The sequence below is a fragment of the Allobosea sp. P2_A10 genome, assembly GCF_056405115.1.
Window position 1 is genome coordinate 1 of the sequence record NZ_JBFUCS010000011.1, and the last position, 56408, is coordinate 56408.

Below are 56408 nucleotides of genomic sequence, written 5' to 3' on the forward strand. Positions count from 1 at the left end.
CCGCCGGAGCGCCGGCCGCGACAGCCGGCTGGGCCGCCTCGCCCTCGCGCCGACGCTCGTCGGGACGCCCGCCACGGTTGGGCCTGCCGCCACGGCGGCTGCCGGGCTCGCGTTCGCCGGGAGCGCCTTCGCGCGGGCCGCGTCCGGCCGGTTCGGGCCTGCGTCCGCCCTGATGGCGATGCGGGCGCCAGACCTCGATCAGCTCCGGCTCGGCCGGTGCGGCGACGCTGGTGGCAGCTTCGGTCTCGGCAGCGAAAGCCTCCGGCGAGGCGGTGTCTTCCGCGACGGCCGCGGGCAGCGCCGACATCAGATCGGCCGGAACCGGCTCGGGCGTCAAAGCGGGCTCGGCTTCCGCCTGGACGGGAAGGTCCGGTGCCTCGGGTGCGGCGATATCGTCAACCGTGGCCAGAACGGTGGCCTCGCCTGGAGCGTCAGGCGCGGCCGCCTCGTCGCTAACGGCCTCGGCCGCAGCTATGCCGGACGCTGCAGCTTCGTCCGGCAAAGCCGCGGATGCGTCGGCCCCGCCTTCCGGCGCAACCTCGGGCTCGACCTTCGGCGAGGGCGGGAGCGCCAGCGGCACGGTGATCGCCGGTCCCGGACGCTTGGCCGAGACATAGCCGAGCGAGCGCAGGATCGAAGCGAAATCCTCGCCGGCGCAGCCGACGAGCGAGGTCATCGCGCCGGTGGCGACGAAGCCGTCCTGATCGGCCGCTCCGGTCGGCGGCGGACCCTGCGTCAGGCCGGGGCGATAGGCGATCGCCGGGCGGATCAGATCGGCCAAGCGCTCGAGAATGTCGACGCGCACGGCCCGCTCGCCGCAGACGCGGTAGCCGGCGGCGCGATAGAGCCCCTTGGGGATCGCCTTGTCGACCGGGAAGGAGGTCCGGCCCGACGCCGCGAGATGGGCGATGTCGTCGAGGCCCGAGAGCTCGGGCCCGCCATGTTTCAGCGCCCAGAGTTGGGCCGCGAGAGCGCGCGGAGCGGGCTTCAGCAGCGCCGGCACGTAAAGGTGGAACGCGCCGAAGCGGATGCCGAGCTGGCGCAGGGCCGAGCGGCCCTCCTGATCGAGCGCCTTCATCTCCTCGCCGACCTTGGCGCGTTCGAGCACGCCAAGCGATTCCGCCGCCTGATAGGCGATGCCGCGCGCGATGCCGGTCAGCGTCGTCGCGTCTTCCAGCAGTTGCAGCGCCCCGAGCAGTCGGGTGACGTGGTTCTTCAGCCAGAGCGTCAGGCGGCCCTCGACCTGCTCGCGCGCCGGCCCGGTGAGGTGCTCTTCGACAAGAAGCCGCAGGCGCGGCGCGATCGCCTTCTCGCCGGCGGTCAGCCGCGCCACCGGCTCGCCGACCCAGCGCAGCAGGCCGTCATGGGAGAGCACGAAGGCGTCGTCGCCGGCGAGTACGACGCGCGCGGCGCGCGCCTCGATCTCGCTGCCGAGCGCCTTCATCGCCGCCATGTTCAGGGCTTTCGCCTCCGGGCCGCCGGCTTTCGGATCCGCGGTGAAGCGGAATCCCTGCAGCATTCCGACGTGCTGGCCCTCGACGAGCACGTCGCCCGCCGTGGTGACCTCAGCCTCCAACATGGTATTCTCCCGCAAACGACGCATCAGCACACTCGTGCGCCGATCCACGAAACGGCTGGCGAGCCTCTCGTGCAAAGCGTCCGACAGCTTGTCCTCTACAAGACGCGCCACCCCCTGCCAATGCTCGGGATCAGGCAACCAGTCAGGACGGTTGGCCACGAAGGTCCAGGTCCTGACCTGCGCGATCCGGGCGGAGAGCGTGTCGATCTCGCCGTCGGTGCGGTCGAGCGCCGAAAGCTGGGCGCGATACCAGTCGATGTCGAGCCGGCCATGCCGCATCAGCCGCAGGTAAAGCGTCGTCGCAAGGTCGGCATGCTGCATCGGCGCGATCTTGCGATAGTCGGGCAGGCCGCAGACCTCCCACAACCGCTCGACCGCCGGCCGCCCTTGCGCCAGCGCCCTGATTTCGGGGTCCTTCGCCAGGATTTCGAGCGTGGTCATGTCCTCGGCAATCAGCGCGCGCGTCAGGCCCTGCTCGGTCGGCTGGACGTTCAGGCTGTCGAGCAGCCCCTCCAGCGAGCGCTGGTCGAGATCGGTGTTGCGCCATTGCAGCTGGCGCATCGGCTCGAAGCGATGGTTCTCGATCGCCTCGACCAGATCGGCCTCGAAGGGCGGACAGCGCCCCGAGGTGCCGAAGGTGCCGTCGCGCAGATGCCGCCCGGCCCGCCCGGCGATCTGTCCGAACTCCGCCGGGTTGAGTTTGCGGAAATGGTGGCCGTCGAACTTCTTGTCGGCGGCGAAGGCGATATGGTCGACATCGAGATTGAGCCCCATGCCGATCGCGTCGGTGGCGACGAGATAATCGACATCGCCGGACTGGTAGATTTCGACCTGGGCGTTTCGCGTGCGCGGGCTGAGCGCTCCGAGCACCACGGCCGCACCGCCCTTCTGCCGCCGGATCAGCTCGGCGATGGCGTAGACCTCCTCGACCGAGAAGGCGACGATCGCCGAGCGCGGCGGCAGGCGGGTGATCTTGCGATCGCCGGCGAAGGTGAGCTGCGACAGGCGCGGGCGCGTCACGACATGGACGCCGGGCATCAACTGCTCGATCAGCGGCTTCATCGTGCCGGCGCCGATCAGCATGGTCTCGGCCCGGCCGCGCCGGTTGAGCAGCCGGTCGGTGAAGACATGGCCGCGATCGAGATCGGCGGCGAGCTGGATCTCGTCGATTGCGACGAAATCGACCTGGAGATCGCGCGGCATCGCCTCGACCGTGCAGACCCAGAAGCGCGGACGCTCTGGCTTGATCTTCTCCTCGCCAGTGACGAGAGCGACCTTGTCGGCGCCGACCTTCTCGACCACGCGCTGGTACACCTCCCGCGCCAGCAGACGCAGCGGCAGACCGATCATGCCGGTCGGGTGGGCGACCATCCGCTCGATGGCGAGATGGGTCTTGCCGGTGTTGGTGGGGCCGAGCACCGCAGTGACGCCGTTGGCGCGGACGGAGCGAGGCAAGGCGCGGGGAGAAATCAAGGACGCGACCGATCATGACGCTCCACCCCGCTAGGCGCGGGACGAAGCCCTGGCGTTATCTGGCGGAACGGGACCCGAACGAAGCAGGCCCGAATCGCTGACTCCGGCAGAATCGGGTTTCGTTCACGGCTGGATGTCGCGGCTCGCGGCGCGCGACGCGCCATATCTGGAATCGGCCCATGGGTATCGTCCATTCCTTTCGCGGTCGCCCTGGGGCGGCACGCGGCGAAAGCATCCGCCCGCCTTATCTAGACCGTTTCGGCGCGGAAACGAGGGGCCATGCGGGAATCGGGCCGCTCTTGTGTGCGCAGATCAGCCGAAGACGTCCCTGAAGACCTCGGCTGCGTCGTCGGGCGCCTCGACATGGACGAAATGGCCGGCGGTCTCGCAGAAGGTGATTTCGGCGGCGTCGAAATGTTCGGGCACGAAGCGCGCCCATTCCGATTTCAGGATCGGGTCGTGCCGGCCCCAATGCACCCGCGCCGGGTGATGGATTTTCACCGAGGGCGTGGGATGGCCGTCGATGGCGGCGATGCGGGCGGCATTCTGGCTGCGATACCAGTCGAAGCCGCCGCGCAGATTGCCGGGCTTCATGAAATTTTCGACCCAGGCCTCGAAGGCCGGCTGGAACGCCTCCTTGCGATGGCACCAGTGGTTCAGGAAATACCCGAGATAATGCGCGCAGGCCTCGCGGCTCGACCCGACCAGAACCTCGGCCAGAGGAAGCTGCTGGAAGGACTGGTACCAGATCTCGTTGACATGCCCTTCATGGACCCAGCGGCCCGCGACCGACGCCGTCGGGCAGTTGAAGAAGAGCAACCGCTCGACCAGTCTCGGATGGCGCCGCGCCAGCGCCTGCGCGACATAGGCGCCGACATCGTGGCCGACGACACCGACGGCATCGAGGCCGAGCGTCGTCAGCAGCGCCGCCATGTCGTCGGCATGGACATTGGCGCCGACATCGGCGCGCGGGCCGCGCGACTTCTCGCTCTCGCCGAAGCCGCGCAGATCGGGCGCGATCAGGCGGAAATCCTCATGCAGCCGGTTGATCATCGGCAGCCAGGTCATCCAGAACTCGGGCCAGCCATGCAGCAGCAGGACCGGCGGGCCATCGCCGATCTCGGCGACGTGCAGCGTCGTGTCGCGCACCTGGATCTGGCGATGGCGCAGGCCAGCGGGCAGGGCAAAATCGCTCGACATGACGGCTCCCCGACGCAGGCAAGGCAGACAAGCTAGCGCTGTGCGCGCCAAGGTCGCAATCGGCAAGCTCGCATGGCCCCGATGCACCCACGTTTTCAAAGAGATGTGGTGGTCCCATCCCCGTCATCAGGACGCCTATGTCGAGGTTATCGAGGACATGATCCTGCCGCTGCTGCATTCCATCGATACGGCCGAGCGGATGCTGGCGTTGAAGCACCCGAGGTCCGTGCTGTGGGATCGCGGTCTACAGGAGGAGATGAACCGCTACTGCATCAACGCCGCGCTAGGGCGTTTCGATCTGGTCGATCAGGCCGCGCGCGAACTCAAGGCGCTGGGTTATCGCGAGACCTATTTCTGGAGCGAAAAGACCTATCGCGAGGCGATGGAAGAACTCTGGCCGTTGACCCGAGCCGAGGACAAGGCCGGCGTCGCCGCGCTGCTGCATGATTGGGAGCTTCAGTTCGTCGAGTTGCACGGCCTGCAGGACATCTACGAGAAGAAGCCGTTCCCGTTCCAGCTCACCTCACCCTGACCCGGCCCTCAGTTCCGCTTCGCCGTGCTCGCGGTCACGCCGGGATCGACCTTGAAGCTGGAAGCTTCGATCACGGCGGTGCCGATCATCGTCTTCACGGAGATGCGCACCGGCACCATCAGGCTGGTGCTGGCGACCGGCGCGAGCCAGACGCTGATCTCCTTGTTCTCGGCCATGAACTTGGTGCTCGGCCGCAGCGCCCGGTGCCCGGCGATCGGGACGTAGCGGGCCTGGCAGATCGAGACCGGGCCGCTATAGCCCTCCAGCGTGACCTCGCGCGTGCCGGCATAGCTCAGCTTGATGTCGTAGCGCGCTGCGCCGTCGAAGATCGGCAGCGTCCGGTTGCAGGCGCTGGCGGCCCCGCCCTTGGCGTCGGCCCACATCAGGAAGGCGCTGAGCGGATCCAGCACATTGCGCTTATGGCTTTCCGTCAGCGGCACGCGATCAGGCTTGGAATCGATCGGCGGGGCGATGTCGATCGCTTGGACGCTGCCGCCGTCGAGCGCCATGCGGACGGTGCGGCTTTCGCTGGAATTGGCCGACGAGATGGCGAAGGTCGCGGGGCTCGGCTTGCCGCCGTTGATGTTGCCGGTCGCGACGCCCGAGCCGCGCCCGCCGGTGAAGCCGCCGATCAGGCCGGTGAGTTTCGCGACGACGTCGAGCTTGTAGGCGCTGGCGTCGATGCCGCCGCTGAGGCTGGCGGTGCCGAGCGTCAGCCCGAGCAGGGAGACGTCGTATTTCGCGTCGAGCGAGGCGGCCTGCGCCGGCAGGCCGGGCGACGACAGCGCGGCGGCGAGGATCAACCCGGCCAGGGACGGCGCGATGGCGGGTTTCATCCGTTTCCTCCGGGTTATCAGCCGAGACCGGGCATGCACTGCGAATCGGTCCGAATCGTGACTGGATTCATCGCATCTGGCGAGTAACGCTTTATGAACGGACAGAAGCGCCCCGAGCGTCGGGTTGTCCTTGACGCCGCGCCGCGCCTTGGCTATGGAACCGCGACTTGAATTTGACCTCCGGTGCTCTGATGTCCGGCACGTCTCGTGTCGGCATTTTTGTTTGAGCGGCCCGGATGCATGAAGGAATGAGAATATGGCCCGCCGTTGCGAACTGACCGGGAAAGGCACCCTGACCGGGCACCTCGTCAGCCATTCGAACCGCAAGACCAAGACGGTTTTCCGCCCCAACCTGGTGCAGGTCACGCTGCAGTCGGACGCGCTCGGCCGCTCGGTGCGCCTGCGCGTCTCGGCCAATGCGCTGCGCACGGTCGACCATCGCGGCGGTCTCGACGCCTTCCTGGTCAAGGCCCCGGCCGCCGACCTGTCGAGCGGCGCGCTTGTCCTGAAGCGCGATATCGAGAAGAAGCTCGCCGCCGTCTGAGCGGATCGTCCTTCCCAGACTGAATGAAGCGGCCGCGAGGCCGCTTTTTTCGTTTGGGGCCGCGCCTCACGCCATTTCGAATTCGAGCAGCAGCGTGCGCTGGATGATCGAGAAATTGTCGTCGGAGATCAGGGTCAGGATGGTCTTGCCGCCGTCCCGATGGACGCTGAGGCCTTCCATGTTGTCGATCTCCTGGCCGAGATCGGCCTCGACCAGATAGGGCCCGTCGAGCAACGCGCCGGCCTTGATACTCGCGCCCGCGATCTTGCGGATGCGCATGCCGACGCCGCGCAGAGGGCGATACCAGCGCTCCAGCACCAGCATGTCGCCGCCCGGCAGGAAGGCGAGATCGGTGATGTCGAAGCCGTCATGGCGGACGAGCTGGAACAGGCCGGGCTGGCGGCCGCCGATGATCACGCCCAGCGTCGGCGCGTCCTCGCCGCCCGAGCGCTCGGCGATGGCGACGATCGCGCCGGCCAGCGGATGCCCGGCCGGCACGACGCCGATCGCCTCCAGCCCCTTGTTGCTCGGCAGCGCCTTGACCTCGCGCGGCACCGGCACGATGCGGGCGCGTGCGCCGACGCCCTCTGCCGCCCAGTCGAAGCGCAGGATGTCGTGGGTTCGTTCGACGCCGATATAGGCGACACCATCGGCGATGGTCAGGCTTTCGGTGTCGAAATAACGCGAGCGATGCAGCGGCCGGCCCGATGTGCCGAGGATCGGCGCGAGTTCGGCCTCATCCAGCGCGACGATGCGGCCGCGCTCGCTGCGCGCCTTCGCCGTCAGCCAGAAGCCGTTATCGGTGATCGAGACGAATTGCACTCCATCGGGCGAGCGCCACAGGCCCGAAAAGCCGCCGAATCGCGGATGATTGGCGGTCAGCACATGGCCGCCGCGAAAGACCAGCTCGCCGAAACGCGTCTTTTCCGGGCTGCGCGGCTCGAAGGCCTTCAGCGGGCGCATCGCGATCGTGATCGGCGAGACCGGCTGCTCTGGCGCCTGTGCGAGGGCAGGGCGCGCAAGCGCCGCGGCAGCGAGTCCGGCTACCGCACCGCGCCGCGTCAGCCTCACTGCAGGCGCCGCGATCCGCGCGATTTCGTCGCCAGCCCGGCGTCTTCCTCGAACAGTTCCGCCAGCTTTTCGGTCATCACGCCGCCGAGTTCCTCGGCGTCGACGATGGTCACGGCGCGGCGGTAATAACGGGTCACGTCGTGGCCGATGCCGATGGCGATCAGCTCGACCGGCGAACGCGTCTCGATCTCCGCGATGATGTGGCGCAGGTGGCGTTCGAGATAGTTGCCGGCGTTGACCGACAGCGTGGAATCGTCGACCGGCGCGCCGTCCGAGATCACCATCAGGATCTTGCGCTGCTCGGGCCGCGCCAGAATGCGCTTATGGGCCCAGTCCAGCGCCTCGCCGTCGATGTTCTCCTTCAGCAGCCCCTCGCGCATCATCAGGCCGAGATTCTTGCGCGCCCGCCGCCATGGCGCGTCGGCCGCCTTGTAGATGATGTGGCGGAGATCGTTGAGGCGGCCGGGATTGGCGGTTTTGCCCGATTGCAGCCAGTTCTCGCGCGAGAGCCCGCCCTTCCAGGCGCGCGTCGTAAAGCCGAGCAGCTCGACCTTGACGCCGCAGCGCTCCAGCGTGCGGGCGAGAATGTCGGCGCAGGTCGCCGCGACCGTGATCGGCCGGCCGCGCATCGAGCCGGAATTGTCGATCAGCAGCGTGACGACCGTGTCGCGGAAATTCGTGTCGGATTCCTGCCGGAAGGAGAGCGGCTGATAGGGGTCGATGATGATGCGCGGCAGGCGCGCGGGATCGAGCGAGCCCTCCTCGAGATCGAACTGCCAGGAGCGGTTCTGCTGCGCCATCAGGCGGCGCTGCAGGCGGTTGGCGAGGCGCGCCACCACGCCCTGGAGATGGGCGAGCTGCTTGTCGAGATAGGCGCGCAGGCGCGTCAGTTCCTCGGCGTCGCAAAGCTCCTCGGCCGTGACGATCTCGTCAAATTTCTGGGTGTAGGCCTTGTAGTCGGTCAGCGGCCGGTCGTTCTGCTTGCCGTCGCGCGGGCGCGGGGCCTCGCCGGCCTCGTCCGATTCGGAGTTCTCGTCCTCCTCGTCCCAGTCGCCGGCGGGCGCGTCCGACGCCTCGGACGCGCCTTCCTGCAATTCCTCGGTCGCGTCGTCGCTGACCTCGACCTCGGAACGCTCGCCCTGGCTCTCCTGCTCGGCCTCGCCGTCCTGCTGCTGCTGGTCTTCCGAGGACTGGTCCTGGTTGTCCTCGTCCTGCTCGTCGTCCTGGCCCTGCGAGGTCTGCTCGGCCATGTCGAGCGAGGCCAGCATATCGCGCACCGTGCGGGCAAAGCCGCGCTGGTCCTCGACTGCCTTGGACAGGCGGTCGAGATCGCCGCCGGCCTTGGTCTCGATCAGGTCGCGCCAGAGATCGACCAGCTTCTCGGCGGCTTTCGGCGGCTTCAGGCCGGTCAGGCGCTCGCGCACCATCAAAGCGAGCGCATCCTCCAGCGGCGCATCGGCGCGGTCGGTGATCTCCTCGTAACGCCCGCCGCGATGGTAGCGGTCTTCCAGCATCGCGGTGATGTTGCCGGCCATGCCGGTCATCCGGCGCGCGCCGACGCATTCGACGCGGGCCTGCTCGACGGCGTCGAACACGGCGCGGGCCGCATCGCCCTCGGGCGCGGCGCGGCGATGCACCGTCGCGTCGTGGCAGGCGAGCCGCAGCGCCATCGAATCGGCGTGGCCTCGGAGGATCGCGACGTCCTGCGCGGTGAGCTTGCGCGGCGGTTCGGGCAGCCGGGCGCGTTCGCCGACAAGCGAGGGCTTGTCGGCCGCGAAGACGATTTCCATCTCGGGCTTGCGCGCGATCGCCTTCATCGCGCCGGAGATGGCGCGCTTGAGCGGCTCGGCCGGCGCTTCCTTGGTCTGTCCGGGCTTGCGGTTGGAAAGTGTCATGCGTCGTCAGACATCATCTGGGTCGAAGTCAAAGGGCTGTTCCAGGATGGTCGTCCAGTCGTAGGGACAGTCGGCCGGGAATGTGCGGAGCGGCAGATTCGTTTCCCCCGATGCGACGAGACGGGCGTCTTGGTAGGCTTCAGATAGCGCCTCGTCCAATCGGTCGCGCAAGCTCGGATTCTTCCTCAGAACCTTCTCAAAGTGGCGGCGCTGTGTGCGGATTGTAGTGGCCCAGCTTCGGCTCCGACGCGCGGCTTGAAGATTCCATTTCAGAACATGTGTAAGCAGGACGGTCAGAGCGCTTTCGAGCTTGTCATACTGGCTGCTGCCCAAATCTTCGAGTTCCTCGGCGATGTTCTCGACGTCCAGCCCGGAAGAACCGCCCGCGCGCAGCAACGTCGCCTGCTCAAACGCCCAGCGATGAAAGTCTTCATCGTAGCGCGCGAGAGCCGATGCCGTCGCAGGGAAGACCGTGCGCTTCGACGGCTTGGCCGCTACGCTCTTTGCCTGTCTGGGCTTGCTGTCGGATACGGTCATAGCGCTTTCGCGAAATGGTGCATGCGGTGGCCGGCGACGGGATAGTCCTCCATCCGGCCAAATTCACTATAGCCGAGCTTCGGATAGAAGTCCGGCGCCTGCAGGCTCATCGTGCTCAGATAGACGCCGCGCGCGCCATGGTCGCGCGCCGCCTGTTCCGCCATCGCCATCAGCCCCTCGCCATGGCCCTCGCCGCGATGGGCGTCGTCGATCCAGAGCAGGTCGACATGCAGCCATTGCCATTTCAGCTCGCCGATCAGGCCGCCGACGATCGCGCCCGCTTCGTCGCGTAGGCTGATCGCCAGTGGTTCGCTGGCGCGGGGCCCGGCAATGGCCGCGTTGTAGGCGCTGAGGCCGCGCGTCACGGCCTCCTTCGTCTCGGCTATGTCGGTCTCGCGCCTGAGGCTCGCCATGGACGGCGATCCGTCAGCTCAGCACCACGTTCACCGCGCTCTCCGGCAGTTCCTTGCCGAAAGAGCGCTGGAAGAACTCGGCCACTAGCGTGCGCTCCATCTCGTCGCATTTGTTCAGGAACGTGACCCGGAAGGCGAAGCCGATATCGCCGAATATCGCCGCGTTCTCGGCCCAGGTGATGACCGTGCGCGGGCTCATCACGGTCGAGAGATCGCCGTTCATGAAGGCGTTGCGGGTCAGATCGGCGACGCGGACCATCTTGTTGACGATATCCTTGCCCTCCGGCGTCGCCTGATAGTGCTTGGACTTCGCCAGCACGATCGCGACCTCGTTGTCGTGGGGCAGGTAGTTCAGCGTGGTGACAATCGACCAGCGGTCCATCTGGCCCTGGTTGATCTGCTGGGTGCCGTGGTAGAGGCCCGACGTGTCGCCGAGGCCGACCGTGTTGGCGGTGGCGAACATGCGGAAAGCGGGGTGGGCGCGGATGACGCGCTTCTGGTCGAGCAGCGTCAGCTTGCCTGACTGTTCGAGCACGCGCTGGATCACGAACATCACGTCGGGGCGGCCGGCGTCGTACTCGTCGAAGACGAGCGCGATGTTGTTCTGCAGCGCCCAGGGCAGGATGCCGTCCTGGAACTCGGTGATCTGCTTGCCCTCCTTGAGCACGATCGCATCCTTGCCGACGAGATCGAGCCGGGAGACGTGGCTGTCGAGGTTGACGCGCACGCAGGGCCAGTTGAGGCGGGCCGCGACCTGCTCGATATGGGTCGACTTGCCGGTGCCGTGATAGCCCGAGATCATCACGCGGCGATTATGCGCGAAGCCGGCGAGGATCGCGATCGTGGTGTCGCGGTCGAAGCGGTAGTCGGGATCGAGATCGGGCACATGCTCGTCGGCCTGCGAATAGGCGGGAACCTCGAGGTCGGAATCGATCCCGAAGGTCTGGCGCACCGACAGCTTCATGTCGGGCAGGGGCGCGGCGGGCTTGATCGTCATTGTCTTGTCTCCGGGCACGGAACAGGGCCGGGTAGAAGTCCGGTTGTCCCAGAGCCGACCGAAAAAGGGAGGCCTACGAAACCCTAGTTAGAGCGAAAGACCGGGACCGGCAATTCGCAAAGCGTTCAGGCGGCCAGACGCGGCAGGCATGCCGTCCTCGGTGATCGCAACGGCCGTGCCAACTCCGCGACAGCTGCGTCAGGTCATCGGCCGCCGCCGTTTCGCCAGCAGGCCGGTCAGGATCGCCGCCGTCCGGGCTGCTCCATTGCGGTCGATTTCGAGCAGTGGGGAGGGGCCCTCGCGAAGCGCGGACGCTGCCGCCTCCGCCAGATGCGACGCGGTCAGGGCGTCGGGACCCGACATGCGCAATGACCGGGCCAGGCCGGCGCGCTCCATCGCCTGCGCCCGGATCGCCTGCTCGGTCTCGTTGCCGTCGTCGAAGGGCACGACCAGCGCCGGCCGCTGCGCCGCGACGAGATCGAGCACCGTGTTGTAACCCGCCTGGCTGATCGAAAGTGCGCAGGCCGAGAGCAGGGCTGGAAAATCGGGCCGCGACCATTCGACGGTGACATGACCGGGCGCGGCGGCCTTGAGGTCGGCGAATGCGGCTTCGCTCGTGCCGCGCCCGAAGAGGATGCGCCAGGGCCGGGCGGGACCGGCAAGCCGCGAGGCTTCGAGACAGAGCCGGAATAGCGGCAGCGCCGCCGCCGAGCCGCCGCCGGAGACGAGGATCTCGCTTTTTCCAGACGAGCCCTCATCCTGAAGAGAGGCCGCTTGCGCGGCCTCCTCAGGATGAGGGTTGTGGGATATCGGCGGAGGCGCTGTCAGATACCCCGTATAGTGCAGCCGTCCGGCCAGATCGGGCGAGACCGGCCATGATGCTTCCAGCGGCAGGAACGCCGCGTCGCCATGGACCAGAACGCCGTCGAAATCTGCTTCGATCCGCGCATGCGCTTCGGCGATGCGGTCGGTGCGCGGGGCGACCAGCACGTCGCGGATCGAGGCCAGCACGAGTGCGGCGGGGTTGGCCGCCTTGGCGGCAACGATCATGCCCATGAACTCGTCGGCAAGCTGGCGGCGGCCGAAGGGGAAATGCTCGGTGATGACGACATCGGGCGCAAGCCGCGTCGCCAGCGCCAACAGAAGCGCCTTTCGCCTTGCGCGAAATGCCGCATCGATCGGCTGGCCGGCCTCATCGAGCAGGTTGCGGAAATCGACGCCCTCGACCCTGACCGGCGGCAGCTGCACATAGGCGAAAGCCTCGCCGGGCTCGCCGCGCAGGGGCATGCCGCCGCTCGCCAGCGTCACCCGATGGCCCGCATCGGCGAGCGCGCGGGCGAGATGCCGCGCCCGGACGAGATGGCCCGAGCCGAGCAGATGCGTCACCGCGATCAGGACGCGTGCGCCCATCAGTTGCGTCGCCCTTCCGTGACGGCTGCGTTCAGCGCCGCATGGATACGGTCGAGCCCGGCATCGGCCGAGAACGCGCCGGTCAGACGCGCGTAAGCTGCAGCGCCCAGTGTCGCGCGCCGCTCGGGGTCGGCTACCAGTTCGCCGAGCCTTTGCGCGAGCGCGGCGATATCGCCCGGCGCGACCAGAAGCCCCTCGACGCCGTCACGGACGAATTCGGGGATGCCGGCGAAATCCGTGGCGACGATCGGCAGCGCCTGGCTCGCCGCTTCCATCACGACATTGGGCAGGCCGTCGCGATCGCCATCACCCGCTTGTTTCGAGGGCAGCACGAAGAGATCGGCCTCGCGCAGCGCTGCGATCACGTCTCCTTGCGCCTTGGGCCCGGCCCAGACGATGCGCTCCGAAAGCCCCAGCGCTTGGGCCTGCGCCTTCAGGGCCTTCAGCATCTCTCCACCACCGATATGCCTCAGCCGCCAGTGCATGCCGGCTGGAAGCAGAGCCAGCGCCGCCAACAGATCGTCGAACCCTTTTTTCTCGACTGCGCGGCCGATGGTGACGAAGCGCACGGGGTCGGCCGGGTCGGCGCCATTGCGCGGCGAAGGTGGCGGCGGCGCGGGAAAACGGCCAAGCTCCAGCCCGTGATAGACCAGCGCGACCTTGTCGGAATTGTCGGCGAGCCGAGCAAGTTCGCTATGGCCGTCGCGGGTGCAGGTCACGCCCCAGCTTGCGGAGGCGATCTTCTCGCGCTTCTCCCAGTCCGGCGTCGTCCAGATGTCCTTGGCATGGGCGGAAAAGGACCAGCTCAGGCCGCGCAGCAGCGCCGCATAGCGGATCACCGAGGCCGGCGTGTGGAGGTAATGGACATGCAGATGCACGATGCTTGCGGGCAGTTCGCGCGCCATCACGCAGGCCTGGCCGAAACGGCGCAGGCGGTTGCGCGTCGGGTCGCGGGCGAGATCGCGCAGGAAGACGAATGCAAGACGCAGGAAAGATGCTCGCGACAGCGCCCGCAGCACCCCGCGCAGCACCCGCGCCGGCTCGTCATGCAGGTACTCCGGCAGATAGCTCACCGGCGCGCTGATCTCCGCGTGCATCAGATGGCGGTCGACATCGGTCGGTCGGCGCAGCGACCAGATCGCAAACGGCAGGCCTCGCCGCTGCAAGCCGAGCAGTTCCTGCGCGATGAAGGTCTCCGACAGGCGCGGGTAACCCTTCATCGCGATCGCGACGGTCGGCTCCGGGCGCTCGCTCATCGCGCGCCGATCAGCATGAAGCGGGTATAGTTCTTCGTCGGCAGCGCGCCGGCATACCAGGTTTCGGAAAGCCCGGCCTGCGCCTGGAACGCCTCCAGCGAGGGCACGCAGCTGCGATGGTCGGGTTCGCGGACATAGTCGTTCGATTGCAGCAGCACCGGTAGCCCCGCCGGCAGCGTCGACAGCCAGCCCGGCACATCGTCGAGATGCTCGCAGCTGGTGTTGACGACGAGCCCCGGCCTTTGCGACTGCGCGGCGAAGTCCAGGCTCATCATGTCGGCGGTGATGGCGCGGAACCGGCCGGTCCCGACGTGACGACGGTTGAGCCGTCCGGCGATCGCGGCGCAGGCCGGATCGCGATCGAGGCTGACGATTTCGGGGATCGCGAGGCGCTCGTCGTCGAGCATGAGCGCACCGAGCACGCCATACCAGGCGCCGAGCACCCAGACCGGGCCCTGCGGCGCGGGCAGCACCCGAGCCAGCGCCTCGACCAACCAAAGTTTCGAGGCGATCTGCTTGTGGTTGAAAGCGATCCAGAGTTCTTGCGGCATGCCGTCGCCGACGAGCTTGGCGAGATCGCCGACGACCCGGTTTCCGGTCAGGGCTGCGACGCCGCGCAGAATGTCGTAGATGGCGTCCGGGGGCGTGTCGCTGGTCATGCCGAGGGGTGAAGAAGGCCACGATGAAGTCGGCGGGACCATATGCAAGCCACGCCGCAAAGGCCAGTCCGGCGCAGGACGGCCGGGACGCGCCGGCCGGCACGCTTCTGACGCATCTTTCGGGGCCGGGCGCGTGCCTGCGGCAGGTTCTCGCGGCCCATGCCGTGCGCGGCTGTCCCCATGTCGTCGAGATCGGCGGGGCGGGACTGCCGATCACCGGCTTCCTCACCCATCGGCCGCTTTCGGTCACGGTGGTCGATCCGAAAATTCCCGCTTTCGAGGCCGCCGCGCTGAACGGCGTGGCCTGCGCCGTCAGCCATGTCGCGGCCAAGCTGCAGGAGATCGCGCTTGCTCCGGCCGGCCCCTATGCGCTGGTCCTGCTGGGTCTTTCGCTGAAACCCTTCGGGCGGGCCGGGGCGACTCCCCCGGAGCTTCTCGCGCTGGCCGCCGGCGCGCGGACGCTGGTGATCGACTATGCGCTCGATCTGCCGCGCGCGCAGGGCCAGATCGGCGCACTGACGGCCACCCGCAAGGCCCCGCCCGTGATCGACCTCGCCATGACGGTCGACGATGCCGGCCTGCGCGAGGCCGGCTTCGACCGCCGTCGCTTCCTGGTGTTCGAGACGCCCGCGCTGCCCTGAAGGGCGCGCTCAGGACGCGTCGTCGACCTTGCGCTTGCGCGACTTCGCGGCCGGCTTCTTGCGCGCCGGCTTTGCATCGACGGCCTTTGGCGCTTCGACGGGCGCAGTCGGCTCTTTCGCCTCAGGCTGTTCGCCTGTTGCCGGCGACGGATCGGCTAGCGTCGCGACGTCGCCACCGGGGTCGAGCTCGACTTCGCCTGTCGATTCGAGAGCAGGGGTCGCCGATGCGGGCTCCGGGTCCGCCGCCGCAGGGGCCTTGCGGGTGAGAGCGGCGAATTTCGGCTCCGGTTCAGCCAGCTCCGGCGCGCTGGCGAAGCCATAGGCCGTGAGCTGCGCCTCGCGCCCCTTGATCGAAAGCTTCAGCGACGTCGTGCCGCTGTAGCGCCGCCCGGTGATCTTGATCGTCTCCTCGGAGACGACGATGTCGGCGAGCACGCGCCGGGTCGCGGCCTCGAGCTGGCTTGCGATCATCACGGTCTCGCCGACCGTGATCTCGCGTCGGCCGAGGCTTTCGTTCTCGACCGCGCCGATGATCGCCTGGCCGGTATGGATGCCGATGCCGATCCTGAGCGGCAGCGGCAGGGCCGCGCCATATTCGCGGTTCAGCGCCTCGACGGCGCGCACGATGTCGCCCGCGCCGCTGATCGCCGCCTGCGCCGCCTTTGCCGGGCTGCCCTCGAGCCCGAACACGGCCATGAAACCGTCACCGTAGAAGGCGTCGATGCGCCCGCCATGAGCGGTGATCGCCTGTGACATCTCGTCGAAGAAGCGGTTGAGCAGGCCGATCAGCTCCTGCGGCAATTGCCGCTCGGACAGGGCCGAGAAGGCGCGCAGATCCGCCACCATCACGGTCAGGCCGCGCTTGCCGACATTGGCGTCGGGCTCCACCACGCGCGTCGCCGCGCCACCAAGCCGCGAGGCCAGCAGGATCTGGACCTGCACATCCTCGCGCGGCCTGATCTGGCAGGCCAGCCGGACCCGGTCCGGCGCGGAAATCCGGCGCAGCAGCTTGGATTCGTTGGGGCCGGGCGGGGGCAGCTTGTCGCCACCGTCAAGCACCAGCACCCGGCAGGTGGCGCAGCGCGCCCGGCCGCCGCAGAGCGCGGCATGGGGGATGCCGAAACGTCGGAACATTTCCAGTACAGTCAGCCCCGGCGTCAGCTTGCGCACGCCATGGCCGACGAAGCGCACCGTGATCGTGCCGGCGGCCCGGACCCTGATCTCGCGGAAGCCGACGAAGGCGACGAAGCAGCCGACCAGTCCGAAGAAGACCATCCGCGCCCAGGTCACGCTCTGGTTGAACATGTCGACGGAGGCGGCTGAGTAGTTCTCCGGCGGTAGCGCCATCAGCGCCGCCTCCCGCCCGGCGACGGCAAAGCCGATCAGCGCCAGGACGGGCACCAGGATCGACGCCAGCAGGAACGGGTCGCGCCAGCGCTGATAGCCGTCGCGCGAGCGCAGCGAGAAATGCAAGCCGATGATGCCATGCGTCCAGACCAGCAGCAGAAGCAGCGACTGCGTGGTGGCCAGGCTCGGCCAGAGCCGGCGCAGCACGGCGTGGTAGCTTTCGTCGAGGTCGAACAGGCTCCCCATCACGCGGGTGCCGACGATGTGGTCGATCAGGAAGAGCGGGATCGCCAGCCCGAGCGCGATCTGCACCAGTTCGCGGGCCGGCATCTTGAAGGTCCGCCGCTGGGCGACGCGCAGCAGCGCGAAGAAGGGATGCACCATCAGCGAGGCGTAGAGCGCGACCGTGCCGACCCATGAATGCCAGAACCAGTAGCGCCAGTTCTGGACCTCCTCCATTGCGTGGAGGCCGACGATGCCGACCGCGTGATTCAGGAAATGCGTGGTCGCGAAGACGAGCAGCACCATTCCGGAAGCGAAGCGGATGTCGCGACTCCAGGACGAGACCTGGTCCATGCCTGCCCCGATGCCTGAATTGGGCCGGTTGCCTCCGGCCGTCTGGGAGAGGCTCATCGGGCCATCCGCATCGTCAATGGACTTTCTCGTTATGCAGCACGAAGTCCGCCAGGCGATAGAGCCGCGAGGCGAGGTCGCGCGTCAGCGCGATGCTGAAATCGGGGATCGTCTCCATCAGCTCGAAGAACAGATCCTGCGGCAGGCGCAGCGCGCTGACATCGCTCTTGGCGACGACCTCGCCGACATAGGGCTGGCCGCACAGCATCGGCACATCGCCGAAAATGCTGCCGGTCTCGAACACGAAACGCTTGGTATGGCCGTCCGAGCGCTGATGCGACAATTCGACTTCGCCGGCGAGGATGAAAAACACGCCCTCGGGCCGCTCGCCCTCGGCGATGATCTGGGTGCCGGCGTCGAAATGCAGCCGCTCGCCCATCAGTGCGACGAGCTTCAGCCGGGGCGCCGGCAGCGACTGGAAGAGCGGAACCCGCCGCAGGCAGGTGATGTCGGTCTCCAGCGTCATGGTCGCGCCTCCATCCGTTCGGCGACACGACGCGGCGGCGGGCTGGCCGTCTCCTCATCGTCACCGTCCTGATCGTCATCAAGGATCGTGCCGGAAGATCCATTGAACACGATCCGCAGCCTTATGCCGCTGGCGAGACTAGCATCGCTCAGAAGAAGGAACAGTGTCATGCCCTTGCAATGCTCGCGCAGGCGGTGGACGAGATCCTCGGGCTGCTTCGTCGTGGCCAGCAGCGCCGTGATATCGAGCACCGCGATCTGGGGCGTCTTGATCAGCGCCTGCGCCAGCGGCACGGCGAGCTTCAGCCGCGTCGGCAGATGCCGGCCGCGAATGCCGGAATCGGTGTTGAGCCCGATCCGGTAGAGTTCGCCGTCGAGCCCCGCACGGGCGAGCGCCGCGCGCACGATCGCGGCGATCTTCTTGCCCGCATCGGAGATGCCGTAGCCGATGCGTCCGAACATCAGGTTGTCGCGCAGGCTTGCGCCGAGCACGACCTTCTCGGGATCGTAGAAGGCGACGTCGTTGACCGCGTCGGCCGGCAGATGCGCCTTGAAGCTCGCCCGCGCCCGCATGATGCGGCGCTGCAAGGCGGGGCCGAGCAAATTGAGGCGGTGCTTGGGTTCGATATAGCCCAGGCCCAGCGCCAGCAGGTCGCGCTCGGTCTCGGCGTCGAGCGGCGCGCGCATGTCGTGCTTGCCCAGCGTCGCCGCGAGTTCCTTCAGCCTTTCGAGGTCGATGCCGACGCCGAAGGAATAGCGCTCGAACAGGGCATGGCCCTGCGGCAGGCCGTCGAAGATTTCGACCACGGTCGAGACGATGCGCGAACCGACCTCGACCAGCGGCTGGACCAGCGCCTCGGCCGAGAGGATGGCATGCGCATAGGGTTCGAACAGCAGCGTCTCGCTGGCGAAGCGCGGGCTCATCCTCGCGCCGAAGATCAGGTTCTCGGCGATGCTGGCATTGCCATTGTAGCGCTCGGGATCGAAGGTCTCGATCAGCCCCGAGAGCTTGTTGCGGTTGAGCTCCTCGGCCACGGCCCGACGCGCTGCGACGAGGCGCGTGACGCCATCGTCCTCGATCTGCGCGGTGACCTTGCCGTCGAGGCCGAGCTCGTAGACGTCCTCGGCGCAGCCGAGCACGTCGAGCACCTGCTTGAGATGAGCCTCCAGAGAGGCCTCGTCGCTGAGGCCCGCGCCCTCGTAATCGGTCCAGTCGGCAGCGAAGGAAAACGGCGTGTTGCCCGAGCGGATCGCCTCGAGGAAGACCCGGTGCTCCTCCTGGCTGACCTTGCCGTTGGGTTTCGCGCTCGGCCGGCGGCGTTTCAGCGGCAGCAGGATGTTGTCGCGCAGGGTGCCCGCGATGATCTCGGCCTCGCTGCCGGCATAGCCGATCATGTGGCTCGCCCGCTCGACCGACATGCGCCCGAGATTGTTGGCATCGATCATGATGCGGCCGGAATAGGTCATCGCCTGCCGGCCGAGGATGCGGCCGAGCACCTCGCGCGCGCCGCCGTTGGGGCCGATGGCCGCGATCTCGCCGGGTCGCGGCAGGCGCAACGACAAGGGCGAGAGCAGGGGCTGGCCACGATTGTCGAGCATCTGGACGCCGTCGAGCCTGATCTCGCCCTCGTCGGGCAGCCGCGTCACGCCGTCGGCCTCGTCGAGCACGACCGATTCCTCGGTGTTGAACTGCGCGATCACCTGCTCGTATTTGATGGTGACGTCGTTGCGCTGCTGGTCCCAGTCGATCAGCTCCTTGATCGGCGGCGGCAGGTCGCGATAGGCGGCGATGACGGCGACGAGCTGGCCGATGTCGAGCCGGCCCTGCAGCGCAAAGAAGCCGCCGACTGCGTAGAAGAAAAACGGCGTGATCTGGGCGAGAAGGTTGTTCAGGAACTTGACCGCGAATTTGCGTTTGTAGAGCGCGTAGCGGATCTCGAAGAGCCGTCCGAGCCGCCCGGCGATGTCGGACTGGACATAGGTCGTCGCGCCATGGCCCTGGATCGTGGGACCGGCATCGACGATCTCGCCGATGCGCCCGGCGAGCTGGCGCGAGGCGATCTGACGCTCGCGCCCGAGCCGCAACTGCTCCTTGCGCAGGATCGGGATGATGATCGCCTGCAGCAGCACGATCACGAGCGCGATCGAGCCGAGCCAGACGCTCTGCGCCATGATGAAGACCAGCGCCGTCAGCGCCTGGCTCAGCAGGAAGACCGGCTGGATGAAGGCGTCGCCGACGAAGCCGCCGATCGGCTCGACCTCGTCCTTGATCATGCTGGCGACCTCGGCCGGCTTGACTGCGCGGATGTCCTCGGGCCGGAAGCGCATCAGCTGGCTGAACAGATCGTAGCGCATGCGCCTGAGCATGCGTTCGCCGAGAATGCCCTTGCGGACATTGATCAGGTATTTGAACCCGCCATTGATCAGCACCAGCACCAGGAAATAGCCCGACAGCCCGAAGAGCAGTCCGAGCTGGCCGACCTCGAAGCCGCCGAAGACCTTCCAGGAAGCGCCGCCGAGCCATGACGGCAGATGCAGGGTGAAGTCGAGCAGTGTCGCGGTGGTCTTGCCGTTCTTGAAGGCGTTGCCCTGGATGGCGTCGTTGACGATGCGCTTGGGCACGTCGAAGGAAGCCCAGTAGAACGGGATCGAGGCAAGGATGATCGCAAGGACGATGACCTGCTCGCCGCGGCTCTTCTGCCAGACATAACGGAAGAGGTTGGTCTCCAACGGTGATCCTGTCCGGCGCGTCTGCCGCGCGCTCGTCTTCCGGCAATCGCCAGTTCCATATGTGTGTCAGCTTGGGCTCCAGCGCAATGCGGCCGTGCGCGTTCGCCGCCGCGCTTGCCCCCGTGCGCCGGCCATGTTTCGATCACGGTCGATGGAGGGCCCGATGCGGCTGCGTTGTTTCGACCGACCGGGCCGGCTGTCCGCGATCCTGATGGGGCTGGCTCTCATGGTGACGGCAGCGCAGGCGGATCCTCCCGTGAATGCGGGGGACCGCATGCTGAAGGACGATTTCTCGGCCGGGCATTTCGCGCCGGAAGGCGGGCTCTTCTACAAGGACAATGCCGAGCAGCGCGCGGGAAAGGTCACGTTCCAGCAGCGCCACCCGCAATCGGGCAAAAGTGCGCTCAAGCTGTCGCTGATCCCGTCCTGCAAGGCTCCGGCGGATGAGTGCAGCGAGCGGGCCGAGGTCTGGGAGAGACCCGAGGTGCTCGCGCCCTACGACAAGGCCGTGTGGTACGGCTTTTCCATCCTGATGAACGATCCGGTGCCGCAGGATGACGGCCGCTACGTCATGGCGCAGTGGAAACGCGAGATCATTCCCGGCGCCGATGGCGACTATTCGCCCTTCATGGCGCTCAGGCTCTACCAGGGCCGGCTCGGCGTCACGATCGAGACCGACATGATCGAGGCCTTTCCGATCGGCTCGGCGCAGCGCCCCAAAGGCTGCCTGCCCGGAGAGGCGCTGGTTCTGAACCGCCCGGCCGCGCGGCAGACGCGGGCGCTGGTGGCGATCGAGGCCGGCGCCGGCCGTGAGAACTATCCGGATTATTTCGATTCCTGCGCGCCCGGCATCGTCGTGACCCGGCATGCAGACCTGCCATCGGCTCAGAAGGGCTGGATCGACTTCGTCTTCCGTTCGCAGCCGGGGCCGGCGGGCGACGGACATGTCGAGATCTTCGCCGATGGCGTCGCGATCGCGACCGTCAAGGGTCACATCGGCCATCAGGGTCCGGGTCTCGACAACAACCAGTATTTCAAGTTCGGGCCGTATCGCGCGCCGAACCCGCTGGAGTGGAGCGTCAGCTTCGCCGACTTCCGGCGCGGGCCCCGTTGCAGCGACGTCATGCGCGCCGGGCAATGTCCAGCGGATTGATAGCGCCTGGCTATCGAATTCGATGTCGCATCAGGCATTGGCAAGGCGGCGCTTTCAACGTCTAGTGCCTTTGGGGGCCTGTCGGACGCTAGTCTGCGGCCCTTTCGAGGCAACCTTAAGGGACGGTGCGGCGTTAGCGGCTCATGGATATCCTGCGGATCAGCGATTTGCGCATCGGCTTCACGGTTCATGGTCTCGCTCGCGAGGTCGTGAAGGGGGTCAGCCTGCGCGTGCCGCAAGGCAAGACGGTCGCGCTTGTCGGGGAATCCGGCTCGGGCAAATCGGTGATCTCGCAGGCCATCATGGGGCTGCTGCCGCGCAATGGCGGCGTCACCGGCGGCGAGATCCTGTTTCGCGATCCGCTCACGCCGGGAAGCTCGGTCGACATCGCCGGCCTCAAGGCCGAGGGCAAGGAGATCCGCTCGCTGCGCGGCGGCCGCATCGGCATGATCTTCCAGGAGCCGATGTCGTCGCTCTCGCCGGTGCACACCATCGGCAACCAGATCGAGGAGGCGCTGCAGCTGCACCGGCCGACGGGGAAGGCCGAAGCGCGCGCCCTGATCGAGGCGATGCTGAAGCGCGTCGGCTTCAAGGATCCCCACCGCGCCTTCGGCTTCTACCCGTTCGAGCTGTCGGGAGGATTGCGCCAGCGCGCGATGCTGGCGATGGCGCTGATCTGCCAGCCTGCGTTGCTGATCGCCGACGAGCCGACGACAGCGCTCGACGTCACCATCCAGGCCCAGGTGCTCGACCTGATGCGCGAGCTCCAGGCCGAGATGGGCATGGCGATCCTGCTCATCACCCATGATCTCGGCGTCGTCGCCAACATGGCCGACGAGGTCGTGGTGATCTATCACGGCGATATCCTGGAAAGCGGCCCGGTCGAGGACATCTTCCGCCGCCCGCGCCACCCCTATCTGAAGGCCCTGCTCAAGGCCTCGCCGCATTTCGACATGGCCGAAGGCGAGCGTCTGGTGGCGCTGCGCGAGGCGAGGCCCCGCGCCGCCGTCGCGCCGCGGCCCACGCCGACGCCAACCGCCGCGCCGCTGCTGAGCGTCCGCCATCTGCGCAAGACCTACACCACCGGCTCGCGAAAGTTCTTCGGCAAGGGGACGCTTTCAACTGTCGTCGCCGTCGACGATGTCAGCTTCGACATCAGGCGCGGCGAATGCCTCGGCCTCGTCGGCGAGAGCGGCTGCGGCAAGACCACGGTCAGCAAGCTGATCATGCGCGCGGTTACCCCCGACGCCGGCGAGATCGTCTTCGACGACGGCAAGGGTCCGACGGACATTCTCGGGCTCGACGGCGAGGCGTTGCGCGGCTTCCGGCCCCGCGTCCAGATGATCTTCCAGGATCCGGTCTCGTCGCTGTCGCCGCGCATGACCGTGATGAACATCCTGCGCGAACCGTTGATCGTGCATGAGCGCGGCGAAGGGCAGGGGCAGATCGCGCGCGTCAAATCCCTGATGGAGGATGTCGGGCTCGATCCGCGCTTCCTCAGCCGCTATCCGCATTCTTTTTCGGGCGGGCAGCGGCAGCGCATCGGCATCGCCAGGGCGCTGGCGCTCGATCCCGACCTGATCATCTGCGACGAGCCGGTCTCGGCGCTCGACGTCTCCGTGCAGGCGCAGATACTCAACCTGCTGAAGGATCTGCAAGCCGAGCGCGGCCTGACCTTCCTGTTCATCTCGCACAACCTCGCGGTGGTGAACTACATGGCCGACCGGATCGCGGTGATGGCCAATGGCCGCATCGTCGAGATCGCGCCGCGCCATGCGCTCTTCACCAACCCGGTGCACCCCTACACCAAGGCCTTGCTCAAATCGGTGCCCTTCGCCGATCTCGACCGCAAGCTCGACTTCAAGCTGGTCGCTCCCGGCGGCGCCTCCGACGCGACCTATTGGGCCTCCGCCTTCCGGCAGGAGCCCGGCGGGCCGGCCCTGACCCATCTGCCGCTCGGCGACGGCCATTTCGTTCTGGCCCAGCCCAGCGCATCTGTTCGTGAGGTGGCCTGATGACCGCAAGACGCCCGACGACCGGAACTCGCTCGACCGCCGAAAGTGGTTTGCCGACGCGCCGGACCGCGCTGGCTCTGGGTTCGGCTGTCATCGCCTCGACCGGACTGCCGCGCTTCGCGCAGGCGCAGGCTGCAAAGCCGCCGGCGCTGATCGATAGCCCTTTTTTCGCGCAGCAGGTCAATGCGGGAACCCTGCCGCCGGTCGATCAGCGGGTGCCGTCCGTGCCCCGCATCGTCGATGTGTCCGGCGACGGCCGCGAACCGGGCAAGCATGGCGGCACGATGCGGATGCTGATGGGCGACCAGCGCGACATCCGGATGATGACGCTCTACGGCTATACGCGCCTGGTCGGCTATGACGACGATCTCGAGCTCGCAGCCGATGTCCTCGAAAGTTTCGAGGTCAGCGAGGGCCGCATCTTCACGCTGAAGCTGCGCGCGGGGCACCGCTGGTCCGATGGATCGCCGTTCACGACCGAGGATTTCCGCTATTGGTGGGAGGATGTCGCCAACAACAAGCGGCTTTCGCCCGGCGGGCCGCCGCAGGCGATGCTGGCCGCCGGCGAGCCCCCGGTCTTCGAGGTGCTGTCGCCCACCGAAGTCCGTTACAGCTGGACCAAGCCGAACCCGGTCTTCCTGCCGACGCTCGCGGATGCGCAGCCGACCTATGTCTACATGCCGTCTGGTTACCTCAGGCAGTTCCACGACAAGTATGCCGACAAGGCGACGCTGGCGGCCAGCGTCAAGACGGCCCGGGTCAAGGATTGGGGCTCGCTGCACGAACGCATGTCGCGAATGTATCGGCCGGAAAACCCCGACCTGCCGACGCTCGATCCCTGGCGCAACACCACCCCGGTGCCGGCCGAGCAGTTCGTCTTCCAGCGCAATGCCTATTTCCACCGCATCGACCAGAACGGCCGGCAGTTGCCCTATGTCGACGAGGCGACGATCACGCTCGGCACGAGCTCCCTGATCCCCGCCAAGACGGCGGCCGGCGAGAGCGACCTGCAGGCGCGCTATATCCGCTTCGACAACTACACCTTCCTCAAGGACGCCTCGAAGCGGATGAACTTCGACATCAAGCTGTGGAAGCGGGCCGAGGGCGCGTGGTTCGCACTGATGCCGAACATGAACGCGATCGACCCGGTCTGGCGCGATCTCAACCGCGATGTCCGCTACCGCCGGGCGCTTTCGGTCGCGATCAACCGCAGGGACGTCAACAAGGTGATCTTCTTCGGCCTCGCCAAGGAGAGCGGCAACACCGCCCTGCCCGAGAGCCCGCTCTACGACGCCAAGTGGGCGGCGATGTGGATGGAGCAGGACAAGGCGCTCGCCAACCGCCTGCTCGACGAGATCGGGCTGACCAAGCGCGATCTCGAGGGCGTGCGGCTGTTCCCGGACGGGCGCAAGCTGGAGTTCACCGTCGAGACGTCGGGCGAGAGCACCGAGGAAACCGACATCCTCGACCTGATCAAGCAGGACCTGATCGCGGTCGGCATCAAGATCTATCCGCGCTCGACGCAACGCGACGTGTTCCGCCGGCGCATTGTCGCGGGCCAGACGATCATGTCGGCCTGGTCGGGCATGGACAATGCGCTGGTGGCGTCCGAGATGGAGCCCGATGCGCTGGCGCCGACCTCGGCCTCGCAGTTCAACTGGCCGCGCTGGGGACAATTCCACGAAAGCGGCGGGCGCGAGGGCGAGGCGCCCGATCTGCCGGAGGTCAAGGAACTGGTCAGGCTCTATCACGCCTGGCGCCGCAGCACGACGCATGACGAGCGCAAGCAGATCTGGCGGGACATGCTCAGGATCAACGCCGAACAACTCTACACCATCGGCGTCGTCAACGGCACGCTGCAGCCCATCGTGGTCTCGCGCAGTCTGCGCAATGTGCCCGACAAGGGGTTCTACAGCTTCGAGCCCGGCGCTTTCTTCGGCCGCTACATGCCCGACACGTTCTGGTTCGACCAGGCCAAGGCGAAGGTCTGACGCGCGTGCTGCTGCAATACATCCTCAAGCGCATCCTAGTGATGATCCCGACGCTGCTGGTCACCAGCGCGCTGATCTTCACCGTCATCAACCTGCCCGAGGGCGATTATTTCGAGACGCTCGCCGCCGAGATGCAGGCGCAGGGCGAGAAGGCCGATCTCAGCCGCATCGAGTTCCTGAAGCAGGAATACGGCTTCGACAAGCCACCGCTGGAACGTTACGTCTACTGGGTCGCCGGCCTGCTCAAGGGCGACATGGGCTATTCCTTCGAATATCAGCGCCCGGTCAGCGAGATCGTCGGGGACAGGCTGATCCTGACCATGGTGGTGTCCTTCGTCACCATCATCTTCACCTGGATCGTGGCGTTTCCGATCGGAATCTATTCGGCGACGCACCAATATAGCTGGGGCGACTACGGACTGACCTTTCTCGGGCTGATCGGGCTCGCGGTGCCGCATTTCCTGCTGGCGCTGGTGTTTCTCTACATGGCCAATGTCTGGTTCGGGACCTCGATCGGCGGCCTGGTCGATCCGCAATATCTCAACCAGCCGTTGAGCTGGGCCAAATTCAAGTCGATCCTCGAGCATCTCTGGATTCCCGTGATCATCATCGGCGCGGGCGGCACCGCCGGCATGATCCGCGCCGTGCGCGCCAACCTGCTCGACGAACTCCAGAAGCAGTATTTCGTCACCGCCCGCGCCAAGGGCCTGCCGCCGGGCAAGGCCCTGCGCAAATACCCGCTGCGGATGTCGCTGAACTTCTTCATCTCGGACATCGGCGACATCCTGCCGTCGATCGTTTCGGGCGCGGAGATCGTCGCCATCGTTCTGTCACTGCAGACGACCGGTCCGCTTCTGATCCGGGCCCTGCAGAGCCAGGACATGTATCTCGCCGGCTCTTTCCTGATGTTCCTGTCCTTCCTGACCGTGATCGGCGTGCTGATCTCCGACATCTCGCTGGCGATTCTCGATCCGCGGATCAGACTGCAGGGAACCGCGACGAAGTGAGCGCGATCGTCCACAACAACGCCCTGCCAGCCGACGGCGCGGCCCTGCCGCACACTGCGTCGGCTGCGCCGTTCGAGCCTTACGCCGTCGAAAAGATGACCCCGGATCAGGAGCGGGTCTATCTCGCCTCGCAATGGCAGCTGATGTGGTGGAAATTCCGCAAGCACAGACTGGCGGTGATCTCCGGCATCGTCCTCATCGCGATCTACGGCATGGTCATCATCTGCGAACTGCTTGCGCCCTATCACTACACCACGCGCAACACCGACTTCATCCGCGCTCCGCGCCAGGAACTGCATCTCTTCTACGAGGGCAGCCTGATCGGACCCTTCGTCTATCCCTATACCCAGCGCATCAACATGGAGAACCTGAAGCGCGAATACGATGTCGACACGAGCAAACCGCAAAAGCTGCGCTTCTTCTGCAAGGGCGACAACTATGAGTTCTGGGGCCTGATCCCCGGCAGCACCCATCTGTTCTGCCCGGCTGAAGGAGGCACGCTCTTCCTGCTCGGCTCCGACCGGCTCGGCCGCGACATGTTCTCGCGCATTCTCTATGGCGGGCGTATTTCACTCTCGATCGGGCTGCTCGGCGTCTTCGTTTCCTTCGTGCTCGGCGTCATCATCGGCGGCATCGCCGGCTACTACGGCGGCAAGATCGATCTCGTCGTCCAGCGCGTCATCGAGATCGTGCAGTCGCTGCCGCATATCCCGCTCTGGCTGGCGCTGGCCTCGATCATGCCGCCCTCCTGGAGCCCGCTGCTGGTCTATTTCGGCATCACCATCATCCTCGGCCTGATGGACTGGACCGGGCTCGCGCGCGCCGTGCGCTCTAAGCTTTTGTCCCTTCGCGAGGAGGATTATGTCGTCGCGGCGCAGCTTATGGGAGCAAAACCCGCCCGCATCATCGGGCTGCATCTGGTGCCGGGCTTCATGAGCCATCTCATCGCGTCCGCGACGATCACCATTCCCAAGACCATCCTCGGCGAGACCGCGCTGAGCTTTCTGGGCCTGGGCCTGCGGCCGCCGATCACCAGTTGGGGCGTGATGCTGAACGAAGCCCAGAACATCAATGTGGTGGCGCTCTATCCGTGGCTGCTCTATCCGTGCGTCCCGGTGATTCTGATCATCCTGGCCTTCAATTTCCTCGGCGATGGCCTGCGCGACGCGGCCGATCCCTACCGCTGAACGCAGGCGCAAGCCTCAGGCGGAGCACAAGACGGTTGCGCGTCGCGTTCCACACTCCGCTCAATCCGTTCGGTGACGGCCGCATCTCCGGCGACCGGCGCATGGCGCATCAGATCGCCAATGCGCTGGAGCGGCTCGGCCACGAGGTCGAACCCATTCCCGACGCCCGGTCCTATATGAGGGGGGCCGAGCCGGACCTGCTCCAGCGGATGCAGGACAAGGCCGCAGCGAAGCTGGACGCGCTGCTGCAGGCCTGGCGGGAGACAGGCGCCGTGCCCGAGCTCTGGTTCACCTATCACAGCTACTACAAGGCGCCCGACCTGCTCGGGCCGGCGATCGCGGCTGCGCTCGACATCCCCTATGTCGTCGCCGAGGCCAGCGATTCCGAACGCCGGGAGCAGGGCGAATGGGCGGCGCATGTCGCGCTCTCACGCGGCACGTTCTGCGCCGCGGATCTCCATCTGTGCTTCACAGCGCGCGACCGGCTCGGCATCGAGAACCTCTGCGGCGAGACCACGCGCTTTCTCGACTTTCCGCCGTTCATCGATGTCGCAAATCCGGTCTTCCATGAGCGGAAAGGCGATATGCCTCCCCGCCTGATCACGGTCGCGATGATGCGTGACGGCGTGAAGCACGAATCCTATCTCGCTTTGGCGCGTGTGCTGGCGGGGCTTGCCGACCCGTGGACCCTTACCGTGATCGGCGACGGGCCGATGCGGGCGCAGGTCGAGCGCGCATTTACGGTGTTGCCGGCCGAGCGCATCGATTGGCGCGGCGCTCTCGCTCATAACGAGGTCACGGCGCAGCTCGCGGAGCACGACATCTTCATCTGGCCGGGGATCGGCGAAGCCTATGGGCTGGTCTATCTGGAGGCGCAGGCGGCGGGGCTGCCCGTCGTCGCTTTCGACGGTGGCGGCGTGCCCTGCACCGTCAGGGATGGCGAGACCGCGCTGCTGGCGCCCGATCGCGACGAGACGGCGCTTGCCGCAGCGCTGGACCGCCTGCTAGAAGACCCGGCCCTACGCCGGCGCATGGGTCGCGCTGCCGCGCACTTCATCGCCAGTGAGCGCACGCTCGACGCTGCCTGTGCGATCCTTGCGAAGGGTCTGACGCTGGCTATGGACGTGCGCGGCGCAAGACGGAATGCGAGGCGATGAGCGGGCAAGCGTTGGGTGATCTCGCAGCGGAACTCGACCTGTGGGGGCAGTCCGGTCGCGGGGTCCGCCTCTGGCTACGCGATGACGACGCCATTGCGCCAAGCCCTGCGCTTGGCCGCCTTGCGGAACTGAGCGAGCGCTTCGCACTGCCGGTGCTGCTCGCCGTCATTCCGATGCTGGCGCAGCTGGACCTTGCCGGGGCGCTGAAAGGAATGCCGACGCTGCTGCCCTGCCAGCATGGTTGCAGTCATCACAACCATGCGCCCGTCGGCGTCAAGAAATCGGAGTTTGGCAGCGAGCGCGTTCTCGCGGAGGTCGAGGCCGAACTCGGGCTGGCGCGGCGGCGGCTCGGCGATCTGCTCGGCCCCGCGATGCTCGACGTCTTCGTGCCGCCATGGAACCGGATCGGACCAGAGACTGTCGCGATCCTGCCCCGACTCGGCTTTGCCGGCCTGTCCTGCTTCCGTGGTTTCACGCTCGGCGCGGAGGGTGGGCCCAGCCTCGCCAATTCCGATATCGACGTCATGGACTGGCATGGCGGGCGTGTCGGGCGGCCGCTCGCGGCGCTTGCCACCGAAATCACCGCGCAATTGTCGCTGCGACGCGCGCGTGGCGAAGGCGGACCCGCGACGCTCGGCCTGCTGCTGCATCATCGCGATCACGACGAGACGGCCTGGACTGCGCTCGAAGCGTTGCTCGCAGGGCTCGCCCGCCATCCAGCCGTCACGCCGATCGATCCGCGCCAGTTGTTTTCATTGCCGATGCCTGCGTAAATGGCCCGGACGCCTCGGGGGAGCGTCCTTCGACCGCAAGAGCGGGCTTGGATCGGGCGTTGCGTCGCGCTATACGGTTCGTCCCGTTTCGACCCGGTTGCGTGGCCCTCCGCGTGAGGTCGTCTGGCCTGATTCCGGAGGGCGACGCCGCCATGCCTGACAACGTCGTCGACCTCCCCGGCGTCGAACGCGCGCCGCGTAATTCCCATGCGCCGCGCGTCCTGATCTACAGCCATGACACCTTCGGCCTCGGTCATATCCGCCGTTGCCGCGCGATCGCCAATTCGCTGGTCGCCAACTATCCTCATATATCAGTCATCATCGTCTCGGGATCGTCGGTGATCTCGAGCTTCCAGTTCGGCGACGGCGTCGATTACGTTCGCATTCCCGGCGTCGAGAAGGACAGCGAGGGGCGCTACGGGCCGCATCACCTCAATCTCGACCTCAACGACACGATCCGGCTGCGCACCGACCTGATCAAGCAGGTCGTGCTCTCCTTCGATCCCGACGTCTTCATCGTCGACAAGGAGCCTATCGGCCTACGCGGCGAACTCGTGCCGGCTCTCGAGATCCTGCGCCGGCGCGGCGCGCGCATCGTGCTGGGCCTGCGCGACGTGCTGGACGAGCCGGCCAAGCTTCACGAGGAATGGCGCAACAGCGGTGCGCTGGACGCGCTCAACCAGATCTATGACGATATCTTCGTCTATGGGCTGGAGAACATCTACCAGCCGCTCGCCGGGCTGCCGAACCAGCATCTCTTCGCACACAAGGTCCGCTACACCGGCTATCTCAAGCGCGCCGTGCCGAGCCCGATGCCGCCCAATCGCTATCCGCGCATCACCAAGGGCCCGTTCACGCTGGTGACGCCGGGCGGCGGCGGCGACGGCGCGGGCGTGATCGACTGGGTCATCTCCGCCTATGAAGCCGACCCGACCATCGCGCTGCCGGCGCTGATCGTGTTCGGGCCGTTCATGTCGCGCGAACGGCGCAAGGAATTCGCCGAGCGGATCGCACGCCTGCCCAAGCTGGAGAGCCTGGGCTTCGAGCCTCGCCTCGAACTGTTGATGAACCGGGCGCACTGCGTCGTGGCGATGGGCGGTTACAACACCTTTTGCGAGATCCTCTCTTTCGACAAGCCGGCGCTGATCGTGCCGCGCGTCAAGCCGCGCCTCGAACAGGCGATCAGGGCCGACCGCGCCGACCATCTCAAGCTGATCGACGTGCTGCATGATCCTTCGCAGAGCGGCGAAGGTCCACGCGACCCGATGGTGATGGCCGCCGCGCTCCACGCCCTGCCCAAGCGCATGCCACCGTCGCAAGCCTTCGTTCCCAGCCTGCTCGACGGGCTTCCGGCCATCAGCCGCGCGCTTGCCGACGATCTCTCCATGCCGATCCGGGGTCGGATCCTGGCGCAGAACGCGGCGGCGACGAGCTGAACCGTCCTGCCGGCAGCGACTGCGGCACAACCGCGGGTGTACGTGGACAACGCGGCCTGAACTCCTGAATATATCAGCGACGCCTGCCTCTCATGCCGGGCGTGCGTCCTGCCTTTGGGAGACTTGCGATGACGGCGCTGCACTTCAAGAATTTCGCCCTGCTCGAACCCGATCATGGCGAGTTGCGCCAGGGTTACGAGCTTCTTGTCGAAGGCGAGACGATCCGCGACGTTTCCGAGACGCCGATCAAGGCCGCCAAGGCCGATGTGATCGATTGCGGCGGCCGCACGCTGATGCCCGGCCTGATCGACAGCCATGTCCATGTATTTCTCTCCGAGGTCTATATCCGCGCCCTTGAGAGCATGCCGCTGACGCTGATGACGGCGCGCGCGATCCGGCTGATGAAGGGCATGATCGACCGCGGCTTCACCACGGTTCGCGACACCGGCGGCGCCGACTGGGGCATCAAGGAGGCCGTCGACAAGGGCGATGTCGCCGCCCCACGGCTGTTCATCGCTGGCGCGGCGATTGGTCCGACCGGCGGCCACAGCGATCCGCGCCGGCGCACGGATTTCGGGGCGCGCTGCCATTGCTGCAACGCCATGGCCTACACCATGAACGTCTCCGATGGCGTCTCCTCGGTGAAGAAGTCGGTGCGCGAGCAGATGCGGCTCGGCGCCGACCACATCAAGATCATGATGTCGGGTGGCGTCGCCTCGCCTTACGATCCGCTCGATTCGATGCAGTTCAGCGTCGACGAGGTCGCCACGGCGGTGGAGGAGGCGAAGGCTTTCGGCCGCTATGTCTGCGCCCATGCCTATACGCCGGAAGCCATCACGCGGGCGGCGCAGTGCGGCGTGCGCGCGATCGAGCATGGCAACCTGATCGACGACGCCTCGGCGAAGCTGATGGCGGAGAACAACATGTTCCTGACCGCCAATCTCGTCGCCTATTACGCGATGAAGGAGCGCGCCGCCGAGTTCGGGATGACCGGCGAGATGCTGGCCAAGAACGACCTCGTCATCGACGGGGGCTTGCGCTCGCTCGAAATCTGCAAGCGCGCCGGCGTGCCTGTCGCCTATGGCTCGGACCTGCTCGGCCAGTTGCAGGTCGAGCAGTCGCGCGAGTTCCTGCTGCGCCGCGAGGTTTTGTCCCCGATCGAGATCATCCGCTCGGCGACCACGATCGGCGCGCAGCTCGTGCGAATGGAGGGCAAGCTTGGCACGCTCCGTGCTGGGGCCTTCGCCGATATGATTCTCGTCAATGGCGATCCGCTCAAGGACCTCGGCCTGTTCCAGGACCAGGGCAAGCATCTGGCGATCATCATGAAGGGCGGCGCGTTCCACAAGAACACGCTGCATTGAGGCCTTCGGCAGGCGGTTTGCGGCTCAGGGAAACCGGCTTGACTGTTTGTAAGTTGAATCGCAGCGTGCCGCCGCAAGGCTCAAGGAGATGACGGAATTGGCGTTGGTGGGTCGATCACGGATGCTGCGGAACGGAGTGCTTCGTTGAGCGCCGTGGTCCGTCCGAGCGTCGGTCGCGTCGCGCTGAACGGCGCGGCCTGCCTGTCGCTGCTCTTCATTCTGATGCCGCTGATTTTCGTGACCTGGCTCGCCTTCTTCCGGCAGGAGATTCCCTCCTTCCCGCCCGAGGGCTATTCGCTGAAATGGTTTCAGGCGGCGGCGAGCAACAAGCCCTTCATCGACGGCTTCATCCTGAGCCTTCAGGTCGGTGTGCTCGCGACGCTGATCGGGCTTCTGCTCGGCGTGCCCGCGAGCCTTGCGCTGGTGCGCCACCGCATCGTGCTTGGCCCGGCCGTCAACACGCTGCTGCTGCTGCCGCTGGTGATGCCGGGCATCGTGCTGGGCACCGCGAGCTACGTTTTCCAGATCGAGACCGAGATCGCCACCGGATTGCCGGTGATGGGCTCGACCGGCGGGTTGATCGGGGCGCACACGCTGGTCGTCATTCCCTGGGTCGTCAGGCTGGTCACGGCAAGCCTCGTCGGCTTCGACCGCACCATCGAGGAGGCCGCGCAGAATCTCGGCGCCGGACCGATCACGACCTTCTGGCGGGTGACGCTGCCGAGCATCCGGCCCGGCATCGTCGCGGCCGGCCTGTTCGGCTTCGTCACCTCCTTCGGCAATCTGGAGATGAGCCTGTTTTTGGTCGGACCGGGGCGCACCACGCTGCCGATCGCGATCCTGCAATATCTCGAATGGAAGATCGATCCGACGGTGGCCGCCGCATCCCTGATCCAGATCGTCCTGATCGCCGTGGCGATGATCGTCACCGATCGCTACGTCAAACTGAGCCGGGTGGTCTGAAGGCGATGGCAGGGCTTCTCTGATGATACGGCTTCTCTGATGGCGCGGCTCTCGATCGAACACCTCCGCAAGAGCTATGGCGACCTCACCGTCGTCGACGACGTCACCATCGACATCGCCGATGGCGAATTCCTCGTGCTGCTCGGCCCCTCCGGCTGCGGCAAGACCACGACCCTGCGCATGGTCGCGGGTTTCGTGCCGCCGAGCGCCGGCAAGCTCACCATCGGTGCGCGCGATGTCACGACGCTGCCGCCCTGGAAGCGCAATTGCGGGCTGGTTTTCCAGAGCTACGCGCTGTTTCCGCATATGAGCGTCGCCGAGAACGTCGCCTTCGGGCTGGAGATGCGCAAGGCTTCGAAGTCGGAGATCGGCACGCGCGTGACCGAGGCGCTGCGCCTCGTCCAGCTCACCGGGCTCGACGGGCGCTATCCGCGCCAGTTGTCCGGCGGCCAGCAGCAGCGCGTCGCGCTGGCGCGGGCGCTGGCGATGGAGCCCGATGTGCTCCTGCTCGACGAGCCGCTCTCCAATCTCGATGCAAAACTCCGCCAGGAGGTCCGTGTCGAAATCCGCGAGCTGCAGCGCAAGCTTGGGCTGACCACGATCATGGTCACGCATGACCAGGAAGAGGCCCTGACCATGGCCGACCGTCTGGTCGTGATGGAGAAGGGCCAGGTCCGCCAGATCGGCACGCAGCGCGAACTCTACGAGAAGCCGGCCGACCGCTTCGTCGCCGGCTTCATCGGCCGCAGCGCCTTCCTCGATGGGGAGGTCGTCGGCAATGGCCGCTTCCGCAGCAAGGGTGGCCTCGACATCGCCTGCGACACGGCCCATGGCGCGGGCGCTGCGACTTTGGCTTTGCGGCCCGAGCGGATCGGGGTCGGCGGCGAGGCGGATGGCTGTCCCAACCGCTTCGAGGCCAGGGTCGAGCATGCGTCTTATCTGGGCGCGCTGCTCGACATCCATGTCAGCCTGTCCGAGCATGACCGGATGCTGCTGCAAATCCCGAACCGGCAAGGCGCGAGCGAGCCGAGGCCGGGAGAAACCATCGTGATCGGCTGGGCCCACGACGCCGGGCTCGTCTATCCGCAACAGGCATGACGCTTCATCTTGCGTCCAACAGGGGAGATAACATCATGACGACAATCGACAGGCGCGACATTCTGAAAGGCGCGGCCGCCGCCGCGCTCGTTCCGGCCTTCGCGGGCAAGGCCTCGGCGCAAGCCGCCGGCAAGGTCGTGATCGGCACCTGGGGCGGCGACTATGCCCGGTTGCTGAACAAGAACATCGACGAGCCGATCCTGAAGCCCAAGGGCATCGAGATCGTGCAGGACCAGGCCGGCGATGCACCGCGTCGCGCCAAGATGACCGCCGAGAAGCGCCTGCCGCGCGGCACCGTCGACGTCCAGGGCCTGTCGGCCGCCAACATGTTCGAAATGAACGAGGCCGGCGTGCTGGAGACGCTCGATTACTCGAAAATCCCCAACGCCAAGAACCTGCTGCCGACGATGAAGTACCCGTACGGCATCGGGCACATCTATTCCGGCAACGTGGTGATCTACAATCCCAAGATCATCAGCGTCGCGCCCAAGGGCTTCAAGGACTGGCTCGACCCCAAGCACGGCAACAAGATCGGCTTCATCGACATCCAGTACCAGGCGATCATGGTCGCAGCCTCCATGGCCGCCACCGGCGGCAAGGACATGAACGACCTCGACAAGGCCAAGCAGGTGCTGATGGCGGTGAAGGCGGCGGGCGCGCGCGTCTACCCGACCAACGAGGCCTTCGCCCAGGCGATGAAGAACGAGGAGATCGGCATCAGCGCGATCTGGAAGGCCCGCGTCGTGCAATGGCAGAACGCCGGCATCCCCTGCGAGGCCGTCTCGCCGGTCGAGGGCATCCCGGCCTATGTCTCGGGCTTCGTGATCCAGAAGAACGCGCCCAACAAGGAAAACGCCTACGCCTACATGAACGCCATGCTGGAGAAGGCCCCTCAGGAGGCCTTCGCGGTCGACATGGGCTATAACGGCACGGTCACCGGCCTCAACGTCGCGCCCGACCTGCAGAAGCGCATCGGCTTCACGCCCGAGGAAGAGAAGCAGATCAAGGACCTCGACTACGCCTTCCTCGCCAAGAACGATTCGGCGATGAAGGAGTGGTGGGACAAGGTCTTCAAGGCCTGACATGGCTCGCCCGTTCTACCATCGCGGCCGTCTGACGCGGCTTGCTGCGCTTCCGGTGCTCACGGACAAAAGTCCGCTCCGCTCCGGTTCTCGCACGCCACGCCATTCGGCTCGCGCTGGCGAACGCTCGAACCATGTCACTGACGCCTGCATGAGAGCCGGCCCATGAGCGCCGCCGCCCCGGAAGCCGTCGCGGGCGCTCGTACTGGCCTTGCCGGCGCGCTCGTCGTGCCGGCGACGATCTTCGTCGCGATCGGGCTGCTGGGCCCGATCGCGATCCTGTTCCGCTATTCGCTGAACCAGTTCATTCCCGGCCAGTTCATGGTCGACGGGCTGGTGATCGACAACTACGTCAAGTTCTTCACCGACGCGTATTATCTCAACGTGCTCGCCCGCACCGTAAAGGTCGCGGTGGTCTGCACGGTCGCCTGCCTGATCATGGGGTTTCCGCTGGCCTATGTGCTGGCGCGCATGGAAAGCCGCTTCAAGAATCTCGTGATCATGCTGGTCGTGCTGCCGCTCTTCGTCGGCAATGCGGTCCGCGCGGCGGGCTGGATGACGGCCTTCGGCAGCAAGGGTGCGCTCAACGCCTCGCTGATGGGCATGGGCGTCATCAGCCAGCCGCTCGAGATCATGTATACCGAGAACGCCGTGCTGATCGGTATCGTGGCGGTCAACCTGCCCTTCATGGTGCTGACGCTGCAGAGCGTGATCGAAGGCATTCCGCGCAATGTCGAGGAGGCCGCTTTCAGCCTCGGCGCGGGGCCGGCCGCGATGTTCCGCCGCGTGCTCTGGCCGCTTGCCCTGCCCGGCATTCTCGCCGGCACGATCCTGACCTTCATCCTGGCGATGAACGCCTATGCGACGCCGGTGCTGCTCGGCGGCCCGAAATTCCAGATGATGGGTCCGCTGGTCTATGGCCAGTTCGCGCAACAGAACAACTGGCCCTTTGGCGGCGCGATCTCCTTCATCCTGATGACCGCGACGATCCTGTTGACGGTGGCTGCCCACCTGATCGTGCAAAGGCGCTATCGCTGACAACGGAACCCAGCCGGATCGGGTCGCTGGCCAAGAGCTTCGCCGCGCACTAAGTCTTCGCCATGAGTCTTTCCGGATCCCTCGTTCCCGTCGCTGTCGGCGCCGTCGCCGTCGTCCTGCTGCTCGGGCTGTTCAACATGCTGCGCGGCGGCAGCGCGAGCACCTCGCAGAACCTGATGCGCGCGCGTGTCGTCCTGCAGTTCGTCGCGATCATCGTCATCCTTGCGGTGATGTGGTGGCGCAACGGCTGACAGGCTATGGCGCAGTGATTTATGTCAGCAAGTCTGACCTATTGTAAGCTTTTGATTTTCAAGGACTCCTCGCTTCCCTCGGTGCTTTGACTGGGGATTGGCCCCAATCTCGCCATATTCCGGACACGAGTCTCTGCGCATCGCTAACGCTCGTTCTCGCCGACAAAAAGAAAAGTCGCCCATGGTTCGCGTCGCGTTGCTGCTCCTTGCCGGATCGATGGCCGCCTCGCCCGCATGGGCGCAGTCGCAGCCGCTTCCGGCGGGCGCATCGGCCTACGCGCCGGCGACGGACACGCCCTCGCTCTCCTGGGAAACCCGCATCGGCGCGGCCGCCGCCAATCCCGGCGGGCGCGAAAACGGGCTGCTGAATTTCAGCGGCGAGGTGGTGACGCCGCGCGCGATCTCGCTCAACGACCGGATCGCCTCGACCTTCGTGCCGCGCTTCCATCTGGGATCGAGCATCAACTTCAACGGCACGCGCTACGCCTATGCCGGCGCGACCTGGACCGTCGATCTGAGCAAGGTGGTCTTCGTCGAGGCGAGCCTCGGCGCTGCTCTCAATGACGGCAAGACCGGCGTGATCGTTCCGGAGAACCGGCTCAATGTCGGCTGCAATAGCGGTTCGCGCGAGGCGGCTGCACTGGGCGTGCGCCTGAGCGACCGCTGGAGCCTGGTCGCGACGCTGGAGCATTTCAGCACGGCCGGCTGCGCCGACCGCGACAAGCCGCGCGGCCCGGCCAATTTCGGCGCCAAGCTCGGCTATACCTTCTAGGATCGCCCCCTCGGCGTGAACGCCGGCCGCTGGGCCTTTCGTTCGGTCAGCGCCGCGCTATAACGCGGTCATGGTCAAGCTCAACCGCATTTATACCCGCACCGGCGACGACGGCACGACCGGGCTGACGACAGGCCCGCGCCGGTCGAAATCCGATCTTCGCGTCGAGGCCTATGGCACGGTCGACGAGACCAATTCCTGCATCGGGCTGGCGCGGCTTCATGCCGCGAGCGAGGATGCCGAGGTCGAGGCGATGCTCGGCGCGATCAGCAACGATTTGTTCGACCTTGGAGCCGATCTTTCGACGCCCGACACCGGCGAGGCGCTCGCCTTCGAGCCGCTGCGCATCGTGCAGGCCCAGGTGGACAGGGTCGAGGCCGCGATCGACCGCCTGAACGCGGCCCTGCCTCCCCTGCGCTCCTTCGTGCTGCCCGGCGGTACTCCGGCCGCGATCCATCTGCATCTGGCGCGCACGGTCAGTCGCCGGGCCGAGCGGCTGATGGTCGAACTGGCGCGCACGGATGGCGAGATCGTCGCCGCGCCGGCGCTGAAATACATCAACCGCCTCTCCGATTTCCTCTTCGTCGCCTCCCGCCATCTCAATGCCAGGGCGCAGGGCGACGTGCTCTGGGTGCCCGGGCAGAACCGCTAGGATCGCACCGATGTTCGTGCCGCTGCATGATGGCGTTCCGCTGCGTTTCATGCGCGCGCCCTATGTCACCTATGCGCTGATTTCGTTTTGCGCAGCGCTCTATCTGCTGGTCTCCATGCGGCAGAGCGAAGCGGGTCAGATCGCGATCGCGGCAGGCTTCGGCATGATCCCCTCCGTGCTGTTCGGCCAGGGCGTGCTGCCTGCCGAAATTCTCCAACTACCGGCCTGGGCGACGCTGTTCAGCAACGTCCTTCTGCATGCGAGCTTTGCCCATCTTGCCGGCAACATGCTGTTCCTCTGGGTCTTCGGCGACAATGTCGAGGATGCGATGGGCCATGTCCGCTTCCTGGTGTTCTTCTTCCTGTGCGGGCTGGCCGGTTCGCTGGCGCATGCGATGATGAACCCAACCTCCGAACAGCCGCTGATTGGCGCATCCGGAGCCATTTCGGGCGTCATCGCGTCCTATCTGATGCTCTATCCGCGCGTCCGGATCTGGGGGCTGGCCTTCAACTGGATCCCGATCCGGATCAGCGCGCTCTATGCGCTCGGCGGCTGGATTCTCTTCCAGATCGTGTCGGCGCTTCTCGATCCCGCGGGACATGTCGGCTGGTGGGCACATCTTGGTGGACTCGGCGCCGGCGCAGCCCTGACGCCGATCTTCATTCATCGCGGCGTGACCCTGTTCGGGCGCATCGCGTGAACTCCGGGCTTGCGCCCGCGCGCACGCTGCCCGGTGGCCCGGGCGGCGTTGACAAGCGCAAACGGGCGTCGCTACGGTCCGTCCGCATTCCAGCCGAGAGCCGCGATGCCGTCCGACCGCCCGATTCGCGCGGCGCGGCTGCGAAGCGCACCTCTCCGTAAACGGTGATTTGGCGATGAAGATCCTGGTGCCCGTCAAGCGGGTGGTCGACTATAATGTGAAGATCCGCGTGAAGGCGGACGGTTCGGGCGTCGAGCTGGCCAACGTCAAGATGTCGATGAATCCCTTCGACGAGATCGCGGTCGAAGAGGCGCTGCGCCTGCGCGAGGCCGGCAAGGCGACCGAGGTGGTCGTGGTCTCGATCGGTCCGGCGCAGGTAGCCGAAACGATCCGCACCGGGCTGGCGATGGGCGCCGATCGCGGCATCCTTGTGAAGGTCGATGGTGTCGTCGAGCCGCTCGCGGTCGCCAAGCTTTTGAAGAAGCTGGTCGAGCAGGAGAGCCCGCAGCTCGTCATCCTCGGCAAGCAGGCGATCGACGACGACTGCAACCAGACCGGCCAGATGCTGGCGGCGCTGCTGGGCTGGCCGCAGGGCACATTCGCGTCGAAGGTCGCGGTCGGCGACGGTTCGGTCGATGTCACCCGCGAGGTCGATGGCGGCCTGCAGACGGTGTCGCTGAAGCTGCCGGCGATCGTCACCACCGACCTTCGCCTGAACGAGCCGCGCTACGCCTCGCTGCCCAACATCATGAAGGCCAAGAAGAAGCCGCTCGACGAGACCTCCGCCGAGACGCTCGGCGTCGATGTGACGCCGCGCCTGAAGGTGCTCAAGACCGTCGAGCCCGCTGGCCGCTCCGCCGGCATCAAGGTCGGCTCGCCGGCCGAACTCGTCTCCAAGCTCAAGACCGCAGGGGTGATCTGACATGGCCACGCTGCTGATTGCCGAACACGACAACGCGACCGTCAAGGATGCCACCAACAAGGCCCTGACCGCAGCCATCGCGCTGGGCGCACCCGTCCACATCCTCGTTGCCGGCGAAGGCGCCAAGGGCGCGGCCGATGCAGCCGCCAGGCTCGACGGCGTCGAGAAGGTGCTGCTGGCCGACGCCGCGCTCTATGGCCACAACCTCGCCGAGCCGCTGGCGGCTCTCGTGGCCAAGCTGGCGGAGGGTTACGACGCCATCGTCGCGCCCTCGACCACGACCGGCAAGAACGTGCTGCCGCGCGTCGCGGCCCTGCTCGACGTGATGCAGATCTCCGACGTGATGAAGGTCGTCTCGCCCGACACCTTCGAGCGTCCGGTCTATGCCGGCAACGCGATCCAGACCGTGCAGTCGGCGGAAGCCAAGAAGCTGATGACGATCCGCACGGCGTCCTTCCAGGCGACGGGCGAGGGTGGATCGGCGACCGTCGAGACGGTGTCCGGCGGCGATGATCCCGGCCTTTCGACCTTCAAGGGCGAGGAGGTCGCGAAATCCGATCGTCCCGAACTGGCCTCGGCCAAGATCATCGTCTCGGGCGGGCGGGCGCTGGCGTCGTCTGAAAACTTCACCAAGGTGATCGAGCCCGTCGCCGACAAGCTCGGCGCGGCCATGGGCGCCTCGCGCGCGGCGGTCGATGCCGGCTACGCCCCCAACGACTGGCAGGTCGGCCAGACCGGCAAGGTCGTGGCTCCCGATCTTTATGTGGCGGTCGGCATCTCCGGTGCGATTCAGCATCTCGCCGGCATGAAGGACTCCAAGGTCATCGTCGCGATCAACAAGGACGAGGAAGCGCCGATCTTCCAGATCGCCGATTACGGCCTCGTCGGAGACCTCTTCACCATCATGCCCGAACTCGCCGCCGAACTCGGCAAGATCGGCAAGTAAAGCGGCTTAAGGCCGTCGCACGACAACCGGGCTGCCGCAAAAGGCGGCCCGCATCGCCTCCGGGGATGGAGCGGTGCCACCACGGATGGATCAGACCATGTCGGACAAGGCGATCAGGACGATCGGCATCATCGGCGCAGGCCAGATGGGCAATGGTATCGCCCATGTCGCGGCCGTCGCCGGCTTCGAGGTCCGGCTGCATGATCTCGCCGAGGACCGCATCAAGGCGGCGCTGGCCACCATCGACGGCAACATGGCACGCCAGGTCACCAAGGGTGCGATCGGCGATGAAATCCGCCGCGACGCCATGGCCAAGATCACGGCAGCGCCGCATCTCTCGGGGTTGGGCGACTGCGACCTGATCATCGAGGCGGCGACCGAGAACGAGGAGACCAAGCGCAAGATCTTCACAGCCGCCTGCCAGCACATCAAGCCCGACGCGATCCTGGCCTCGAACACCTCCTCGATCTCGATCACGCGGCTGGCAGCCTCGACCGACCGGCCGGAGCGCTTCATCGGCATCCATTTCATGAACCCCGTGCCGCTGATGCAGCTCGTCGAGCTGATCCGCGGCATCGCGACCGACGACCAGACTTTCGAACTCGCCAAGGAGTTCGTAGGCAAGCTCCACAAGACCGTTTCGGTCTCCGAGGATTTCCCGGCCTTTATCGTCAACCGCATCCTGCTGCCGATGATCAACGAGGCCGTCTACACGCTCTATGAGGGCGTCGGCTCGGTCGACGCGATCGACACCGCGATGAAGCTCGGCGCCAACCATCCGATGGGCCCGCTCCAGCTCGCCGATTTCATCGGTCTCGATACCTGCCTCTCGGTGATGCAGGTGCTGCATGACGGGCTGGCGGACTCCAAGTACCGGCCCTGCCCGCTGCTAGTGAAATATGTCGAGGCCGGCTGGCTCGGCCGCAAGACCAAGCGCGGCTTCTACGACTATCGCGGCGAGAAGCCGGTTCCGACGCGCTGAGACGAAGAACGGCCGATATTCAATCAGACGCCGTCATCCCGGGCACGCGAAGCGCAGACCCGGGATCCATCGTCGAGCGCCGTCCTGCCTTATGATGGATCGCGGATCGGCGCGGCTTCGCCGCTTGTCCGGGATGACGGCGGAAAGTTATTGCCGCGGGTAACCGAGTTCCGAACTGCCCCGGCACGCCCAAACGCCGCATCCCCTTCACATTCCCGTCGCATCGCGCTTACATTGATCGTGAGACGGGATTCGTCCCGTTCCGGTTAACGGAGGTGCGGCGGGTTTGACGGCGCATGTGATGCATCCGATGGCGTCGCCGGATGGTTGTCCGGCTCTCGTGCTCAATGCCGATTTCCGGCCCTTGAGCTATTATCCCCTGTCGCTGTGGAGCTGGCAGGACGCGATCAAGGCGGTCTTCATGGACCGGGTGAACATCGTGTCGGAATACGACACGGTCGTACGCAGTCCGAGCTTCAACATGAAGCTGCCCTCGGTCGTCTCGCTGAAGACCTATATCAAGCCTTCGCGCACACCGGCCTTCACGCGCTTCAACGTCTTCCTGCGTGACCGTTTCGTTTGCCAGTACTGCACTTCACGCGAGGACCTGACCTTCGACCATGTCATCCCGCGCTCCAAGGGCGGGCTGACGACCTGGGAGAACGTCGTCGCGGCCTGCTCGCCCTGCAATCTGCGCAAGGGCGACAAGATGCCGGCCGTGGTCGACATGTTCCCGATGCAGAAGGCCTACGCCCCGACGGTCAACGACCTGCACCGCAACGGCAAGCTGTTCCCGCCGAACTACCTGCACGAGAGCTGGCTCGACTATCTCTACTGGGATTCCGAACTGGAGCCGTGAGACTGCCTACGGCCGCAGCGCGCCCCGCAGCGCCACTGCCAACAGTCCCAGCGAGGCAACCGCGTTCCAGCCCGCCAGCGAGAGGCCCAGAAAACGCCAGGCGGCTTCCGAGCAGGCGACGACTTTCACCGTCTGCAACTGCTTCATGAAGTCCTGCACGCCGGCCGCGACCGGAGCGGCGGCGCCGCCGCAATCATTGGGGCCGGCGAACCAGCCCCATTCGACGCCGGAGTGATAAGCGCCGAGGCCAGTGCTCCAGGCCATCAGGCCCGCGAGTGCGATCAGGACGAGCCATTGCAGCTGCAGCGTCCGGGCGAATGCGATGGCGGCCACGACGACGCCGATCGCCGCGTAATGCGGGACGCGCTGTTCGAGGCAGAGCTTGCACGGTCTCAAGCCCCAGACGATCTCGAAGAACCAGGCTCCGGCGATCAGGGCAGCGCATCCCAGCCCAACGAGCACGATCCAGCGCGTCTTCATCAGCGGCATGGCGGGAGTGGTGAAGGAGGAGGTCGTCATGGCGGGCTCTAGCAGGAGAGAAGCTGGCCCGACCCTGCAACCAGCTTAAGGCCGAAATAAAGCAGGATCAGCGCGCCCGCCGCGACGATGGCGATTACCTTCAGGCGACGCTCGATGAAGTGCCGGATCGTCTCGCCATAGCGCCGCAGCAGGAAGGCGAGCGCGAAGAAGCGTAGCCCCCGCGCGATGATGCAGGACAGGATGAAGAAGACGAGCCCGATATGGACAGCGCCGGCCAGGATCGTGACGACCTTGATCGGCGGCAGATGCGCAAGGCCCGACGTCGACAGCAGCATCAGGAGCAATTGCTGGTCGCCATGGACGCAGGCCTGCAGAGCCTCGAAGGCGCCGAGCTTGCCGTAGAAGGCCAGCACCGGCTTCGCCAGCAGGTCGAAGGCGTAATAGCCCAGGCCATAGCCGGCGATGCCGCCGAGCGTCGAGAAGACCGTCGCCACGAGCGCGAAGCGATAGGCCCGCATCGGCTTGGCCAGCGCCATCGGCACGAACAGCACGTCGGCCGGGATCAGGAAGAAGGAGCTTTCGACGAAAGCGACGATCGCCAGCCACAACTCGGCGCGCGGCCTCGCGGCCAGCGACATGGTCCATTCATAGAGGCGCTTGATCATGGCGGTGTCTGTAGTGTGCTGCAGCGCACGCGTCCAGAACCGGCGAGGCGATCTGTTCGCTGAAACGTGGAGGGTCCGTCACCGGCTCGCCGCGGGCCACGAAGTTGCCCGGCCTTGTACGCCTCTTGCATGGTGTCGGCCGCTGCTCTCATCCCGCTCGAAAATGCCAAGGTCCAGGTCGTTGTCGATGCAGAATCGAATCGTGACCGCCGGTAAGGCGCCCCTCGGATCGACCGTCACCCGGCTCGCGATCAGCAGTGATCGCCGGGACCGTTCTTGCTGGACAAAATCGTGATGACTGACCGGATTGTCTGGGGTGCGACCCTGCTCGAAGGCTTCGATGGGGCAGGCGAGCCGATCCTGCACGAGAACGCCGGGGTTCTCGTACGCGGCGGCGTGGTCGCGGCGATCGGCCCGATCGCGGAACTGCGCGGTCAGGCGCCGGGCGCGATGGTCGAGGGCGGCCCGGGCTTTGCGATCACGCCGGGCTTCGTCAACGCGCATCACCATGTCGGCCTGACGCCGCTTCAGCTCGGCTCGTCCGACCATCCGCTCGAGCTCTGGTTCGCCAGCCGGCTCGCTTTGCGCGATGTCGATCTGCGGCTCGACACGCTCTATTCCGCCTTCGAGATGATCGAGAGCGGCGTCACCACGGTGCAGCATCTGCACAGCCGGGCGCCGGGCTCGCGGGAGGATGTGCTTGTGGCGGCCGAAAAGGTCATCGACGCCTATCGCAGCATCGGCATGCGGGCTTCCTATTCGCTGGCGCTGCGCGACCAGAACCGGCTGGTCTACGAGGCGGACCGCGATTTCGTGGCGCGCGTTCCCGAGGAATTGCGGCCTGCGCTCTCGGCCTATTTCGCCCGCTTCACCCTGTCGCTGGCCGAGCAGGTCGACATCTTCGACGAATTGCTGCGCCGGCACGATGGTGGCGACCGCATCCGCGTCCAGATCGCGCCCGCCAACCTGCATTGGCTCTCCGATGCGGCGCTGGAGACGGCGGCTGCGCTCGCCGGGCGCACCGGCCTGCCGGTTCACATGCATGTGCTGGAGACGCCCTATCAGAAGGCCTATGCGCACAAACGGACCGGTGGCTCGGCGGTCGTCCATCTCGACCGTTTCGGGCTTCTGGGGCCGCATTTCACCATCGGCCACGGCGTCTGGATGAGCGAGGCGGATATCGAGCTTTGCGCCGAGCGGGGCGTCTGCATCTGCCACAACTGCTCTTCCAACTTCCGGCTGAAGAGCGGGCTTGCGCCGGTCAACCGCTTTCTCGCCCGGACGATTCCCGTCGCGCTCGGCATCGACGAGGCCGGGCTCAACGATGATCGCGATATGCTGCAGGAGATGCGCCTGGTGCTGCGCGCCCATCGCGCGCCCGGCATCGATGCGCCGCATCCCAGCCCGGCGCAGGTGCTGCGCATGGCGACGGAATCCGGCGCCCGCACCACGCCCTTCAACGGCGGCATCGGCCGGCTTTCGCCCGGCATGGCGGCGGACCTCGTCCTGTTCGACTGGAAGTCCGTAACCTTTCCCTATCAGGACGATGCGCAGGGTTTTGTCGACGTGCTGGTCCAGCGCGCGAAGACGAAGGCGGTGCACAGCGTCATGGTCGGCGGCGAATGGATCTACCGCGAGCAGCGTTTCACCCGGGTCGATCGCGATGCGACTCTGGCCGAGATCGCCGATGCGCTGGCGAGGCCACGCTCGGCTGCCGAGACGGAGCGGATCGCCTTCGCAGAAGCCGTGATGCCGCACGTCCGGAGCTTCTATGACGGCTATCTCGACGAAATGCCCGATCGACCAGGTGGGCGCACCTGAACCTCCTCGCAAGGGCAAAACCGATGCGCATCCTGCTGCTGAACCCGAACACCACCGAGGCGATCACGCAGCGCCTGCTTGCGGCGGCCCAGGCTGTCGCCGCGCCGGGGACCGAGATCGTGCCGCTGACGGCGACACGCGGCGTGCCCTATATCGCCAGCCGCGCGGAGGCGCAGATCGGCGGTGCGATCGCGCTCGAAATGCTGGCCGAGCATCACGACAAGGTCGATGCGGCCGTCATCGCGGCGTTCGGCGATCCCGGTCTGATGGCTGCGCGCGAGCTCTTCGACATCCCCGTCATCGGCATGGCGGAGGCGGCGATGCTGACAGCCTGCATGCTCGGCCGGCGCTTCGCCATCGTGACCTTCGCCCGCGCGCTCGGGCCCTGGTATGCGGAATGCGTCGCGATGCACGGGCTGGAGGGGCGCTGCGCCGGCATCCGCATGCTCGACGAAAGCTTCTCCGACATCGCCGACGTGCAGGAGGAGAAGGAAGAGGTCATCGTGAAGCTCGCGGCTCGTGCGGTCGCGGAGGACGAGGCCGATTGCGTCATCCTCGCAGGCGCACCGCTGGCGGGGATGGCGGCGAAGGTCGCCGGCCGCATTCCGGTGCCCGTGGTCGACCAGATGGGCGCGGCGCTGAAGCAGGCGGAGGCGCTGGTGGCGTTACAGCCGCGCAAGGCAAGCGCGGGGACCTTTCGCCGCCCTCCGCCGAAGTCGACGCTGAGACTGAGCGAGGCGCTCGCGGCGCGGATCGAGGGGCGGTAGGAGCGCGCTCCCCGTCTTTCCGGGTTCATGCTGCGCCTGTTTCGTAAAGACAGACCTTACCGCCCGCCGATCAATTCCTCCCGCCCGATCGCCGTCAGCCAATGCCTGGCGATCTCGTCGCGGCGTGCAAACCAGACGCCTGGCTTGCTCGCGACATGGGCGAGGAAGCGCTCCAGCCCGGCGATGCGTCCCGGCCGGCCGATGATGCGCAGATGCAGCCCCACCGTCATCATGCGCGGTTCGATTGCGCCCTCGGCATAGAGCTGCTCGAAGGCGTCGATGCAGTAGCGCGCGAAATCGTCGCCGAAGACGAAGCCGCCGCCGCGCGTGAAGCGCATGTCGTTGGTGTCGAAGGAATAGGGCAGGACGAGATGGTCGCGACCGTCGACATCGACGAGATAGGGCAGGTCATCGTTATAGGCGTTGGAATCGTAGAAGAATCCGCCCTGCTCGATCAGCAGGCGGCGCGTGTTGGGCGAGGTCGCCGAGCGCGTATGCCAGCCGCGCGGCGGCGCGCCTGAGGTCAAGGTGATCGCCTCGACGGTGCGGGCGATGGCGAGCCGCTCCTCGTCGATCGTCATGTTGGCGTGGCGTTCCCAGCGCCAGCCATGGGCCGCGACCTCATGGCCATCCGCGACGGCCTCCTGCGCGAGCCAGGGCGAGATCATCAGCGAGCGGCCGATCGCATTGACCGTGCCGCGCGCGCCGTAAGCCTGCAGGAGCTTGCGGATGCGCCTCCAGCCGGCGCGGGGGCCATATTCGAAATGCGATTCCATGCAGAGGTCGCGAACGCCGGGGATCTCCTCGACGACCTCATAGATCGACTCGTTCTTCTCGTCGCCCTGGCCGATCGAAAGCTCGCCACCTTCCTCGATGTTGATCACGAGGTTGACGGCGACGCGGGCATCGTTGGGCCAGCGCACGGCCGGCGGCGTTCCGCCATAGCCGCGAAAGTCGCGGTCGGTTGAAAAATCAGGCAGCATCTCAGAGGTCCGCCATCCGGCGCAGGCCGACGAGCCGGTCGCCGATCACCAGAACGCCGATCGAGAGCAGGATCAGCAGCGTCGAGATCGCCGCGATGGTCGGGTCGGGGCTCTCCTCGACATATTGCAGCATCTGTATTGGCAAGGTCTTGGTCCAGGCGTCGGTGAAGAAGATCGAGATCGGATAATTGTCCATCGAGGCGAGAAAGGCGAACATTCCCGACGTCAGGAAGGCCGGCGCCAATGACGGCACGAGGACTTTCAGGATCGCCTTGGGATAGGGCAGGCCCAGCGTCCGGGCGGCGTCGATCAGCGTGAAATCAAACAGCGACAGCGAGGCGAATACGGTCCTGACCACATAGGGCAGGGTGATCACGACATGGGCGATGATCAGGCTCAGCCAGACATCGCGCAGCCCGGCCGCGCGAAAACTCTCCAGCATGGCGATGCCGATCACGAGTCCCGGCAGCATCAAAGGCGAGACCAGGAAGGTGACGACCGCCTCGCGACCACGGAACTGTCCGCGCAGCAGGCCGATGGCGCAGAGCGTGCCGAGCACGAGCGCGACCACAGTCGAGAGCGCTGCGAGCTTCAGGGACACGAAGACCGGCGGCCAGAGATCGCGGGAGCGGGCGAGCGCCTCGTACCAGCGCAGCGACCATGACGGCGCCGGCAGGGTGAAGACCGGGCTCGAACCCAAGGATACGGCGACCGTCACCACGAGCGGCGTCATCAGGAACACGACCGTGAACGTCGCCAGCACCGCCGTGAGCCAGCCGGCGGCTTTCTCGATCGCCGTCATGATGCGCCTCCCAGTCGGCGCGACAGCCAGGAACTCGCCACCACGATCGCCACTGTGAGCGCCAGCAGCACCACGGCCGTGGTCGCGCCGAGCTGTTCGTTACGCATGAACAGAAAGGAGCGGCCGGTCAGGGTCGCCAGCGTCTGGAAGCGGTCGCCGATGACGAGGCTCGGGACCACATACATCGAGGCCGCCATCGAGAAGACGAAGGCAATCCCGGTAACGATGCCCGGCAGCGACAGCGGTATGGCGACCTTGAAGAAGCGGTAGAGCGGCGAGGCTCCCAATGTGGCTGCGGCCTCTCCCAGCCGGGGGTCGACCAGCTTCAGCACAGAATAGATCGGCAGGATCATGAAGGGCACGAAGATGTTGGCCGCGCCGATGACGAGGCCGGTCTCGGTGAACAGCAGCCGCTGCGGCTCGCTCCAGATGCCGAGGCCCGTCATGATCTGCGAGACGACGCCGTCGCGGCGCAGCACGATCTGCCAGGCGAAGGCCTTGACCACGACACCGACCGAGAGCGGCAGGATGATCGCGACCAGGATCGCGGCCTGGGCAAAGCCGCCGGCCCGCGCCAGGACCAGCGCGGTCGGATAGCCGATCACGAGGCAGACCAGGGTCACCAGAGCCGCGCTGCGCAGGGTGTTGGCGATCACCATCCAGTTGAACGGATCGGCGAAGAAGCCGGCGAAAGACGACAAGCCGCCGGCTCCAAACAGGCTGCGGCCGAGCAGAAAGACCAGCGGCAGGCCGTAGACGATGGCGAGGTAGACGACGGCCGGCGCGGCCAGCAGCAGGACCGGGTCGAACCGGCGCGCCGGGCTCACGCGGCCATTCCTTCTGTCGGTGCGGGGTAGATTAGTGTGTCGGCGTGCCGCCAGCCGAGCGAAAGCATGGCGCCCGGCGCGATGCCGGCGGGCGCTTCATGCGCTTCGACGAGCAGCCGTCCGCCCGAAGCCTCGAAATGGAGTTGCACGCGCGCGCCCTGAAAGACCGCATCGGTCAGGCGTGCCTCGATGCTGTTCTCGCCCGCCGCGCCGACGGCGATCCGCTCGGGCCGCACGCCGACGAGCACCTTGCTGCCGGCGATGAAACGGCCGGGCGCGCGGATCGTGCCGAGTGCGGTCTCGACCGAGACCGAGCCGTTTTCCTCGGAAAGAACCGTGCCCGCGAGCCTGCTCGACAGCCCGACGAAATCGAGCGCGAACGGCGTCGTCGGCCGGTGGTAGATTTCGGCTGGCGTGTCGAGTTGCTCGATCTGGCCGCGATACATCACGGCGATGCGGTCCGACATCGTCAGCGCCTCGTCCTGGTCATGCGTGACGAAGATCGCGGTGGTGCCGACCTCGCGCAGAATGCGCCGGAGATCGATCTGCATGGCCTCGCGCAGCTTGCGGTCGAGCGCCGAGAACGGCTCGTCGAGCAACAACAGCTTCGGGCCGACCGCGAGCGCCCGGGCCACTGCGACGCGCTGCTGCTGCCCGCCCGAAAGCGCGCGGACAGAACGCTCGGCGAAGGCCGCCATCTGCACGAGACCAAGGAAACGCGCCACGGTGGGCGCAATCGTATCTGTCGGCGCACCGCGCGCCTTCAGCCCGAAGGCGACGTTCTCCGCGACGGTGAGATGCGGGAAAAGCGCGTAGTTCTGAAAGACGACGCCGACATCGCGCTTGTGCGGCGGCCGGCGGGTGAGTTCTTCGCCGTCGAGGACGACGCGGCCGCTATCTGGCGTCATCAGCCCGGCGACGATGCGCAAAAGCGTGGTCTTGCCGCAACCCGAGGGACCCAGCAGCGAGATGAACTCGCCGCGCCCGACGGCAAGATCAACGCCATCGAGGATCGTGACGGCGCCGAAGCTCTTGCTGGCGTTGGTGATATCGAGAAAAGCCGGAGTCACCGGCGCGCTCCTGCTCAGATCGCCATGTCGCGATCCCAGCGCTTGACCCAGTCGTTCCGCTGGGCGGCGACATTGGCCCAGTCGATCTGGTGGATCTTCACATCGGCCGCGAGCCCTTCGGGCCTTGGCACGGCCTTGTTGGTGGCGAGCGAGAAGGTCGGGCCCGCGAGCTTGGTCTGCATTTCCGCGCCGAGCAGTTCGTTGACATAGGCGAAGGCGAGATCGGCATGCGGCGCGCCCTTGACGACCGCGATGCCCGACGGCATGGCGAAGACGCCTTCCTTCGGCGCGACGAGCTCGATCGGCGCGCCTGCGGCCTTGCGCTCCAGCGCGTAGGACGACATCGCCGGTCCGATCATGTAGGCCTCGCCCTGTTCGAGCAGGTTATAGGCTTGGGGCTGCTGGGTGTAGATCGTCAGCAGGTTCGGCTTCAGCGCGGCGAGCTTCTTGAAGCCGGCGTCGGTGTCCTTCTGGACCGCATCCAGCGAGCCGCCGGCCAGCATACCGGCGACGAAGAGCGACGGCAGGCCTTCGGTGTTCTGGAGCGACGGAATGATGATGCGAGCCTTGTATTTCGGTTCGAAGAGATCCGCCCAGGACGAGGGCGGGGTTTTCATCGCGCTCTTGCTGTAGGCGACGCCGAGCCAGGGCTGGAGATAGTTCGCCCACATCCCGTCCATATGGACGGAGCCGGGCAGGAGGTCGGGCAGGTTCGCCGTCTTGGCCGATGTCAGCGGATCGAGCAGATCCTCCTTCACCGCCAGGATCATGACGGGGTCGTCCATCTGGACGACCGACATGTACTGCTTGCCCTTGTTCTTCTGCATCTTCTCGAGGTTGACGAGAGACCGGGTGCCTTCGAACAGCACCTTGCAATTGTATTTCTTCTCGAACACCGGGACGACGATCTGCTCGACCCAGGGCTTGTGACCGGCGGCGCCGCCGACCACGAGTTCGCGCGTCTGGGCACGGAGCACGGCGGGGGTGGAGATCAGCGCCGCGGCGCCGGCAGCGCCGGCGAGCAGGGAGCGACGGGTCGGCCTGGCGAAGATGGGAGCGGCCATGACGAAGTCCTTTCGATTGCGGAAAGTCCATGTCGTCAAAGCAACCGCCGTGCCAAACTCGCACCAGCGGTCCAAATCGACATATAAGTGATTTATATCAATATATTACTGGTATTCCAGGCGAGTAGCCTTGTGCTGGGAGTTTCTGGCATGAGCAATTTTTTGTGCACAATCACTAATTGATTGTGCTCTTTATGGCGGCGAGCCTGCCAAAAGATCGAGCAGAGAACCGATTGGCGCTTTCCGATGCAGGGGCGATAATCGCGTCATGAACGAAGAGATGATTCACGCGATCCTGACGCGCGTCCTGCGCGCCGGCAGGCTGCCCGGAGGGGTCAAGCTCGGCGAGCACCGGCTGGCCGAGATCTTCGACGTCAGCCGCGAGCGCATCCGCCGGGTGCTGCATCGGCTGGGCCATGACCGCCTGCTCGACGTCGTGAAGAACCGCGGCGCCTTCACCATCGAGCCCGATCTGCACGAGGGGCGACTGGTCTATGAGGCAAGGCGAATCCTGGAGAGCGGGATGGCCGCCCATCTCGCCGACAATCTGACGGAGGCGCAGATCGTGCGGCTGCGCGAGCATATCGAGGCCGAGGCCGAGGCGATGCGGCTCGGCGACCAGGCGGGCTGGCAACGGCTTTCGGCCGAATTTCATTTCGTGCTGGCGGAGATGACCGGAAATCCGCTGGTCCAGCGCCAGGCCCATGAGCTGATCAGCCGGACGCTGATGCTGGTGAAACGCTACGAGACGACAGCGGGCTCGGCCTGCGGTTGCGAGGAGCACCGCGCGATCTTCCGCGCGCTGGCGGCGCGCGAGCGCGGCAAGGCGGTCAAGGCGATGACGACGCATCTCTCCCTCGTCGAGACCCGGCTGCGCCCCACCCTGTGCGAGGCTGTCGGCCCCTCGCTGGAAGAGGTTTTGGGAGAAGAGATCGCGGCCTTCGGAGACGCGCGCGTGCCGATGGCGGCCGAGGCGTAGTCGACGATGCCGCTGGTGGGTTGAAAATGCGCTGGCAACGCCTGCTCATGGCGACCGCTCTCGCGGCCGCCTTCATCGTCGCCATCCCCGCGACAGGCTTCACCCAGAGCGCGGCCGCCGAGGACAGGCCGGGATCGCTGCCGGACTTCGCCGGCCGGGAGGCAAACTTCGACTGCAGCGTCGACGGCCATTCCTTCAAGGTCGTCGGCCGCCAGGGCATGGATCGCGCCCGCTGGGACGAGACGCTCAGCTGGATGACGGAGAAGCGCAACATGTCCGCTCCGGATGCCGAGACGCGCAAGGTCCTGCTCGACTATCCGGCGCTGGCGTACCCGACCAAAGCTCCGCCCCAGAGTAGCGGCTGAGTCAGCCCCTTCGTGCCAAAGCCCTGACGGAAGCCGGTACACCGCGCGAAACGCGTGTCTCGCGGCGGCGGTCATCGCTGCTGGCGCCTTGCCGCGCAAGCGCGAGACGAGGCGCATCTCGAATGCGGTGCAGGTTTGGTCCGATCCGGATCAACGCGCAAGCAAGCCCCTGTCAGACAAGGCTCATCACCGGCGCAAACTGCAACCGGCCCGACACCTCCGTCACTCGGGAATATCCGCAACGAGGATCGAGCCTGTCTCGGATTCGGTGATGAAGAGCTGCTTCTCGTCGGCTGCGAAGACCATGTTCGTCGTATGGGTCCCGGCGCAAGATTCGATACGATAGAGCGGTTCCCCGCGCGGGCTCATCAACCAGACGACGCCGAGGCCGATATGCGCGATCGCGAGCCGTCCCCTGCGATCGATCGCGAGGCCATCGGGACCGCCGCCGCCCGATAGCTGGATGTAGACCCCAACCTTGGCGACGGTTCCATCCGTCATCAACGGCACGCGCCAGACGGCATTCGCGCGCGTCATCGCGACGTAGAGCACGCTCTCGTCGGGCGAAAGCACAAGACCGTTCGGGCTTGGCCCGTTGTCGATCAGGCAGTCGACATGACCGTCTGCCCGCTGCCGGAAGACGCGTCCGGTCGGATCATGCAGGCCGCTCAAGCCCTGGTCGGTGAAGAAGACCTCGCCCTTGTTCGACACCGTCAGGTCGTTCAGCGCCTTCAGCCGCTCCAGCCTGACGCGGCTGAGCCGAGGACTGATCTCGCCTGTCCCTGGATCGAGGCGAACCAGCCCGTTCTTGTAGTCGGCGATCAGCAACTCCCCGCCCGGCAGCAGCTTCATGCCATTGGGCTCTCCGTCATACTCGACGACGAGGCTGAATTCGCCGGTGGCCGCGACGTGGAAGACGCGGCCCCACGGGATGTCGACGCAATAGAGCCCGCCCTTGCCATCAAGGACGGGACCTTCGAGCAGCGAATGCCCCCAATGGGCGCCCGGCTGATGCCGGTGCCATTCCGAGGTTGCCGCCGGCTTGCGAAAGTGGTCGGGCAGCCTGGCGAAAAGCCGTGTCGTCAGAATGGCTGGTGGGGCGAACATATCATCTCACTTCAGCGTCTGCGGCAGCCACAAGGCGATGCCGGGAAAGAAATAGAGCAGGAAGGCGAAGCCGATAATCAGGAAGCAGTAGGGCAGCGAGGCCCAGGCCACATCCGAAAGCTTCCGGTCGGGCACGATCGACTGAACCGCGAACAGGTTCAGCCCCATTGGCGGAGTCAGGGCGCCAAGCTCGATGAACACGACCAGGATGATGCCGAACCAGACGATGTCGTATCCAAGCGCCGGCAGCGCAGGATAGAGCAGCGGCACCGTCAGCAGCACGATGGAGAGGCCGTCGATGAACATGCCGACCACGAGATAGATCAGCAGTAGGATGCAGAAGAACGCGAAGGCCGGCACATCCAGCGCGGCAAGCCAGCCTGCGAGCCCCCGACCGACGCCCGAGGACACGATCGCGAAATTGAGCAACTGCGCATTCAGCGTGATGAACATCACGACAGCGCTGGTCAGGAGGGCATTGACCAATGCCTTGCGGAAGCGGGCGGCGCTGAGCTCGCGATAGAGCAGCGACATCAGCAGCGCGATCAGGCAGCCGAAGGCCGAGGCCTCGGTGGGTGTCACGATGCCGAAATACATGCCGCCGATGACGGCCGAGATCAGCAGCATAACCGGCAGCACATCGCGAAGCGGCTGGCCTGGTACCTCCGCCGCCACGGCCTCGCGGCTCGGCATCAGTTGCGGCGACAGGGTCACGCGGATCGCGACATAGACCGAGAAGATCAGCGCGAGCAGGATCCCCGGCACGACGCCGGCCATGAACAGGTCGATGATCGAGGCCTGCGTGATCGAGCCGTAGACGATCAGCGGAATGCTGGGCGGGATCAGAATGCCGAGGCAGCCGCCGGCTGTCAGCGTTCCCAAGGTAAGGCGGTCGTCGTAGCCGCGAGCCCGCATTTCGCCGACTGCCACCGTGCCCACGGTCAGCGCCGTCGCCACCGACGAACCGGCGATGGCCGAGAAGATTGCGCAGCCAAAGATGTTGGTCTGGGCGAGGCCTCCGGGAATATGTCGGAACAGCGGCGTGATGCCGGTGTAGAAGCGCGTCGCAATGCCGCCCTGCAGGATGAGCTCGCCCATCAGGATGAAGAGCGGGATCGAAACCAGTGTGAAATTCGTCGCGGTGTTCCAGATGATGTCGCCGAAGCTCGGCCAGAGCATCGTGCCAGACGTCATCGAGACGCCGACGATGCCGACGAAGCCCATTGCCGCACCGATGCTGGCGCCGCCGACAAGGCAACCTCCCAGCAGGGCGAGATAGATCAGCAGCAGGTCGGTCCAGTTCATGGCCGCCCCTCGGGGCGTCCGGCCGCGGTGCCGCGCGCCTTGCGCCATGCGGTTTCGATGAAGGCCAGCGCCAGCAGCGCGAAGCCGAATGGCATCAGCGCCTGCGGCCAGGCCAGCGGCGTCTGCGACATCTCGATCGAGCGCGAGTCGAACTGGAAGCTCGTCAGGGCCAGTTTCCCGGTCGCCCAGCACAGCACCAGGCTGACCCCGAACCCGATCAGCGCGCCGAAGGTTTCGGCGGCGCGCTGGAGCGGCGGGCTCAATCGCTCGACAATACCGTCGACGCGCAGGAAGCGCTCGCGCCGCATCGCGGCGGTGAGACAAAGCATGGTGACGGCGCAGAGCCCGTAACCGGAAAACTCGTCGGAGACCTGGGTGGAGCGCGACAGCAGCGTTCGCGCTCCGATCTCGATATTCATCAGCAGCCCCAGCCCGATCAGGATGATCGCAGCCAAAGCGACGAGCCAGCGGTCGAGCTGGTCGAAAAAACGGGTCAGCATGACCGGTGCTCGCCGCTGAAGCGGCGCTCCCCTCAGTTGCAGGCGGCCACGGCAGAATCGAGCATCGCCTTTGCCGGCGCGCCGTTCTTTTCGGTCCATTCCTGCCAGATCGGCTTGACCGTCTGCTGCAACTGGGCGTTTTCGGCGGCGCTGACCTCGCGCAGCTTGACTCCCTTTTCGGCCAGGATCTTGCGCGCATCCTTGTCGGCCTGGATCAGCTCGGTGCGGTAGCGGCCGGCCCATTCCTGCGACTTGGCCTGCAGGAGTTGCTTCAGGTCGGCCGGCAGCTTGTCGAGCGCCGCCTGGTTCACCGCCACGATCTGATGCGCGAGCGTCAGGTTCAGCATCAGCGCATAGGGCGTGACCTCGTTGAACTTCCAGTCGAGAGCCGGCACGGCGGCCGTGAAGGCGCCGTCGACGACCTTGCGCTGCAGGGCCGGAATGACTTCCGCCGGCGTGATCGAGACGCCGGAGCCGCCGAGCAGCCGCATCATCTCGCTCTGCTCGCGGTTCCAGGAACGGGCCTTCAGGTTCTTGAACGCGTCGAGCGTCTCGACCGGCTTGGTCAGCCAGAGCTGCTGGGGCGGCATCACCCATTGCATGGCGCTGTGGACCTTGAAGCGCTTGCCGAGTTCGTCGTCGATGGCAGGCGCGATCGCGGGCGCGACCTTGTCGTAGAACTTGTCCATCGAGGTGCAGGAGAACGGCATCGACAGCGCGTTCAGCGCCGGCACGTCGCCGGCGACGAAGCCGAAGGCGACATCGCCCATCTCGACCTGGTTCTGCGCGACGATCCGGAGCACGTCGGCCGCCTTGTAGGGCAATTCGCCGGAGGCGAAGACGCTGATTTTGAAGCGCCCGCCACTGGCCTTGCCGATATCCTCGGCGAAGGCCTTGTGCAGCAGGGTCGGCTTATCGTTGGCGGCGAAGTAGGTGTAGAATTTCCACTCCACATCCGCAGCGCGGGCAGCGGTCGCGGAGATGGCAAGCGCTGTGAGCGCAGTCACGGTGGTAAGACGCATCGTATCCTCCCAAGGATGATGCCGCATTCGCGGTCGTTGTTCGTGAACCGCCGTTCGGCGGCGAAGCTCAGCGATAGACAAGATC

At 66.3% G+C, this 56408-nt stretch carries 54 protein-coding genes (1 of these 54 running past the window's edge); 28 read left to right on the plus strand and 26 right to left on the minus strand.

The genetic code is table 11. The annotated features are described in order from the left end of the window. Positions 1 to 3049, minus strand: a 3049-nt coding sequence (locus tag AC1DZY_RS16165) for a helicase-related protein (RefSeq protein ID WP_476821156.1), incomplete at its 3' end; no start/stop codon positions are given. A 315-nt stretch (positions 3050 to 3364) separates the two neighbouring features. Then, a complete protein-coding gene (locus tag AC1DZY_RS16170) occupies positions 3365 to 4252 on the minus strand; it encodes an alpha/beta fold hydrolase (RefSeq protein WP_476821157.1) in 888 nt (295 codons plus the stop codon). Positions 4253 to 4355: 103 nt separating this feature from the next. On the opposite strand from AC1DZY_RS16170, the gene AC1DZY_RS16175 reads away from it, so the two are divergent. Continuing rightward, positions 4356 to 4784: a hypothetical protein gene (locus AC1DZY_RS16175; RefSeq protein WP_476821158.1), complete on the plus strand. Its 429-nt coding sequence runs from the start codon at positions 4356 to 4358 to the stop codon at positions 4782 to 4784. Positions 4785 to 4792: 8 nt separating this feature from the next. On the opposite strand, the gene AC1DZY_RS16180 is transcribed toward AC1DZY_RS16175, so the two are convergent. Next, positions 4793 to 5620 (minus strand): DUF3108 domain-containing protein, encoded by an 828-nt coding sequence (locus AC1DZY_RS16180; RefSeq protein WP_476821159.1) that lies wholly within the window; start codon positions 5618 to 5620, stop codon positions 4793 to 4795. A 256-nt stretch (positions 5621 to 5876) separates the two neighbouring features. On the opposite strand from AC1DZY_RS16180, the gene rpmB reads away from it, so the two are divergent. Further along, complete coding sequence (gene rpmB / locus AC1DZY_RS16185; RefSeq protein ID WP_476821160.1) at positions 5877 to 6164, plus strand: 50S ribosomal protein L28; 288 nt, start codon at positions 5877 to 5879, stop codon at positions 6162 to 6164. Positions 6165 to 6230: 66 nt separating this feature from the next. Here the strand turns inward: rpmB and AC1DZY_RS16190 are convergent, their stop codons facing one another. From AC1DZY_RS16190 to AC1DZY_RS16225, 8 genes are all read right to left on the minus strand, one after another. Further along, the gene (locus tag AC1DZY_RS16190) at positions 6231 to 7235 is read right to left on the minus strand and encodes an esterase-like activity of phytase family protein (RefSeq protein WP_476821161.1); all 1005 of its coding nucleotides are present in this window, start codon (positions 7233 to 7235) and stop codon (positions 6231 to 6233) included. Continuing rightward, a complete protein-coding gene (gene cobT / locus AC1DZY_RS16195; protein ID WP_476821162.1) occupies positions 7232 to 9130 on the minus strand; it encodes a cobaltochelatase subunit CobT in 1899 nt (632 codons plus the stop codon). The genes AC1DZY_RS16190 and cobT overlap by 4 nt, the downstream gene beginning before the upstream one ends. Positions 9131 to 9136: 6 nt before the next feature. Next, on the minus strand, positions 9137 to 9667 hold the full coding sequence (locus AC1DZY_RS16200) for a DUF29 domain-containing protein (protein WP_476821163.1): 531 nt from the start codon (positions 9665 to 9667) through the stop codon (positions 9137 to 9139). Then, complete coding sequence (locus AC1DZY_RS16205; RefSeq protein ID WP_476821164.1) at positions 9664 to 10080, minus strand: GNAT family N-acetyltransferase; 417 nt, start codon at positions 10078 to 10080, stop codon at positions 9664 to 9666. Before AC1DZY_RS16205 ends, AC1DZY_RS16200 begins: the two co-directional genes overlap by 4 nt. A 13-nt stretch (positions 10081 to 10093) precedes the next feature. Continuing rightward, positions 10094 to 11077, minus strand: a complete 984-nt coding sequence (gene cobS, locus AC1DZY_RS16210) for a cobaltochelatase subunit CobS (protein ID WP_476821165.1) — start codon at positions 11075 to 11077, stop codon at positions 10094 to 10096. 198 nt (positions 11078 to 11275) lie between these two features. Next, positions 11276 to 12487, minus strand: a complete 1212-nt coding sequence (locus tag AC1DZY_RS16215) for a glycosyltransferase family protein (protein ID WP_476821166.1) — start codon at positions 12485 to 12487, stop codon at positions 11276 to 11278. Beyond that, positions 12487 to 13743 carry a glycosyltransferase gene (locus tag AC1DZY_RS16220; RefSeq protein WP_476821167.1) on the minus strand — a complete coding sequence of 419 codons (1257 nt, stop codon included), beginning with the start codon at positions 13741 to 13743 and terminating at the stop codon, positions 12487 to 12489. Before AC1DZY_RS16220 ends, AC1DZY_RS16215 begins: the two co-directional genes overlap by 1 nt. Continuing rightward, positions 13740 to 14402, minus strand: a complete 663-nt coding sequence (locus AC1DZY_RS16225; RefSeq protein ID WP_476821168.1) for a class I SAM-dependent methyltransferase — start codon at positions 14400 to 14402, stop codon at positions 13740 to 13742. Before AC1DZY_RS16225 ends, AC1DZY_RS16220 begins: the two co-directional genes overlap by 4 nt. A gap of 23 nt (positions 14403 to 14425) precedes the next feature. On the opposite strand from AC1DZY_RS16225, the gene AC1DZY_RS16230 reads away from it, so the two are divergent. Further along, positions 14426 to 15043, plus strand: coding sequence for a hypothetical protein (locus AC1DZY_RS16230; RefSeq protein ID WP_476821169.1), 618 nt, complete (start codon positions 14426 to 14428; stop codon positions 15041 to 15043). A gap of 9 nt (positions 15044 to 15052) precedes the next feature. On the opposite strand, the gene AC1DZY_RS16235 is transcribed toward AC1DZY_RS16230, so the two are convergent. From AC1DZY_RS16235 to AC1DZY_RS16245, 3 genes are read right to left on the minus strand one after another with little or no spacing between them, the layout of a single operon-like run. Further along, on the minus strand, positions 15053 to 17023 hold the full coding sequence (locus tag AC1DZY_RS16235) for an adenylate/guanylate cyclase domain-containing protein (RefSeq protein ID WP_476821170.1): 1971 nt from the start codon (positions 17021 to 17023) through the stop codon (positions 15053 to 15055). Between the two features lie 16 nt (positions 17024 to 17039). After that, the gene (locus tag AC1DZY_RS16240; RefSeq protein ID WP_476821171.1) at positions 17040 to 17489 is read right to left on the minus strand and encodes a Crp/Fnr family transcriptional regulator; all 450 of its coding nucleotides are present in this window, start codon (positions 17487 to 17489) and stop codon (positions 17040 to 17042) included. Next, the gene (locus AC1DZY_RS16245; protein WP_476821172.1) at positions 17486 to 20218 is read right to left on the minus strand and encodes an ABC transporter transmembrane domain-containing protein; all 2733 of its coding nucleotides are present in this window, start codon (positions 20216 to 20218) and stop codon (positions 17486 to 17488) included. Before AC1DZY_RS16245 ends, AC1DZY_RS16240 begins: the two co-directional genes overlap by 4 nt. Positions 20219 to 20381: 163 nt before the next feature. Between AC1DZY_RS16245 and AC1DZY_RS16250 the strand changes: the two genes are divergently transcribed. From AC1DZY_RS16250 to AC1DZY_RS16350, 21 genes are all read left to right on the plus strand, one after another. Continuing rightward, complete coding sequence (locus AC1DZY_RS16250) at positions 20382 to 21371, plus strand: heparin lyase I family protein (RefSeq protein WP_476821173.1); 990 nt, start codon at positions 20382 to 20384, stop codon at positions 21369 to 21371. Positions 21372 to 21514: 143 nt separating this feature from the next. Then, complete coding sequence (locus AC1DZY_RS16255; RefSeq protein WP_476821174.1) at positions 21515 to 23386, plus strand: ABC transporter ATP-binding protein; 1872 nt, start codon at positions 21515 to 21517, stop codon at positions 23384 to 23386. A 50-nt stretch (positions 23387 to 23436) separates the two neighbouring features. Then, positions 23437 to 25377: an ABC transporter substrate-binding protein gene (locus AC1DZY_RS16260; protein ID WP_476821332.1), complete on the plus strand. Its 1941-nt coding sequence runs from the start codon at positions 23437 to 23439 to the stop codon at positions 25375 to 25377. A gap of 8 nt (positions 25378 to 25385) precedes the next feature. After that, positions 25386 to 26384, plus strand: coding sequence for an ABC transporter permease (locus AC1DZY_RS16265; protein ID WP_476821333.1), 999 nt, complete (start codon positions 25386 to 25388; stop codon positions 26382 to 26384). Between the two features lie 5 nt (positions 26385 to 26389). After that, entirely contained in the window at positions 26390 to 27571 is a 1182-nt protein-coding gene (locus AC1DZY_RS16270; RefSeq protein WP_476821334.1) for an ABC transporter permease, read from the plus strand. Between the two features lie 35 nt (positions 27572 to 27606). Further along, positions 27607 to 28728 carry a glycosyltransferase family 4 protein gene (locus AC1DZY_RS16275; protein ID WP_476821175.1) on the plus strand — a complete coding sequence of 374 codons (1122 nt, stop codon included), beginning with the start codon at positions 27607 to 27609 and terminating at the stop codon, positions 28726 to 28728. Further along, a complete protein-coding gene (locus tag AC1DZY_RS16280) occupies positions 28725 to 29501 on the plus strand; it encodes a polysaccharide deacetylase family protein (protein ID WP_476821176.1) in 777 nt (258 codons plus the stop codon). The genes AC1DZY_RS16275 and AC1DZY_RS16280 overlap by 4 nt, the downstream gene beginning before the upstream one ends. 152 nt (positions 29502 to 29653) lie before the next feature. Beyond that, complete coding sequence (locus AC1DZY_RS16285) at positions 29654 to 30937, plus strand: glycosyltransferase family protein (RefSeq protein WP_476821177.1); 1284 nt, start codon at positions 29654 to 29656, stop codon at positions 30935 to 30937. 128 nt (positions 30938 to 31065) lie between these two features. Then, the gene (locus tag AC1DZY_RS16290; RefSeq protein WP_476821178.1) at positions 31066 to 32301 is read left to right on the plus strand and encodes a metal-dependent hydrolase family protein; all 1236 of its coding nucleotides are present in this window, start codon (positions 31066 to 31068) and stop codon (positions 32299 to 32301) included. Between the two features lie 153 nt (positions 32302 to 32454). Beyond that, positions 32455 to 33264 carry an ABC transporter permease gene (locus tag AC1DZY_RS16295; RefSeq protein ID WP_476821335.1) on the plus strand — a complete coding sequence of 270 codons (810 nt, stop codon included), beginning with the start codon at positions 32455 to 32457 and terminating at the stop codon, positions 33262 to 33264. Positions 33265 to 33303: 39 nt separating this feature from the next. After that, complete coding sequence (locus tag AC1DZY_RS16300) at positions 33304 to 34362, plus strand: ABC transporter ATP-binding protein (protein ID WP_476821179.1); 1059 nt, start codon at positions 33304 to 33306, stop codon at positions 34360 to 34362. A 35-nt stretch (positions 34363 to 34397) separates the two neighbouring features. Then, positions 34398 to 35444, plus strand: a complete 1047-nt coding sequence (locus AC1DZY_RS16305; RefSeq protein ID WP_476821180.1) for an ABC transporter substrate-binding protein — start codon at positions 34398 to 34400, stop codon at positions 35442 to 35444. A gap of 165 nt (positions 35445 to 35609) precedes the next feature. Next, positions 35610 to 36482: an ABC transporter permease gene (locus tag AC1DZY_RS16310; protein ID WP_476821181.1), complete on the plus strand. Its 873-nt coding sequence runs from the start codon at positions 35610 to 35612 to the stop codon at positions 36480 to 36482. 62 nt (positions 36483 to 36544) lie between these two features. Next, positions 36545 to 36733, plus strand: a complete 189-nt coding sequence (locus tag AC1DZY_RS16315; protein WP_476821182.1) for a twin transmembrane helix small protein — start codon at positions 36545 to 36547, stop codon at positions 36731 to 36733. A gap of 181 nt (positions 36734 to 36914) precedes the next feature. Beyond that, positions 36915 to 37505, plus strand: coding sequence for an acyloxyacyl hydrolase (locus AC1DZY_RS16320; protein WP_476821183.1), 591 nt, complete (start codon positions 36915 to 36917; stop codon positions 37503 to 37505). A gap of 70 nt (positions 37506 to 37575) precedes the next feature. After that, entirely contained in the window at positions 37576 to 38157 is a 582-nt protein-coding gene (locus AC1DZY_RS16325; protein ID WP_476821184.1) for a cob(I)yrinic acid a,c-diamide adenosyltransferase, read from the plus strand. 10 nt (positions 38158 to 38167) lie between these two features. Beyond that, positions 38168 to 38857 carry a rhomboid family intramembrane serine protease gene (locus AC1DZY_RS16330; protein WP_476821185.1) on the plus strand — a complete coding sequence of 230 codons (690 nt, stop codon included), beginning with the start codon at positions 38168 to 38170 and terminating at the stop codon, positions 38855 to 38857. 175 nt (positions 38858 to 39032) lie between these two features. Then, positions 39033 to 39779 (plus strand): electron transfer flavoprotein subunit beta/FixA family protein, encoded by a 747-nt coding sequence (locus AC1DZY_RS16335; RefSeq protein ID WP_476821186.1) that lies wholly within the window; start codon positions 39033 to 39035, stop codon positions 39777 to 39779. Position 39780: 1 nt separating this feature from the next. Continuing rightward, a complete protein-coding gene (locus AC1DZY_RS16340) occupies positions 39781 to 40725 on the plus strand; it encodes an electron transfer flavoprotein subunit alpha/FixB family protein (RefSeq protein ID WP_476821187.1) in 945 nt (314 codons plus the stop codon). A gap of 97 nt (positions 40726 to 40822) precedes the next feature. Continuing rightward, a complete protein-coding gene (locus AC1DZY_RS16345) occupies positions 40823 to 41707 on the plus strand; it encodes a 3-hydroxybutyryl-CoA dehydrogenase (RefSeq protein ID WP_476821188.1) in 885 nt (294 codons plus the stop codon). Positions 41708 to 42008: 301 nt separating this feature from the next. Next, positions 42009 to 42566 (plus strand): HNH endonuclease, encoded by a 558-nt coding sequence (locus AC1DZY_RS16350; RefSeq protein ID WP_476821336.1) that lies wholly within the window; start codon positions 42009 to 42011, stop codon positions 42564 to 42566. Between the two features lie 6 nt (positions 42567 to 42572). Here the strand turns inward: AC1DZY_RS16350 and AC1DZY_RS16355 are convergent, their stop codons facing one another. Together AC1DZY_RS16355 and AC1DZY_RS16360 are read right to left on the minus strand one after the other, a co-directional pair. Further along, the gene (locus tag AC1DZY_RS16355) at positions 42573 to 43085 is read right to left on the minus strand and encodes a disulfide bond formation protein B (protein WP_476821189.1); all 513 of its coding nucleotides are present in this window, start codon (positions 43083 to 43085) and stop codon (positions 42573 to 42575) included. An 8-nt stretch (positions 43086 to 43093) separates the two neighbouring features. Beyond that, positions 43094 to 43711, minus strand: a complete 618-nt coding sequence (locus AC1DZY_RS16360) for a YqaA family protein (protein WP_476821190.1) — start codon at positions 43709 to 43711, stop codon at positions 43094 to 43096. Positions 43712 to 44005: 294 nt separating this feature from the next. Between AC1DZY_RS16360 and AC1DZY_RS16365 the strand changes: the two genes are divergently transcribed. Together AC1DZY_RS16365 and AC1DZY_RS16370 are read left to right on the plus strand one after the other, a co-directional pair. Beyond that, on the plus strand, positions 44006 to 45532 hold the full coding sequence (locus tag AC1DZY_RS16365; protein ID WP_476821191.1) for an amidohydrolase family protein: 1527 nt from the start codon (positions 44006 to 44008) through the stop codon (positions 45530 to 45532). A 23-nt stretch (positions 45533 to 45555) separates the two neighbouring features. Then, a complete protein-coding gene (locus AC1DZY_RS16370; RefSeq protein WP_476821192.1) occupies positions 45556 to 46299 on the plus strand; it encodes an aspartate/glutamate racemase family protein in 744 nt (247 codons plus the stop codon). A 56-nt stretch (positions 46300 to 46355) separates the two neighbouring features. On the opposite strand, the gene AC1DZY_RS16375 is transcribed toward AC1DZY_RS16370, so the two are convergent. From AC1DZY_RS16375 to AC1DZY_RS16395, 5 genes are read right to left on the minus strand one after another with little or no spacing between them, the layout of a single operon-like run. Next, the gene (locus AC1DZY_RS16375; protein WP_476821193.1) at positions 46356 to 47282 is read right to left on the minus strand and encodes a polysaccharide deacetylase family protein; all 927 of its coding nucleotides are present in this window, start codon (positions 47280 to 47282) and stop codon (positions 46356 to 46358) included. A 1-nt stretch (position 47283) separates the two neighbouring features. Beyond that, positions 47284 to 48084: an ABC transporter permease gene (locus AC1DZY_RS16380; protein WP_476821194.1), complete on the minus strand. Its 801-nt coding sequence runs from the start codon at positions 48082 to 48084 to the stop codon at positions 47284 to 47286. Then, positions 48081 to 48911, minus strand: coding sequence for an ABC transporter permease (locus tag AC1DZY_RS16385; protein ID WP_476821195.1), 831 nt, complete (start codon positions 48909 to 48911; stop codon positions 48081 to 48083). Before AC1DZY_RS16385 ends, AC1DZY_RS16380 begins: the two co-directional genes overlap by 4 nt. Next, the gene (locus AC1DZY_RS16390) at positions 48908 to 49981 is read right to left on the minus strand and encodes an ABC transporter ATP-binding protein (RefSeq protein WP_476821196.1); all 1074 of its coding nucleotides are present in this window, start codon (positions 49979 to 49981) and stop codon (positions 48908 to 48910) included. The genes AC1DZY_RS16385 and AC1DZY_RS16390 overlap by 4 nt, the downstream gene beginning before the upstream one ends. A 14-nt stretch (positions 49982 to 49995) precedes the next feature. Continuing rightward, the gene (locus tag AC1DZY_RS16395; RefSeq protein WP_476821197.1) at positions 49996 to 51045 is read right to left on the minus strand and encodes an ABC transporter substrate-binding protein; all 1050 of its coding nucleotides are present in this window, start codon (positions 51043 to 51045) and stop codon (positions 49996 to 49998) included. Between the two features lie 268 nt (positions 51046 to 51313). Between AC1DZY_RS16395 and AC1DZY_RS16400 the strand changes: the two genes are divergently transcribed. Next, positions 51314 to 52024 (plus strand): GntR family transcriptional regulator, encoded by a 711-nt coding sequence (locus AC1DZY_RS16400; RefSeq protein WP_476821198.1) that lies wholly within the window; start codon positions 51314 to 51316, stop codon positions 52022 to 52024. A gap of 47 nt (positions 52025 to 52071) precedes the next feature. After that, positions 52072 to 52389, plus strand: a complete 318-nt coding sequence (locus tag AC1DZY_RS16405) for a hypothetical protein (protein ID WP_476821199.1) — start codon at positions 52072 to 52074, stop codon at positions 52387 to 52389. Between the two features lie 222 nt (positions 52390 to 52611). Here AC1DZY_RS16405 and AC1DZY_RS16410 read toward each other — a convergent pair whose 3' ends face one another. From AC1DZY_RS16410 to AC1DZY_RS16430, 5 genes are all read right to left on the minus strand, one after another. Further along, on the minus strand, positions 52612 to 53496 hold the full coding sequence (locus tag AC1DZY_RS16410; protein WP_476821200.1) for an SMP-30/gluconolactonase/LRE family protein: 885 nt from the start codon (positions 53494 to 53496) through the stop codon (positions 52612 to 52614). A 6-nt stretch (positions 53497 to 53502) separates the two neighbouring features. Continuing rightward, positions 53503 to 54801, minus strand: coding sequence for a TRAP transporter large permease (locus AC1DZY_RS16415; RefSeq protein WP_476821201.1), 1299 nt, complete (start codon positions 54799 to 54801; stop codon positions 53503 to 53505). Continuing rightward, on the minus strand, positions 54798 to 55301 hold the full coding sequence (locus tag AC1DZY_RS16420; RefSeq protein WP_476821202.1) for a TRAP transporter small permease: 504 nt from the start codon (positions 55299 to 55301) through the stop codon (positions 54798 to 54800). Before AC1DZY_RS16420 ends, AC1DZY_RS16415 begins: the two co-directional genes overlap by 4 nt. A 32-nt stretch (positions 55302 to 55333) precedes the next feature. After that, entirely contained in the window at positions 55334 to 56323 is a 990-nt protein-coding gene (gene dctP, locus AC1DZY_RS16425; RefSeq protein ID WP_476821203.1) for a TRAP transporter substrate-binding protein DctP, read from the minus strand. 67 nt (positions 56324 to 56390) lie between these two features. Next, positions 56391 to 56408 carry the final stretch of a TRAP transporter large permease gene (locus AC1DZY_RS16430; RefSeq protein ID WP_476821204.1) on the minus strand. 1260 nt of this gene lie beyond the right edge of the window, so 18 of the gene's 1278 nt are visible here — the last part of the coding sequence; the start codon falls outside the window, past its right edge; the stop codon is at positions 56391 to 56393.

What these genes read in the sequence shown, in the direction of transcription:
- AC1DZY_RS16305 (WP_476821180.1), top strand. Translation starts at nt 34,398, where the DNA reads ATGACGACAATCGACAGGCGCGACATTCTGAAAGGCGCGGCCGCCGCC.
- AC1DZY_RS16365 (WP_476821191.1), top strand. Translation starts at nt 44,006, where the DNA reads ATGACTGACCGGATTGTCTGGGGTGCGACCCTGCTCGAAGGCTTCGAT.
- AC1DZY_RS16180 (WP_476821159.1), bottom strand. Translation starts at nt 5,620, where the DNA reads ATGAAACCCGCCATCGCGCCGTCCCTGGCCGGGTTGATCCTCGCCGCC.
- dctP (WP_476821203.1), bottom strand. Translation starts at nt 56,323, where the DNA reads ATGCGTCTTACCACCGTGACTGCGCTCACAGCGCTTGCCATCTCCGCG.
- AC1DZY_RS16310 (WP_476821181.1), top strand. Translation starts at nt 35,610, where the DNA reads ATGAGCGCCGCCGCCCCGGAAGCCGTCGCGGGCGCTCGTACTGGCCTT.
- AC1DZY_RS16360 (WP_476821190.1), bottom strand. Translation starts at nt 43,711, where the DNA reads ATGATCAAGCGCCTCTATGAATGGACCATGTCGCTGGCCGCGAGGCCG.
- AC1DZY_RS16170 (WP_476821157.1), bottom strand. Translation starts at nt 4,252, where the DNA reads ATGTCGAGCGATTTTGCCCTGCCCGCTGGCCTGCGCCATCGCCAGATC.
- AC1DZY_RS16415 (WP_476821201.1), bottom strand. Translation starts at nt 54,801, where the DNA reads ATGAACTGGACCGACCTGCTGCTGATCTATCTCGCCCTGCTGGGAGGT.
- AC1DZY_RS16215 (WP_476821166.1), bottom strand. Translation starts at nt 12,487, where the DNA reads ATGGGCGCACGCGTCCTGATCGCGGTGACGCATCTGCTCGGCTCGGGC.
- AC1DZY_RS16325 (WP_476821184.1), top strand. Translation starts at nt 37,576, where the DNA reads ATGGTCAAGCTCAACCGCATTTATACCCGCACCGGCGACGACGGCACG.
- AC1DZY_RS16375 (WP_476821193.1), bottom strand. Translation starts at nt 47,282, where the DNA reads ATGCTGCCTGATTTTTCAACCGACCGCGACTTTCGCGGCTATGGCGGA.
- AC1DZY_RS16400 (WP_476821198.1), top strand. Translation starts at nt 51,314, where the DNA reads ATGAACGAAGAGATGATTCACGCGATCCTGACGCGCGTCCTGCGCGCC.
- AC1DZY_RS16335 (WP_476821186.1), top strand. Translation starts at nt 39,033, where the DNA reads ATGAAGATCCTGGTGCCCGTCAAGCGGGTGGTCGACTATAATGTGAAG.
- AC1DZY_RS16255 (WP_476821174.1), top strand. Translation starts at nt 21,515, where the DNA reads ATGGATATCCTGCGGATCAGCGATTTGCGCATCGGCTTCACGGTTCAT.
- AC1DZY_RS16370 (WP_476821192.1), top strand. Translation starts at nt 45,556, where the DNA reads ATGCGCATCCTGCTGCTGAACCCGAACACCACCGAGGCGATCACGCAG.
- AC1DZY_RS16200 (WP_476821163.1), bottom strand. Translation starts at nt 9,667, where the DNA reads ATGACCGTATCCGACAGCAAGCCCAGACAGGCAAAGAGCGTAGCGGCC.
- AC1DZY_RS16380 (WP_476821194.1), bottom strand. Translation starts at nt 48,084, where the DNA reads ATGACGGCGATCGAGAAAGCCGCCGGCTGGCTCACGGCGGTGCTGGCG.
- cobT (WP_476821162.1), bottom strand. Translation starts at nt 9,130, where the DNA reads ATGACACTTTCCAACCGCAAGCCCGGACAGACCAAGGAAGCGCCGGCC.
- AC1DZY_RS16230 (WP_476821169.1), top strand. Translation starts at nt 14,426, where the DNA reads ATGAAGTCGGCGGGACCATATGCAAGCCACGCCGCAAAGGCCAGTCCG.
- AC1DZY_RS16395 (WP_476821197.1), bottom strand. Translation starts at nt 51,045, where the DNA reads ATGGCCGCTCCCATCTTCGCCAGGCCGACCCGTCGCTCCCTGCTCGCC.
- AC1DZY_RS16300 (WP_476821179.1), top strand. Translation starts at nt 33,304, where the DNA reads ATGGCGCGGCTCTCGATCGAACACCTCCGCAAGAGCTATGGCGACCTC.
- rpmB (WP_476821160.1), top strand. Translation starts at nt 5,877, where the DNA reads ATGGCCCGCCGTTGCGAACTGACCGGGAAAGGCACCCTGACCGGGCAC.
- AC1DZY_RS16220 (WP_476821167.1), bottom strand. Translation starts at nt 13,743, where the DNA reads ATGAGCGAGCGCCCGGAGCCGACCGTCGCGATCGCGATGAAGGGTTAC.
- AC1DZY_RS16340 (WP_476821187.1), top strand. Translation starts at nt 39,781, where the DNA reads ATGGCCACGCTGCTGATTGCCGAACACGACAACGCGACCGTCAAGGAT.
- AC1DZY_RS16320 (WP_476821183.1), top strand. Translation starts at nt 36,915, where the DNA reads ATGGTTCGCGTCGCGTTGCTGCTCCTTGCCGGATCGATGGCCGCCTCG.
- AC1DZY_RS16350 (WP_476821336.1), top strand. Translation starts at nt 42,009, where the DNA reads ATGCATCCGATGGCGTCGCCGGATGGTTGTCCGGCTCTCGTGCTCAAT.
- AC1DZY_RS16205 (WP_476821164.1), bottom strand. Translation starts at nt 10,080, where the DNA reads ATGGCGAGCCTCAGGCGCGAGACCGACATAGCCGAGACGAAGGAGGCC.
- AC1DZY_RS16235 (WP_476821170.1), bottom strand. Translation starts at nt 17,023, where the DNA reads ATGAGCCTCTCCCAGACGGCCGGAGGCAACCGGCCCAATTCAGGCATC.
- AC1DZY_RS16250 (WP_476821173.1), top strand. Translation starts at nt 20,382, where the DNA reads ATGCGGCTGCGTTGTTTCGACCGACCGGGCCGGCTGTCCGCGATCCTG.
- AC1DZY_RS16355 (WP_476821189.1), bottom strand. Translation starts at nt 43,085, where the DNA reads ATGACGACCTCCTCCTTCACCACTCCCGCCATGCCGCTGATGAAGACG.
- AC1DZY_RS16345 (WP_476821188.1), top strand. Translation starts at nt 40,823, where the DNA reads ATGTCGGACAAGGCGATCAGGACGATCGGCATCATCGGCGCAGGCCAG.
- AC1DZY_RS16420 (WP_476821202.1), bottom strand. Translation starts at nt 55,301, where the DNA reads ATGCTGACCCGTTTTTTCGACCAGCTCGACCGCTGGCTCGTCGCTTTG.
- cobS (WP_476821165.1), bottom strand. Translation starts at nt 11,077, where the DNA reads ATGACGATCAAGCCCGCCGCGCCCCTGCCCGACATGAAGCTGTCGGTG.
- AC1DZY_RS16225 (WP_476821168.1), bottom strand. Translation starts at nt 14,402, where the DNA reads ATGACCAGCGACACGCCCCCGGACGCCATCTACGACATTCTGCGCGGC.
- AC1DZY_RS16405 (WP_476821199.1), top strand. Translation starts at nt 52,072, where the DNA reads ATGGCGACCGCTCTCGCGGCCGCCTTCATCGTCGCCATCCCCGCGACA.
- AC1DZY_RS16175 (WP_476821158.1), top strand. Translation starts at nt 4,356, where the DNA reads ATGTGGTGGTCCCATCCCCGTCATCAGGACGCCTATGTCGAGGTTATC.
- AC1DZY_RS16315 (WP_476821182.1), top strand. Translation starts at nt 36,545, where the DNA reads ATGAGTCTTTCCGGATCCCTCGTTCCCGTCGCTGTCGGCGCCGTCGCC.
- AC1DZY_RS16240 (WP_476821171.1), bottom strand. Translation starts at nt 17,489, where the DNA reads ATGACGCTGGAGACCGACATCACCTGCCTGCGGCGGGTTCCGCTCTTC.
- AC1DZY_RS16290 (WP_476821178.1), top strand. Translation starts at nt 31,066, where the DNA reads ATGACGGCGCTGCACTTCAAGAATTTCGCCCTGCTCGAACCCGATCAT.
- AC1DZY_RS16330 (WP_476821185.1), top strand. Translation starts at nt 38,168, where the DNA reads ATGTTCGTGCCGCTGCATGATGGCGTTCCGCTGCGTTTCATGCGCGCG.
- AC1DZY_RS16280 (WP_476821176.1), top strand. Translation starts at nt 28,725, where the DNA reads ATGAGCGGGCAAGCGTTGGGTGATCTCGCAGCGGAACTCGACCTGTGG.
- AC1DZY_RS16285 (WP_476821177.1), top strand. Translation starts at nt 29,654, where the DNA reads ATGCCTGACAACGTCGTCGACCTCCCCGGCGTCGAACGCGCGCCGCGT.
- AC1DZY_RS16410 (WP_476821200.1), bottom strand. Translation starts at nt 53,496, where the DNA reads ATGTTCGCCCCACCAGCCATTCTGACGACACGGCTTTTCGCCAGGCTG.